Below are 57671 nucleotides of genomic sequence, written 5' to 3'. Positions count from 1 at the left end.
GTACATCACGTTGTCGACGCACAACCAGCGGGCGCAGCAGATCAACAGCGAAAAACTGAAGGCGCTGAAAGGTAAGCTGCACTCGTTTGAAGCGGAAATCGATAAGGAATTTCCCGCCCACGCCTTCCCCACCGACGCCGATCTCGACCTGAAAATTGGCGCGCAGGTGATGTTCATCAAAAACGACATATCGCGCGACAAGCTCTACTACAACGGCAAGATTGGGCGCGTGACGGATTTTGACGATGATCGGATTTACGTGGAATGTCAGGGCGAAAGCAAGTCGTTGGCGGTCGACCGGGTCATGTGGGAGAATATCCGTTATGCCCTCGACCCGGAAACGAAAGAAATCACCAGCGACGTTATCGGCACGTTTACGCAATACCCGCTGAAGCTGGCGTGGGCCATCACGATTCACAAAAGTCAGGGGCTGACCTTCGAGCGGGCGATTATCGATGCGTCGGCGGCTTTTGCCCACGGGCAGGTGTACGTGGCGCTGAGCCGTTGTAAAACACTCGACGGGCTGGTGCTGCGGGCTGAAATCCCGATGCACAGCATCAAAAGCGAGCACACGCTGGACGAATTTCACGAGCAGGTGCAGCAGCAGACACCCACCGAGCAACACCTGACCGATGCCAAGCGGGCGTATCAGGAACAGCTACTCGAAGAACTGTTTTCGTTTGAGTACGTGCACTCGTTGCTGTACCGGTCACGCAAGGTCATCCACGACCACAGCGGGGCTTTTACGAGTGATCTGATGCAGAAACTGCTTGAACTGACGGAGTTGCTGACTGGAAAAGGTCGCGACGTATCCCGGCGGTTCGTGCGGCAGTTGCCCGGCTACTTCTCGCCCGACCTGCTACCCGAGGATAACGAACCGCTACGCGAGCGGCTTCAGAAAGCGGGCGGCTATTTCCACGCCCTGCTCGCCGACGAAGCCCTCCCCCTGCTCTACCGCTTCGACACAACCACCAAGAACAAACAGGCTCTCGAAAGTCTTTTGGAAAGCTTCGACGAGCTGGAGAAAGAGCTGCTGAGCAAACAGGCCGGTTTCTCCACGCTGCAAACGTCGTTCGACACGACAGTTTATCAGCAGGCTCGCCACAAGGTCGAGCTGGATTTTGTACCAACCCGCAAAAAGAACGCACCCACCGAGAAAGCGGGAGACTTCGTAAAGGGCGACCTCTACAGCGCGCTGATGAAGTGGCGCAACGAACTAGCGGGCGAACACGGCACGACGGGTTTCAAGGTGCTGCCCCACAAAACCATTTCCGACCTAGTCAGTCAGCGTCCGTCGAATCTGGACGAACTGATGGCCGTAAAGGGATTCGGTAAAACCCGCGCCCGCCAGATTGGTGCCGAAGTACTGCGAATCATCGCAGCTTACAGCGGCAAACCTGCACGGGGCTCGCGGAAGAAGGCAGTGTAGTTGACCTCACCCCCGGCCCCTCTCCTAGAACAGGAGAGGGGTGACTAGATGTGTCTACTAGTCGAAATGACGTATATTCTCTCAAGCAATAACTTCTCCCCATTTATAGCCCCTCTCCTGTTTTAGGAGAGGGGTTGGGGTGAGGCCACATCCCCCACAATTTCGCGCCAGGATTCCAGCTCGGGTTTGCCGGGTTTGCGTTCGCCGAAGATCAGACACACGTTCTGTCCATCGGTGTCGAACAGTTCCAGGCTTGTTACGATACCGTCGGCGGTGGGCTTTTTGGTGAGCCATACCTGCCCGATCAGCGTTTCGTTGAGGTGCAGGTTGAACAGCGGATCGAGAACGTTGTACCACGGCCCCATCTGTGCCAGTTTCTTCACCGGTCCCGTGTGAATCTGAATACAGCCGGGATTCGACACGAATACCATAATGGGTACCATACGCTCCGACGCCAGCGTCATAGCCTGTTTGACGTGGTCCATCGTCAGCAGCTGGGCGTGGCCGTCGGGGGCCAGTCGAAGGCCCTGCTGCCGCCCCACGCCGTATTTACGAAGCAGGCCAAAAAACTCGTGTGTATCCTTCATCCCCAGCCAATCCTGCTGAAAACCAGCAACGTCGATTTCATTGTCGGGCTGGTCGATGGTTCGGTCGGGGGTTGGTTCCAGGGCCAATTCGTCGCTTTGGTCAGGTGCTTTAAAGTGATCGACCAATGCGTCGTACGCGGCCCGGTCCGACTGCTCGGTGAGATAGATTTTGTGAACAGCCTGCCCCTGCGCGTCGAAGAATTGTAGGCTCTTCCGCCCATTTTCGTCAACGGCAAAGCCGAACGTCCAGCGACTCATAAACAACCGCAGATCGATGTCTGGGCCGAGCACCAGACCCATGTGCCCGCTGAACGACACCTTTTCGTAGGTGCCTTTGCGTTCGTGAACCAGCGCGTCGTTGCGAGTCAGGGCCATTACGTGACCCAGCGTCGTCACCTGTTTGAGCAGGTCACGGAAGTCACCCGCCAGCCGGACAACGGTTTTGCCGACGCCGGTTGCCAGCAGTTCGGCTTCACTCACGCCCAGTTGCCGGGCGGCATCGCGAATGCGCAGATTGGGTTGCTGCTGGCGCAACTCAGCCCAGCGGGAAGTCAAGGTTTCTGTTTGAGTCATGTCTTTAGGTTTAACGGTTAAGGTTCAAGGTTTAATGTTCGCGTCCGTCGGCGTTTCAACCTTGAACGTCAAACTATAAACATTAAACCCTGCCCACCACCACCATCGGGCTGTGGGTTATGGGGTTGTTGATTAATTGAACAGGTACGTTAAAAACGCGTTCGATGAGCGTGGGCGTCAGCACATCGGTGGGTGTGCCAATCGCTTCGATGCGCCCCGAACGGAGCATCAATAGTCGGTCGGCGTATTGCGCGGCCATATTCAGATCGTGCAATACAGCAACCACCGTGTAACCGCGCCGGGCCATCTGCCGGGCAATACCGAGGAGTTGATGCTGGTGTAATAAATCGAGTCCGGTCGTTGGTTCATCGAGCAGCAGCAACCCCTCGTTCACGTTCCAAAGTTGGGCCAGCACCCGCGCAAGCTGTACACGCTGCTGCTCTCCCCCCGACAGTGTCGTCACGATCCGGTCGGCAAAAGCGATCATGTCCACCATGCGCAGGGCTTCTTCGGCGATGGCGTAGTCGGTCTCCCCCGGCTGCGAACCATAGTGCGGGTAACGGCCCATGAGCACCAGTTCATCGACCCGAAACGGAAACGCCAATGTGTTTTGCTGGTGCAGGAAGCCGCGCAGCCGAGCCAGTTCAGAACCCGAATATACGCCAAGCGGCTGCCCCGCCCAGGCCACCTGACCCGATGTAGGCGTCAACTCACCCGCGCAGAGTCGCAGCAGCGTCGATTTACCCGCGCCGTTCGGTCCGACGATGGCCAGCAGTTCGCCCGCCCGCGCCCGCATCGACACACTGTTGACGAGCGTTCGCTGGCCGATTCGGTAGGTTAGTTGTTCGGTTTGCAGCATGAGCGATTCCCGGTATTCGGTTTACGGTTTACGGTTCCTACGGGGCCACTTCTACCCAAGATTTCGTTGTCGAATCAGCATCCAGAGAAAAACGGGGGTGCCGATCAGGGCCGTCAGAATGCCGATGGGCAGTTCCGCCGGGGCGACAATCGTCCGCGACAGAGCATCGGCTCCGGTCAGGACGATAGCCCCGCCGAGTGCCGAACCGGTCAGGACGCGCCGATGGTCGGAGCCAGCTACCAGCCGGATCAGGTGCGGGATGACCAGCCCGACGAAGCCAATCACGCCCGCAACGGCCACCGACGTACCCACCGCCAGCGTTGACAGGATAATAACCTGCCGTTTCAGGCTCGTCAGGTTCACGCCCAGCATAGCCGCCTGACTTTCGCCGAGGGCCAGCAGGTTCAGCGACTTCGCCAGCCGGGGCATCCCAATTAGCACAACCGCCATAAACGGCAGTAGTACCAGCACGGTCGTCCACGACGCCCCGCCCAGACTACCCAGTGCCCAGAACGTGATCGTCCGTAGCTGATCGTCGGTGGCCATGTACGTCAGCAGGCCCGTCAGCGCACCGGCCAGCGCGTTGATAGCAATACCCGCCAGCAGCATCGTCGTAACAACCGACCGGCCCGATACCCGCGCCAGCCTATACACCAACAGTGTGGTACCGCAGGCGCCGGCAAACGCCACCAGCGACAGCGCGTAGTACCCGGCCAGGCCCGCCAGTTTTTGAAAGAGCGTCACTTCCAGCACGATCATAAGTACAGCCGCCAGCGACGCGCCCGACGAAATACCGATCAAACCGGGGTCGGCCAGCGGGTTCCGAAACAAACCCTGCATAGCCGCGCCCGCCACGGCTAACCCCGATCCAATCAGCATACCCAAACACACTCTTGGCAATCGAATGGTCGTCAGAATAACGGCCTTCGTTTGATTGACATCAGTAGCAATACCCAGCCAACCGGCCAAAATTCGTAGTACCTCACCTGGCGCAATAGCCACCGCCCCAACGCCCGCCGACAATAAGACCGTCACCACAAGCCCGGCCGCCAGCGCAGGCAGCAGCCAGCTTCGCCGGGGTACCGGACGAACAGCCGAAGCGCGGGGTGTTGTAAGTATCGGTGGCGTTTGGGTTAGCATGAAGTCGGTTTTCGGTTTACAGTTTCTAGTTTTCGCAGGATGATTAATAGCGTGCCGTTGTCGTCGCAGCTTCGTTGTGTTCAACATTAAACGTTAAACCGGAAACCTTAAACCGACTTACAGCGGCCGACCGGTCAGGGCGATTTCTTTCGATAATTCACTTAGGGCTTTGCCGAGTCGGGGGGTGAAGCCGGTCAGCAGGTGGCCGTCCATGGTGACGAATTTGCGGTTTTTACCCGCTTTCGTCTGCGCTATTCCCGGTACACTCATCAGGCCGGCAGGGCCACCCAGACTCTCCAGCCCACTGTCGAATAGCAGGATTACGTCGGGGTCGGCGGCAACGAGGGCTTCGGTCGTGAGGGGTTTAAAATCCGTAAACTGGGGCGTTGCGTTCTGACCGCCTGCTAGTTCGATCATCTTCTCAACCGGTGTGCCGGTGCCCGCTACCAGCATCGTACCGGTTCCACGGGCGTAGATAAACAGCACTTTCGGCTTACCCGTCGCTTTCTGCACCTTCGCCACCTCGGTATCGACCCGGCGGGTCAGGGCTTTGGCTTTACTCGGTACGCGGCAGGCGGCAGCGACGTCGTTGATGAGCTTCTTCGTCCCCTCAACTGAAAACTCCTGCCTGAATGACACCACCTGCACCCCCGCCGACCGGATCTGGTCGAGCACCTCGGCTTTAGTACCGGCCTTCTCGGTCGTCAGGACCAACGTTGGCTGCTGGGCGAGTACGCCTTCGGCAGAGATGGTCCGGTTGTGGCCCACCTTCGGCAGTTTCTTCAGCGATTCCGGGTAAGTGCTCGTCACGTCGACGCCAACCAACCGATTTTCAAGCCCCAGATCGCTCAGAATTTCGCTGACCGTTCCGTCGAGCGACACGATACGGGGCGGGGCCGTTTGCGCCCGGACAACACCAGATGCCAGCAATACCAGCACAAGCAGGAAGTGTTTCATAGTTGAGTTTGATGTTTGTGGTTTAGTGTTGTTCAGGCATTCCCCTCGCCTTGTTTTGGGCAAGTTTTATCCCGTGGGCCTACCCCCAGCCCCCTGAAGGGGAGTGGTTCATTTGCGGAATGCTCCCCCTTCAGGGGGCTGGGGGGTAAACGGACCAGTACTTACTACCCCCGGTTCAAAAGCGAGTTGGGCACCACCGTAAACCGAAACCCGTAAACTGAAAACCGTTAATTCGCCCGGCTTAGATCGAGGATTTGTTCGGCGGCTAAGACCGGGGCAGCTTCACGTAGCAGCGTACTCAGACTGTTCAGATCATCGTCGCTGAACAGCAGAAAGTAGTTCGGCATGGGCGTCGGCAGAAGTAGCTCTTTACCGTGTGTGGTGCAGAATGGGCGCATAGCCTGCCGTTCGAAAATCATCTCCGAAAACGTCTCGAACTGATCGAGTGTCAGGCAGAACAGCGAATTCTGAAACGCGACGTTAACGGTGCGGCAGCCGTCGCAGATACCGACATAACCGATCGTATTTTCGGCCAGCGTCCGGAAGTTATGGTTGTGTTTCATGCGCGAAAAAGTTGAGTCGATTTAGTTAAGGTCGTTCCAGATTCGGTTCAGCGCCGTGACCAGCAAAGCCGCCCGGCCCAGCAATTCTTTCAGTTCCAGCAGGTCGCGCTGCGTCAATCGGCCGAACAGTGTTATGACTGGGGATTCACCGGCCGATGGCGGGGTCAGCATGGTCCGGGCAGCATCGGGCAACGTGTTTAGGTCGACATTCATGGCCGACTCGTGAAGCCGGTGAAACTCGTCGGCGGTCAAATACCGTTGCAGCGCCCCGAAGCGAAACGAATACCACAGGTCCAAGTCGGCATACAGTATCACTTCGCCCCGTGGGCTGCGGGCTAGTTGGATTGGCGTATTAAGCGAGTTATTCATGGTAAGGATGTTGACGGTAAGTTGTGCCTTAGCGGGTGGCCGGCGGCTGCGCCTGTGGGTTCCGACCCCACGTTACCGACCACCTCGGCTAAGGACTTAAGAGTTTGTGGTTTGTAGTTGGTAGTTCGTGGTTGTCTCAGACAGCATCCTGCTGTCTGGCCGACAGGCCAAGTTGTAAGCTATCAGTCAGCTGCTGACGCGGCTACGACAGCTAGAAGTTGTCTGAGACAACTACGAACCATGAACTAGTTAAGCGTCGTGGAGCCGCTGGGTTGGTATGTGTAGCGGAAGGTAAAGTAGCGGCTGGGCGTCGTACTGGTCGGGCTGGCGGGAGCACCGAGGTAATAGCTCAGAATTTCCAGTTTAGCATATTTGGTGCCGTCGCCGGTGCGGATCAACAGCACCCGACCCGGTATGGCCGATATCAAATTGGTCGTGCTGCTGTAGTTGTACCAGCCGTTGCCCGAACCGCCCGGCACCGCCAATTGGGTCGCCGACTGATCCTGCGCGAAGGTGGTCGATGTCGGAATGGCGGTCAGCGCGTCGAACGTACCCGTATACACGTTGGCCCCGCCCTGCCCCGACCGGATCGCGCCACCGTTGATGATGATGGCGGTGCTGCGAAAACCGATGTCCCACTTATTGCTGGCCGAATCGGTGTTGGCGACGACTTTATTGTCGCGCAGGCTGTAGAGCGTGTACTTACCCGTGGCGGCTACCGGCTGAGTAGCCGTTCCACTGCTGGCTGTGGTCGATACCGGGTCGGCGGGCAGATCGCGCACCGTCAGCGATTGTACCGGCTGCGTCGTTACGGCGTTGTCGTCTTTAGAGCAGGCAGTCAGCAGGGCAGTTGAAAGGGCGAGTAAGGTCAGGTTGGCAGTTAGTTTCATAGCGTGTACTGGTTGGGAGATTACAGATTGATTTATAGGGAGTTTGGTTGTGTTGCAGCTCGTTGTTGCCAGTTCCAGCGCAGACTGGCGTACCAGAGCCGACCGGCCAGTGTCGGGATGTACTGCGGGTCGGTGTAGCCGGTCAGGTTGTCGATACCCACCTGCACCGTCAGTTGCCGGATCGTTTTGGCGGCCGTCACGTGCCAGGTCATGTAGCCGGGCACGTATTCGCTGTCGGTGTCAAGAATCAGGTTACCGTTGCGGTCGGCGAATCCGTAGCGACTCCGGTAAATACCCCGCACCGATGCCGACAGCCCCTGTTTGGGCAATTCGTAGAAAGCTTTCAGATTCGCCATGTGCCGCGACCGGTTCAGCAGTCCGCCGTAGTCGGCTGGTTTTACTTGCTCCGTTACCAGCGTTTCAGGATTGCGCCGGAACACCTGCCCCGCCCGGATGGCGTCGACCACGCTCTTGTCGCGGGCGTCGAGATACTGGTAGCCCGCGCTCATCGTCAGCCGCCCCGCGCCCAGCGTCAGCCGGTAACTCCCGTCGATTTCGACCCCCTGCGTGAAGACCCGGCTCAGGTTGGTGTAGCTGAACACGTTCTGCCCGTTGGTTTTCTGGGCGACAACCTGCGTTTCAATAAGGTCGTGCACGTCATTGCGAAACAGATTGACCGACAGCCGTAACGGCAAGTCGTATTTCTGCTGAAAATTGGCCGCCAGCCCCAGATTGAAAGCGACCGAACTTTCGGCCCGGATAGCCCCAAACCGCGTTGGATCGACCAGGATTTCGGCAATCTGCCCCTGCTGTTGCAGGCGGGCGATTCCGGCGGCTATTTCCTGCGTACCGAAGACGCTGTACCCCACCACACCGTTGTCAAAATTGAGGTACAACTGCCGGAAGTCGGGGGCTTTGAACCCCACCCCACCACTACCCCGCAGTGCCAGTGTTGGGCTTAGTTCGTAGCGCGCCGACAGCTTAGGACTAACCTGCGACGCGTATTGACTGTGGTCGTCGTAACGCCCCCGGCGATAACCGTCAGTCGCCGGGTTGGTACCCATTCAAACTGCGCAAAGCCATAGCGCGTCGAAAATACCTGCCGACCGGGGTAGCGCGTCGCTTCCACGCTTTCTCCGATGTACCCCACGCCCACGGTCAGAAAATGGCGGTTGCGAATTGTCCGTTCGACCACCAGTTCGGGCCGGTTAAACGTTTGCCGGAAATAACTGGCGTCGTATTCGGCCCCGGTCGTCTGGTAGCGGAGATCGCTCGATGTGCTGTAGCCCGACCGGTAGTAGCGATACATCAGCTTCCACGCGGCCGACACCTGATGCGTCACAACCGGGTTAATCGTGTATTCGTTGACTTTTCCAGCACCCAGCACAACCTGTCGATCAGTCAGTTGCGCATCGGCGTTTTGATTCTCGGCGAAGTAACGGCCCGTCAGGGTCAGCTTTAGCCGGTTCGACAGTTGGCTCGTCAGGCGACCGCTGCCGGTGTAGTTGGTGAATGGCGACACCGTGCTGCCGAACGTTTCGGGGGTCAGGTCGTAGCCCGCCGATGCGTAGCGGTTCCCGAACAGATACAGGTTGGTTTTTCCCGCCCGCAGCGATACGTCGCCAGTCAGGTCGCTGGTGCGGTTGGCACCGTACCGCGCCGACACACTTCCCTGCGTGCGGTTCGGGTTTTCGGTGATGATGTTGACCACGCCCGCCAGTGCTTCCGACCCGTACAGACTCGACGACGGGCCTTTTACGATCTCGATCTGCTTGATATTACCCACCGTCAGCCGGTTCAGGTCGAGCGTACCGGCGGTGCGGCCAATCAGTGGCTCACCATCGACCAGGATCAGCGTGTAATCGGGGGCAAAACCCTGAATCTGAAGCCCCTGTCCGTGGTCACTGACGATGGTCAGGCCGGTTTGTTCGCGCAGGATATCGTTGAGCCGCAAACTGCCCGACTGCTGAATCTGCGCTTTCCCCACCACCGTTACTGGCATCGGCAACGAGCCAACCTGCCGCTCGGTCCGCGTCGCCGTCACAACGACCGCGTCGAGCGACCGGCTCCGCATCGTATCGGCGGGCGGGGTTGGCGTTTGCTGAAGGAGCAGGCAGAGCAGTAGCGAGACGGGCATAGGGCGACCTAGTTGACTGACTCGTTAAGAATGCGCTCCCACTGCCGCTGAAAGTCGGTTATGCTGGCCACCGCGTCCGACAGCAACGCCCGCAACTCGATCAGTTCGTTCGGCAAGAAACTAAAGCAGAGGTACGGCGATGGCGTCGACAGATGAACGCGGCTATCGTACGGATGCACCTCGAAATACGCGTCGGGATCGACATGCCGCACGTTCCATTCCAGCTGCACTAACTCATCGTAGGCCAGCCACTGCGTGATGTTCCCGTACTCGAAGACAACATTGTGGTGCGCGTCGTGCGAATCAAGGCAGGAAGCGATTTCTCCGTACAGCCCGACGCGGCCATTGGGCGAATCAGCAAGGGTTCGATAGGTGCAGCGCATAACGTTTACCAGAAGGTTCGCTGCAAACATCGACCTTGTTTGTAATCAATCCAAATAAAAACAAATGTTATTTAGAAATTTTCTAAACAGATGAAATTGGCTGCATGCGTGTAGCCCGAACTGGTATAGCCCAGACCGGTGCGCCGGCCACCGTGGCGCGGTGCGATCCACGTCCGGGTGGGTGAACGGCCGAGGAGATAGCGCTACGAGTAGTTACCCTGACCGAGAATGTGTAGCCTGGACGTCCACGTCCGGGTGCCCGGCAGGGCAACTTATCTATATGGGCAGCTTCTTGGTCGCTTCGCGCCCACCCGGACGTGGACGTCCAGGCTACACCGCGCACCGGTCCAAGCTACACCGCACACCGCTACAGCTTGTAGTTCAGGAGATGGTAGTTGTTGAGGTATTGTAGGGTTTGCATGAATTGCCGGCGGTCGGCTTCGCTCAGGTCGGCCAGTACGCTGTGCGGTATCTCCTCCAACTGCTTGCCGACGACCTGAACCATCGTACGGCCGCTGTCTGTCAGCGACAACCGCTTCGATCGGGCGTCGCGCTCGTCGGTTGCTTCCAGGATCAATCCACGCTTCATGAGCCGACGTAGGATGTCTACACCAGTCGTCAGTTCGACGGCGTTGGCCAGGCATACCTCCTTCTTCGTAGGCCGATCCATGTAGTGAATCATTGACAGAAACAGGAATTCGTCAGGTCCGGAAAAGCTGTGCTCGGCCATGATCGACTTGGCGTAAAAGCGTACGAATCGATTAAGCCGACTCATATAAAACCAAGACAGAAAATCATCGTCCTGCTGAAGGGCGTCGGGCAACGATGCGTCATTTGTCGGTAGCGATTCAGTTGCGGGCTTGGCCGGTGTTTCGCGGATCGGGTCGAGTGTGTTGAGCAGCCAACTGGCAAACTCGCGCAGATTCCCATGCGGATGTTCGTCACAATACCGCTCCCACTCAATTAACACGGGCACTGCCGACGACTTTTCCATACGTTAAAATGTTTTCGTAGTATATAAACAAAATAACTACGATATAGTATTTATAATTACCGATTTAATCGTCTGGGCAAAAGTAAGACCTCGCGACAAACTGGTATAACATCACGAAACAACAACCAATATATGCCAACAGCAGCAACAAAAATCCTCATATCGGGGGCCAGTATTGCGGGGCCCATGCTGGCCTTCTGGCTGAGTAAATACGGTTTCGACGTCACAGTGGTCGAACGGGCGGCCTCCCTTCGACTGGGTGGTCAAAACATCGACGTCAACGGCCCCGCCCGGAAAATCATCCGCATGATGGGGCTGGAAGAGACCGTCCGGGCGGCTAACACAACTGAGATCGGTACGCAGTTCGTCAATGCAGACAACGAGGCCGAAGCTACTTTCTCGAAAGACGATCCGAACGGCCTGACGCAGGAGCTGGAAATTCTGCGGGGTGATCTGGTCAGCATTCTGTACGAAGCCAGCCGGGATAAAGCTGATTACCGCTTCGACGATTACATCACCGGGTTGACGCAGGACACTAACGGCGTCGATGTCACGTTCAATAGCGGCAAAACGGAGCGGTTCGAGCTGGTCATTGCCGCCGATGGTATCCGGTCGAGAACCCGCAAACTGATGGTTGGTGACGAACCGATGTTCAACTACCTGGGCCTCTGCACAGCCTATTTGACCATACCCAAAGGGCCAACCGACACCAATTGGGCGCGCTGGTACACCGCCGATGATCGCCGGGTGATTCTCCTGCGCCCTGACAACAAGGGAACAACGCGGGCGTCGTTCAACTTTCTGCTGCCCCAGGACGAATACGACAAACTGACACCAGCCGACTACAAACCGCTGCTGAAGGAAAAGATTCAAAACGCGGGTTGGGAAGCCCCCCGACTGGCCCGAGAATTCGACACCAACGACGACATCTATTTCGACGGTGTGGGTCAGATCAAGGCACCCAACTGGTCGAACGGCAGGCTGGCCCTGACCGGCGATGCCGCTTATTGCCCGGCCCCCGTTACGGGGAAAGGCACCACGCTGGCGATGGTGGGGGCGTATGTGCTGGCGGGCGAACTGGCGACGCATGCCCACTATCAGGACGCCTTCGCCAGCTACGAAAAGCGGTTGCGCCCCTATGTCGAGTCGGTGCAGAAGCTGCCGCCGGGTGTTCCCTGGATTGTTTACCCGAAATCAAAACTGGGCGTATTCGTGCTGAACAAAGCCTTCGCCGTAGCCGCCAGCGATGCGGTGAAGAAACTGATAGGACTGTTTTCCAAGAAAGACGATAAACACGCCGAAGAAGAAGCCGAGTTCGACTTGCCGGAGTACACCGTGTAGTGGACGATGAGTAGCCTGGACCTCCAGGTCCGGGTGGGCGCAAAGCGACCAAAAAAGCTGCCGCCTGAATCAGTTGCCCTAACGGGCACCCGGACGTAGACCGGTCCGCCGACGCGGTCCAGGCTACACTACTTTGCCGGGCGGTTTGCCAATACGCCTTCGGGATATTCTACCTCGACCAGATAGAGCCCGTTGGCGGGGGCAGCACGACCGGCAACGGTGCGGTCACGGGCTTGCAGAATCTGGTCGAAGGCGTCGAGACTAAGCCGGTCCTGCCCGATCTCCAGCATCATGCCAACAATCGTGCGGACCATCCCCCATAGAAATCGGTTGGCTTTGATGTGAAACGTAAGTCGGTCGCCGGGGCCGGTGGTCCAGTAGGCGAAGGCCAGTTCGCAGCGGAAGTGAGCCACGTTAGCACGGGCTTTACTCACGCTCTTGAAGTCGGTGTAGCGCAGCAGAATCTGACAGGCTTCGTTCATCCGGTCGATGTTCAGGTGCGGTCGAAAATGCAGCGTCAGGCCCGGCGCGAACACGTTTTTTTCGCGGGTAATGTGGTACTGGTAGTAGCGCGACACCGCCGAAAAGCGGGCGTGTACCGACTCATCGACGGGAAAAATGGCGTGAACGGCGATGTCGTCGGGCAGGATGCAGTTGAGCGAATACACCAGATCGTCGGTCAGCGGGAGTGGCTGGTCGGTGTCGAAATGGGCAAACTGCTGTTCGGCATGAACGCCCGCATCGGTCCGGCCGCTACCCAGTATGTACACCGGCCAGCCCAGCCGTTTCGACATCGCCTGTTCCAGCGTCGACTGTATACTGACGCCGTTGGCCTGTGTTTGCCAGCCCCGGTAGGCCGTTCCCCGGTACGATAGCTCCATAAAATAACGCATCCCACAAAAGTACGAGCCGGCTGCGAACCCGCGCAAAACGAAAAAAGCCAGCGTCGTTTCCAACGCTGGCTCGTCACGGTGAGCTTGGATAAAGCAAAAGTGTAGTGAAGGTGAAATGCTTTTCCAGTCTAGCGCGGTCCGCGACCGCCCCGCTGCTCACCGCCGGGGCCGCTTTCGCGCCCCCCGCCCTGCGGCTGACTTTGCCCGTTCTGCGGCTGCTCAGCGCGTGGCTGTTGCTGCATCTGGGGTTGTTCCATTCGTTGACTCGGCTGGTTGAAACCACCACGACCGCCCGGTGAGAAGCCCCCATCGCCCCGCGACGGACCGGGTTGTGCTTCCCGGCTCACCCCGCCGTTATACTGGCGGTCGGGCTGGGTCTGCGGCTGAGTCGGTTGCGGACTGGGCTGGTTCATCGACGGGTTGTTATAACCACCCCGGTTGCCGTTGCCGAATCCACCGTTGCCGTTGCTAAACCCGCCGTTACCCCGGCCGTTTCCACCGTTGTCGTAACGGCCACTATTGGGGTTGCCCGCTCCTGGTATTGATGAATTGGCGGGGTTGGTATAGTCACGGTTGCTGCCGTTGTACCCCCCGTTCGGGTTGTTATCGTAGCGACCGTTGGGATAGGCATTGCCCGGTTGACGACCATTACCATACGTCCCGTTGCCAAGGCCATTGTTCCCGTATCGGCCTTCGCTGTAGCCACCGTTACCACGGCTACCGTAGTTGTTGTCGTAGCGTCCGTTCGGCGCGTTGTTGTAGCCGTAGTTGCCCCGGTTATCGTAACGGCCACCACCGGGCCGGTAGAAGCCAACTGAGTTACCGGAGACTACCGTGCGGCCCGGCCGGTCGAGCTGATCGACGCGATAGACCTGCACGGGTCGGCGGGTAACGCGCTCAATTTCACCCCGGTATGGGCCGTAGAAATAGGCCTGATTACCATACTGATACACGTTGTTGATGATGGTCGTGTTCTGGTAAATCGTCACACCCCGCGGCCGGGGAGCCCGGTAGCCGTACCACTGCGGACTGTTGATGTACACCTGCGGTACGAACGTCCAGTACGGCGCGGGGATGTTGATGTTTACGTTGACATTTACGCCCGGTCCCAGCGGAGCCCAGCCGTAGTAGCCCCCACCCGACCGCCACGACACCCAGGCCGGCCCCCAGTCGGAACCGGGAATCCAGGCCCAGCCGCCGTACTGATCGTCGAAGATCCAGCGACCGTAGTGGAAGGGTGCCCAGCCCCACGGATAATCCGACACCCAGGTGTTACCGTAGTCCGTTACGATCCAGTGACCGGCACTGACGTACGGTTGAAAATCAGCCCCTACACCGGGAATCCAGACTGTGCCGTAATACGGGTGTTGAACCCACTGCCCGTAGGGAGCCAGTTCGTTATAAAATGCCTGAACGGGTACGGTAACGCCCGGCTGCGCTGCCGTCGTCTGTACGAATGTCGGCCCGATGCCAAACACAGTCATCAGGCAAACCAACGCTATCTTTTTCAGTGTGTTCATCGTCGAGGCCAATCGTGGCGGTTACCGTATTTGGTTGTTGGATGCATAAACGCGTCGAGCGTTTAATTGGCCACAAGAATTTTTGTCGTCTGCGAATCAGCCGTCGTATCGGTAAACTTCATCAATGCACGTGCAGTTATCCAGGTCTATTCTACATGACAGGCATGGCTCCATCTAACCTATTTCAACGCTACGACGAAAGCGACGACGCTGGTTTCTACGAACAACCCAGGCTGGTGGTACATATCGATGATCGGGCGATTGCCGCAACAACCAGTTTGTTTCGGGAGTATCTACCCGCCAACGGCCGCATTCTCGACCTGATGAGCAGCTGGCGCAGCCATCTACCCGACGATGTCACGTACGAAGAGGTTGTGGGGGTAGGTATGAACGCGGTGGAGCTGGAGAAAAACCCACAGCTGACATCCCATCTGGTGCATAACCTGAACCGACAACCTCAGCTGCCGCTGGAGGAAGCGTATTTCGATGGGGGCATGGTGACGGTATCGGTGCAATACCTGACCGATCCTGTCGATGTCTACGCGGAGGTCGCGCGGGTACTAAAGCCGGGCGCGCCCTTCATCACGGTCTTTTCCAACCGTATGTTTCCCACTAAAGCGGTGATGATCTGGCAATCGCTGGACGACAGAGGGCATCAGCAACTGGTGCGCAGCTACTACGAACAAACTGGCCTGTTCGACCAGATCGAAGTACTGGATCGCAGTCCGCGCGGCTGGAGCGACCCACTCTATGCGGTTGTGGGTCGGCGGAAACGCTCGTAAACAGCCCCGGCAACCAACCCGCCAAACAGATACCAGCCGATGGTCATGGCGACGGTGGCGGGGGTGCGTTCGGTTGGTCCTTCGCCCAGGCCCATTGGTCCCGGCAGCGTTACAGCGCCGATACCCGCCAGTGCGCCGATAGCTGCGCCCGTCAGCACCGGCTGTTTGTCGCCCAACCCGACGGTACTGTAATAAATGGCATTCGAGAGAACGTCGCCCGCCATCGCCGATGCGTAGAGTGCAGTACCCGTGGGTGGTTCGGCTCCGGCGGCTTTGAATCCTTTGACGATACTGCGTTCACCCAGCAGGTCAGCGCGGGGGGCCTGCGGTACAAACTGCCGGACCGTTTCGTGCAATACGTTCAGCGCGACGGCACCAATCAGACCGCTCAACAGGGCATGGGGTACTTTTTCGGTTTGCATCAGGTTGCGAAAGCTGGCTTTTACATGTGCTTGTCTCAGACAGCTTCCAGCTTGTGTAATCTTTAACCCCACCCGGTAACGGTTGTTCAACCCAGTGACGCTACAGCCAGTTTTTCCGCCGGAAAATCAAAATCGTCAGCAGCGACGACAGAATCATCGAACCGATGGCGACGGGATAGCCGAACGACCAGTTCAGTTCGGGCATCCCGTCGAAGTTCATTCCCCAGATACTCGCCAACAGCGTCGGTGGCAGGAACACCAGCGATACAACGGTGAAGATTTTAACGACCCGGTTCTGCTCCAGGTCGATCAGACCGAGGTAGGTATTTTGGAGGAATTCGAGCCGCTCGAAGATGAAATTCGTATGGTCGATCAGCGAGTTGATGTCTTTGATGAGCGTACGCAGCCGCTGTTGTTCTTCATCCGTGAACCAGCCGTCCGACCGGATCATCGACGAAATTACGCGCTGTTTATCGACGACATTTTCCCGGATCGACATGGTCAGTTCCTGGTAGTCATTGATGTTCAGCAGCATTTCGCGGTCGAGATTCGCGTCGAGGTCGAGCAGGCGGTTGATCGCTTTGATTTCGCCCGACACCAGCTCAACAAGGTCGGCGTCGTAGTCGATGCGCGACTCGAAAATGTAAATCAGAATCTGCGCCCCGTCTTTAAACATCGCCCGGCGCGACTTGATCCGCTTGACCGTGTCGGCAAACGATTTCAGGTCGGCGTTCCGATAGGTAAAGAGTGTATCGTCTTTAAGGATGAAACTAACCGGCACCGTCACGTACCGCTGCTCCGCGTCGGGCACCAGAAAGTTGGAATTAGCAATCAGAAAGTCGTCTTCTTCGATGTAGCGCGAACTGCTTTCAATTTCCAGCTGCTCCTGCTGACTCAGAAAGTCGACGTCGAATTTTTCCTCAACGCTCTTGATTTCGGCGGGCGTAGGATTCTGTAAGTCAACCCAGAGTGTGCGTTCGGTGTCAGAAAAAGAATCGATGTCGCGGATTTTGCGGACGAAGGTTTCATCCTCCTGAAAGATACGAATCATGCGTTGATGGCGGCAGCGGTGAGTTTCCGAGCCCAAAGTTCACAAAAAAAACCGGAGCAAGGCCGGTTTTTGGGGTTCAAGGTTTGATGTTTAAGGTTTAACGTTGCGCAACTGAAACGCTACGCATTGACTAAAAGCGTTAGCAGAGACCGGGCCACTGTCGCGGTCCGGTTGCGTCTCTACATACGGCTATCAGTTGATGATTTGTGCGTTTGGGTCTGCGTTTAACGCTGCCAGTCGTTCGCGCCATTGCTGCCGTTGCTCCGGTGTTAGCCGTGTCCAATCTGTTACTTCGCCAACAATTTTCACCGGTGCCTGACTGCGATAGGACCGTGTTGGGTTACCCGGAAACTTCTTGTCGGTGACGTTCGGGTCGTTTTCAAAAGGCCCCGTCGGTTCAACGATGTACACGTGTTCGTCGCCATCACCACTAGCCAGCGCTGCGGCAAGCCCTGCCCCATCGACCAGCGCGGTGAAATAGATGTGGTTCATCACGATCTCGGGTCTATAATTCGACCGAAATCCGGCTGTCAGAAAATCGCCAATCTGCAAGGCTGCTTTTGTGCCGTGGTAAAAGGGGCCGCTGTCCAGCACAGTTGATTCATCCGATTTGGCCATCGCGTTTGTCAGTTTTCACGGTTGTTCGATGCACCCAAAACGAAAAAGCCGGGTGGCAGTTGTGCAACCCGGCTTTTCCGTATCTACTTCGTAAACTTCTCCTTGTACATTCGGTACAGGCGTTTGTGTCGGTCGTCGAGATTGACCTTACGCCCCTGAATGAATACGTGTTCGACCACATTGGTTTTCATGTCGAGTGCATCGCCCGACGAGACGAACAGGGTGGCGTGCTTGCCTTTTTCGAGCGTACCCACCATGCCGTCGATGCCCATAATCTTCGCGTTGTTGGCCGTAATCATCTTCAGCGCTTCTTCGCGATCGTTAACGCCGAAACCGGTAGCCGTACCCGCCTGAAACGCCAGGTTACGGGTCCGCCACCATTCGTCGGCATAGCTCAGTCCGACCAGCACACCCGCTTTTTGCAGGATGCCCGGCAGGCGATACGGCAGATCGACGGCTTCGTCTTCGCGGTTGGGCAACCGGTGCAGCGCACCCAGAATCACCGGCACGTTGTTTTCTTTCAGGAACGGGGCAACGCGGTGGCTTTCTTCGCCCCCCACGATCACCACTTTCGGCACACCCATCGCCTTCGCCCACTGAACGGCCTCGACAATATCTTTGGCGTAATCGGCCCGGACATATAGGTTCTGCGTCCCCGAAAACAACCCCTTCATCGACTCCAGCCGGAGGTTCATCGGTGACGGATTCGACACGGCCGCATAGGCTTTCGCATCGCCGAAGGTAGCGCGCAGGGCACTGATGGCTTCGTCGCGCTTGTCGTTTTTCTTGATGACGCGGGTGAAGTTCTCCAGATCGAAATCAGCCGCGTAGTAGCCGGGCCAGTTGAGCCACAGACCGTCGTCTTTTCGCAGCACGGCGTCTTCCCAGTTCCAGCCATCGGTCATCATGACGCTCGAACTACCCGATATGGTGCCCCCCTGCGGCATTGCCTGCGTCAGCAAAACGCCGTTGTTACGAATCGTCGGGATGATTTCGGAATCGGTATTGTAGGCGATCAGGGCGCGGACGTTGGGGTTCAGCACGCCCACCTCCTGCTTATCGACCGTTGACCGAACGGCCTCGATCTCTTCCAGCCCGACTGTCGACGCGGGCGAAATCAGGCCGGGGTAAATGTGCTTACCGCTGACGTCGATTACTTCGGTGCCGTTGGCCAGATTGAGTTTCACCAGCGTTCCGTCGACCACATTGGTGATAACACCCTTGTCGAACAGGACAATGGCATTCTGAATCACCTGCCCGTTGCCGAGGTGGGCCGTGCCGCCCGTCAGGGCAATGACGTGGTCCTGCTGTTTCGCCGGCGCCGGGTTCTGCGCCATGCTCGTAAGCGCGACGAGAGAAAATATGGGTATGAGTAGTCGTTTCATTATTTCAGTTCAAAGTTTAATGTCTAAGGTTTAATGTTCTCCCTATTGTTTCCAAGCTGCTTGCTGGCAACCTTAAACGTTGAACATCAAACCTTAAACTTGGCGTAGCCTCATTTCTCTTCTCCCTCAGCCATGACGCCTTCGATGTCTTCGCAGTGCCACATCCGCATCCGGCGGAAGGTTGGGCGAACAGTTGGGGCGCCACTCGCTTTAGCCGCCAGATTTTTCTGGATCAGTCGGGCCCGCTCGGCCTGCATAGCCTCCCGTTTGGCGTCTTCATCTTTCAGGCTGAAATACACCGCCCCGTCGATGATCGTGTACTCGGGCCGCGCATAGATCGACAGCGGATTAGCGTTCCAGACGACCAGATCGGCGTCTTTACCCGCTTTTACGCTACCCATATGGCTATCCAAATGCAGGAGTTTGGCGGGGTTCAGCGTCACCATTTTCCAGGCATCCTCTTCGTTGACACCGCCGTACTCAACGGCTTTTGCCGCTTCCTGATTCAGGCGACGGGCCATCTCGGCGTCATCAGAGTTGATCGATACCGTCACGCCCTGACTTTTCATCAGAGCCGCGTTGTACGGGATAGCGTCGTGTACTTCCATTTTGTAGGCCCACCAGTCGGCGAACGACGAGCCGCCCGCGCCGTGCTTCGCCATCTTGTCGGCCAGTTTGTAGCCTTCCAGAATGTGCGTGAACGTGTTGACTTTGAAGCCCAGCGAGTCGGCCACTTTCATCAGCATGTTGATCTCCGACTGCACGTACGAGTGGCAGGTGATGAAGCGTTTCTTAGCCAGAATTTCGGCCAGTGCGTCGAGTTCGATATCCCGGCGGGGGGCAGTGGCTTTGGCTTTCTCCTTCGCGCCCAGCTTATTGTACGCATCCCAGCCTTTAGCGTACTCTTTAGCGCGCATGAAGTGGTCCATGTACACCTGCTCGACTCCCATCCGGGTTTGCGGGAACCGCACGCGGGCGGCATCGCCCCAGTTCGACTGCTTCACGTTTTCGCCGAGCGCGAACTTGATGAAACCGTCGGCCCCTTTGATGAGCATGGCGTCGGGCGCTTCGCCCCATTTCAGCTTGACGATAGCCGACTGACCACCGATGGCGTTGGCCGATCCGTGGAGCAGTTGCGAACTGGTGACGCCCCCGGCCAGCTGCCGGTAGATGTTGACATCTTCCGAGTTGACGACGTCGGCCATGCGTACTTCCGCCGTGCTCGACTGCGATCCTTCGTTGACCGACAGCAGCGCGATGTGTGAATGCTCGTCGATGATACCGTTGGTCAGGTGCTTGCCCGTACCGTCGATGACGCGGGCACCGGCGGGGGCGGTCAGGCTCTTACCCACCTGCGCAATTTTGCCGTTGGTGACCAGTACGTCGGCGTTTTGCAGAATACCGTCGGTTTCGTTCGTCCAGACCGTCGCGTTACGAATCAGCATCGTTTCAGCCTGTGGCTTTTTGGCGTTGCCCATGCCCACGAACGGATACAAAACTGCCGTTGCGCTGGCTGGTAGCGTAGTCGCCATCTGCCCGCGCGCAGCCGTGCCCGACACGCCCGCCGTAGCGGTACCCGAAGTACCCGTAGTCGAAGCAGGCGCGTCCGTGCTGGGCGCATCGCCGGTGCGGGTCGCCGTCCAGCTTACCGTTTTGCCGTCGGGGGTTTCGCCGTCTCCTTTGATGGTGTTGCCCGTCCGGTACCCCGTCAGCCGGGTGGTGCCGGGCTTTTTCTTGTCCATCTGCACCTGAATCGTCACGAAATCACCGCTAACAGCCACTTTGGGCGACAGCTTCGTCGTGTCGGCCATCAACTGAAAATCAGGCTTTTCGGCCGACTTGCCGTTGATCGTCAGTTTCATCGGTGGCTGATTGCCCACCGTCAGATTCCAGATGCCACGCGGGTCCTGCACAACCTGCTGCCCGACGATATACTGCTTGCCCCGAATCCAGTTTTCGTAGATCACATTGTCGGCCGAGAACAGGTTGCCGGACGTGATGATGAAGTTGGCGATGCTGCCTTTTTTCAGCGTACCGACCAGGTCGCCAGCATTGATGAGCCGGGCCGGAACGGTCGTCAGAGCCGCTAGTGCCTGCTCTTCCGTCAGCCCGTTTTCGATGGCTTTGCGCAGGTTGGCCCAGAACTCGGTTTTGTTGCGCAGGCCAGCCGTGGTGATGGCAAACGGGATGTTGGCAGCCGCCAGTTTACCCGCGTTCATCGGGGCCATTTCCCAGTGCTTCAGTTCGGCAACCGATACGTTGTCAGCATCCCACGGATCTTCTACATCGTAAGGCTGCGGGAAGTTGAGGGGTACGATCAGCGTCGCACCCGTCGCTTTGATTTCGTCGATACGCTGGTAGTCGTCTCCACCGCTGCGAATGATGTATTGCTTACTGAATTCGTCGCCGATTTTATCGGCCCGCAGTACCCCGAGTTTGTCAGTCACCTCGAAAACGACGGGCAGGTTCTGATTGCGGTTCAGCGCAGCCAACGACAGGTTTTCCTGCTGATTGCTTCCTCCGCGTTTGTACCAGTCGGCGTCGTAAAGCGCCTGCCGGATCAGGGCCACCGACCCCATCATCGAGTTTGGGTAGGTTTGGTTCGACGTGCCCCGGTTGAACGAGTAGTGCATGGTCGTGTTGGGTTTCAGCACCACCATGTTCTCCCGGTCGTCGGCCAGGGTTACCAGCGTCCCCGTGCCCCGGATAATCCCGTCATGCGGGTGGGTCAGCGCGGCACCGTAACCCAGTTTACGCAGCTCATCGGCTTTGGCAGATGTCGCGGTGAAGAGCAGGCTCGCGTCGTTCTCCGGCTGTACGGACTGATTCCAGTAGTAAGCGCCCTTTTTGTTCGATTCCAGCTGCGGGTTACCACGTCCGCCACCGGGCTGCCGCTTTACTTCGGGCATGCCGTAGTCCGAATCGAGTTCGACCAGGGCCGGGTAAATGCGCTTGCCTTTCAGATCGGTCGCCACGACGCCGGTGGGCAGTTTAACATCGCTGCCGATGGCTTCGATACGTCCGTCGCGGACAAGCAGGGTCGCATTTTGCAGGGTAGTTTTCGGGTCGACAACGATGGTAGCGTTGGTAAAGGCGTAGAGCCCCATCCGTTGGTCGTGCACCCCATTCTGAGGGAAGGTTGTCTGGGCGAGAGCACCGGAAGCGAGTGCTATCGCAAACAGTCCCGAAAGGACATGTTTTCTCATAAAAGACGGTTGATGATTGGGTTGTAACAGGCAAAAATAGCGAAACATACCCTGCCTGTGCGCGCCTTACCCAAACAAAATTTTGTCTACTCAGGAATCTACTTGCAGAAAATACTTAGTGCTTTTCCAACGTAACGCATCAGCGATTTCCCGCGCTTATGCCGCTCAATCACTGGTTGTGGTAACAGCGGTCTGAAACCCAGACGAGCGGCTGACAAAATCACCCCCGAAGCACGTAGCTTGCTCCTGTTATTCCTCAACGTCACCACGATGCAGTCAGCGTATTCACTCCGCCAGCCAGCCGTTCAGACGGTGAAACGTACCTGGCCGTTCTGGTTTCATCTTGGCTTCACCCTGCTATTCGGCCTCGCCACGATAGCCGCCGTGATCGGCGGCATACGGGCTCAGGCACCTTATCCTAATCTTAACGTCATCACCATTGTTGGCACTGGGGGTACGGTGTTGACACTCATGTTTACCTGGTCGCAAGTCGGACAGACAGCCTTCATTCAGTTGTTGCCCGATTCGTTTGTTGGCCGAAAACGCTGGCAGCGGGCCGCCGAACATCCCTACACATCGGTTACGGGTCACAACGTCCGGCTGAATTTCGACCGAAATCAGCACTGGACCGAACTGACCGTTTACCTGACCGACGACTGGTTTGCGCTTCGCTCCGTCGACTTTCCAAATTTCGATGAACTGGTTGCTTATTTTTCGTCCGTCAGCCCGGCAGTACGGTACCGGCCCGTGCTGTCGCCCGCTGAGCAGCGATTGGCCCAGTGGTTTCTGATTGGTGCGTTGCTGGTCGGGACAGGGCCTGTCTGGTTTGGCTTTGCCGCGCATCAATCGGTCAGCAAGCAACCGGCCCGGCTGGTGAATTTGGTCGGTTATGTGTTCGATATTCGGCAGACAAGCAACCGAAACAATGCCTTTACGGGGTACGATCTGACACTGGTAAACTACCCCGATTTCACGTTTCACGTCCGCAAAACCAGTTTCAGCGACTCATTACGCACCGTGCCCGACTGGTTCACAACGAGCGGCACCACCACGCTACTCATCCGCGAACACGATTTTCTGACCAAAATCAACCGCAAGCAGTCATTGACGTTTGGCGACAAATACGATGGTTACCAGACCATCACCGTTTTCGGAATTGGGGATCGGTCGGGTGTACGGCTGCGCGCAAACCAGCCTGCCTACGACGACCCGCACACAAAGCCGTACATCCGGCTGGCTGTATTTATGCTGTACGGCATCGTTATCTGGTCGTTCTGGCTAGCCGTCGACAGGCAGACAATTTGATTTTGTCTCCAGACTTCCCGCCAGGAAGTCTGGAGACAATCGATCAGGCTAGTTCCAGCTCTTGGCTGGCCGCAGGTACGGGTTTTGAATCGACCGTTGGCGGCAACAGTTTGTAGACTACCGGCGTCACGATACGCGACAGCAACGTACTGGAAATCAACCCACCGATGAGGACCCAGGCCAGGGGTGAATAGAGCGGGTTGCCTTCCAGCGCGAGGGGCAATAACCCGCCAATGGCCGTCAGCGAGGTCAGCACGATGGGCACGAACCGTACTTCACCCGCTTCCCGGATGGCGTCTTCCAGTAGCATGCCCTGTTCGCGCAGTTGGTTGGTGAAATCGACCAGCAGAATCGAGTTTTTCACTTCGATACCGATCAGCGCAATCAGGCCGATGATGGCGACGAACGAAAACGGATTTCCGGTCAGCAGCAGCGCGACGATGGCCCCGATGACGCCCAGCGGAATCACCGACAGCACGATGACCGTACTTTTCAGGGTGCCGAACTCCAGAATCAGCACGGCCATAAAGCCAAACACCGTAATCAGGATGATTGTACCCAGCCCGCCGAACGACTGCTCGCGGCTCTCCAGTTCACCAGCGGCTACGAAGCGAACGCCCGTCGGCAGGGTCAGCGCGTCCAGCTTTTTCAGCACGTCGTCGTACACGTTGTCGACCAGGTAACCGGTTTTGACAAAGGCCGTTACCGATACGTAGCGGTCTTTGTCGTAGTGGCGGATCAGGTTCGTCCCCGTCTCAAATTGTATGTCGGCCACCTGCCGCAGCGGTACCGCCCCCCCGCTTACCGTGTTGACGTACAGATTGTTCAGCACGTTCAGATCGGTGCGCCGACCTTTGGGCAGGGTTACGTTGATGGTGTAGTCGTCGGGGCCGTTGTCGTTGGCGGGTCGTTTGAAGGTACCCACGTTCAGCCCCGCGATGGCGAGCCGGACGGTCCGGTTGATGTCGCCGACTGACAGCCCCAGCAGACCGGCTTTCTCTTTGTTGATCCGCACGCGCAGGTCGGTTTTCTGGGTCGCCAGCGGGTTGTTGACGTAGATCGTGCCGGGTGCCTGTTTCAGTACCCGTTCAACACGGGCGGCTACGCTGCGGAGCGTATCGAGGTTCTCGCTGAACACCCGAATCGCGACGGGGGCTTCCTGCGCAGGGCCCTGCTCGAAGTCTTTCACTTCGATTTTGGCGTTGGGGTACAGGGCAAACCGCGCCCGGTAGCGGTCGATAATCCGGCGCTTTTCGGCGGGTTCCATGTCGGTAAGCTGCACGAAAAACTGCGCGTAGTTGGCCGCTTCGTTCTGCTGAATGACGTTGTAATAAATGCGCGGATTTCCCCGGCCCACGTTGGTCGTCAGGTGGCGCACGGCGGGGTCGGTCGCCAATTGCCGTTCGACGTACCGCGCCACCCGGTTCGTTTCGTCGAGACTGCTGCCTTCGGGCGTTTCTATGTTCACCAGAAACTGCGGCTTTTCCGAAGCGGGAAACAAGCCGAATCCGACGCGACCACCCAGCGACAGCGCACCCGCGAAGATGGCCCCCGCCACCAGCAGCGTGCTTACCGGGTGTTGCAGGGCCACGTTGAGCAGCCGACTGTATGACCCGCTGATGAGCCGTTTCAGCGCACGCAGAAAGATGTTGCCTTCGGGATTGTGGGCGTTTTTCAGAATCCGGCTCGACAGAAATGGCACAATCGTCAGCGACACCAGCAGCGACGCCAGCACCGTCAGGACGACGGCCATCGGCAGCGACCGGATGAAATCGCCGGAGCCTTCGGGCAAAAACAGCAGCGGCAAAAACGCCAGCACGAGCGTTGTGGTGCAGCCGATGACGGCCAGCGTGATCTGACTCGTGGCCCGGATAGCGGCTTCGCGCCGGGAATAGCCGTCGCGCAGGTAGCGTTCGATATTTTCCACCACCACGATACTATCGTCGACCAGGATACCGAGGGCTACGATCAGCCCCACGATGCTAAGCTGATTGATGCTGTAGCCGAACAGATCGAGCAGGGTCAGGCCTATAGCCAGCGAGAGCGGAATCGAAATCATCACGACTACGGCCGCCCGGAAACCCAGCGGCAGCAGGGTCAGCGACACCAGCAGGATGGCGATGCCGAAGTCGCGGGCGAAGTGCCCCAGCCGGACGCCCACGCTCGTTGCCTGATCGAAGTTCTGCACTAGTTTGATGTGCGGGGGCAGCGTTTCAGCAAAATCCGCAATGACCGGCTGGATTTCCCCACCCACCTTACTGATGTTTTCGCCCAGCTTCTGACTCGCCGTCACCAGCACCGCCCGGTGGCCGTCGAGCCGGGTAAGGTGGGTAGCTTCTTCGAGATTATAGTCGACATCGGCGACGTCGGCCAGCCGGATAATTTTCTGACCGTTGCTGAACACGATTGTATTCCGAATGTCGTCCAGCGACCCGTAATCGCCCGCCGTCTTGACGTTGAACGTCCGGCTGCCGACCTGCACACTGCCACCCGGCACGGTCGTATTTTCAGCCTGCAACGCCCCAGAATCCGGTTGGTGGGAATGCCGCTCTGCGCCAGCTTTTCGACGTTCAGCGCCACCCGCACTACCCCCGCCGGGTTGCCCCAGTAGCGCACGTTTTTCAGGCTATTGATCTTCTCCAGTCGCCGGGTCAGGTCGTCGGCGTAGCGGCCCATCTCCTTGTCCGACGCTACTTCCGACTCCAGCGCAAGCTGCATGATATTGACGTCGGAGGGCGTAAACTTGTTGATGCGAATGTCGAACACGTCGGCGGGTAGTTCGGACCGCAGTGCGTTGACCTCCCGCACGATTTCCTGGTACTTTTCGTCGGGATTCTGACTGTATTCGTACTCGACCTGAAACACGGCCAGCCCGGCGTTAACCGTTGTAATGACGTGCTTGATATTGTCAAGTTCGTTGAACCGTTTTTCGGCCGGATCGACCACCAGTTTCTCCATGTCGAGCGCATCGGTGCCGGGGTAAATGACGGCGACGGCGAAGGTGGGGGCCGTAAATTCGGGGTCTTCCCCACGGGGCATGTTCAGCAGCGCACTGATACCCAGCGCGGCTACACCCAAAAACAGCACCAGCATAAACTGCCAGTTTTTTACGGAAAATGCAGCGAGATTCATCGGCGTGTCGGTTAGCGGAGTACAACGGTTGATTCACTCGTCAGAAAAGCCGACCCGGCCGTAACGACCTGACTGGCAGCGACCAATCCATTGGTCAGCAGCACTTTATCGCCGTCCAGAAAGCCGATTTGTACCGGCAGTTTCCGCACGTGCCGTGCTGACTGTGCGGTCGCTTTCGCGTTGTCGAGTACGTAGACAAACCCGTCTCTGCCGTTACCTTCCACGATGGCTTCCACCGGCACGAGCGTGTAACTACGACTCTGCGCGGGCGTCAGCGTGACGCGGGCAAACAGACCGGGAGCCAGCTTTACTCCGCCCGGGCTAATCCGCACTTCCACTTCGTAGAGTTTGCTGACCGGGTCAGCCGCCTGCGCCAGCTTACCAACGGTGCCCGTGAAGGTCCGGCCGGGGTACGCGTCAAGGGCAATGGTAGCCCGGTTGCCGGTCCGAAGCCGCGCCCAGTCTTTATCCGATACACCCACCCGCACGACCCAGTCGCCGGGCCGGCTGGACGACAGTTGGTAGACAGATGCGCCCGGTGCCACAAACTCGCCCGCGTTAACCAGCTTTTGCGTCACCGTCCCGTCGACGGTGGCCCGGATTTCGGCGTGGTTGCGGTTAAACTGCGCTATGGTCAGGTTCTGCCGGGCCGCGCTCGTGCCGGTGGTAGCGTTCTGAAGCTGTTCGAGCGTCGCGGCTGTGTCGGCGTATAGTTTCCTGACCCGCCCGAAATCGCGCTCGGCCTTCTCCGACGCCAGTTGAGCCTGACTAACCTGCGCGTTGATCTCGGTCAGGTCGAGCGTGGCCAGCAGTTGCCCCCGCCGAACGGGTTGCCCCTCTTCGACGTACAGACGGCTGATGATGCCGCCCACTTTAAATGACAGCCGGGCTTCCTGCGCCGACGACACCAACCCCGACGCGACGATGGGTTCCGCCCTGACAACGGTGCTGACCGCGGCCAGTTTGACGGGGATAACGGCTTCGTCGGCCGGGTTAGCGGCTGAGCTGGTTTGTGTTTCGGCGGTTTTCCCGCCCGGTTTGGTACAGGCCGCCAGCATCAGCAGCACAGACACCGACAGCAAAACAGATACTGTTTTCATGGTTGTGACAAGGAAAAAATGTGAATAAGGCAGCGTTGATTACCGGCACACGGCACCGGTTTCGGTTAGTCGATCAGGGCGTTACGGCCACAGCCCGGTCGAGGGCTGCGCGTTTGACAAGGACGTCCATGCGGGCGAGCGAATGCTGAAACTGGGCTGTGAGCTGGTCGTTCTGGTAGCGAAGAAATTCGATCAGCAGGGCCTGCCCGTTGCGGTATTTGCTGTCGATGATGCGAAACGACTGGTCAGCGTTGACTACCCCGCTGCGGGTCGCGTCGAGGCTGCGGGTGGCTGCGTCGAGGTCATAATACGCCTGCACGACCTGTAGCTGAATCTGCCGCTGGGCTTCGGCCAGCCGGGTTTGCATAGCATCGGTCTGCACCCGGGCCTGCTGAATTTTCGACCGCTTTTCGTAGCCCCGAAACAAATCCCACTGCAAGCCGACCTGCGCCACAACGTAGGCCTGATTGGCGAAGGTGTAGCCGAACCCCTGAAAGCCCGTGCTGCCGCCCACGTACAGATTCAGCACGTGGGCGTTGGCTTCGTTGAGCCGTACCGCCGTTTTTGCCGCCTGTAATGAGTTGCCAAGCTGCGTCAGTTCCTGCCGACCGCGTAAGGCCGTCTGCTGTAGGTCCGCCAGCGATTCGGTCGATTCGGGCAGCACCCTCGTCAGCGACGAGTCGACCAGTACGGGCGTGGTCAGGTCGCGGTTGAGCAGAAAATTGACATAGGCGCGGGCTGTTTCTCGATCTTTTTGCGCCCCGGCCAGTTGCTGATCGACCTTGCTAATTTCGTAGCGCGCCGAGGTGACGGTTTCTTTCGTCGCGACGTTGTTGCTCACCAGCTTTTCGTTCAGCCGGGCCAGTTCGGCCAGTACCGTACGGGCATTTTCGTAGATACGGACCGCATCGAGCGTTTGCAGGTATTGGTAATATGCCGTAGCGATAGTGTAGCGCAGTTCGTTTTCGACCACCCGTTTGCGGGCTTCCTGCGCCGACAGTAGTTGTTTCTGAATCAGGTAGTTGTAGCGAATATCAGTATTAAAAATGGCGTACTGAAACGTCAGGCGGGTATCGTGAAAATTGTTGGGTGCCAGCAGCTGATTGACGTTCGGAATGTTGGTCGGGAATTTGTCGGCCCCGGTCAGCTGATTGAGCGTCCGGTAGGCCGGGTTGAGCAGATCGCCCACCGGAAACTCCAGCCGACGCCCGCCAGCCGCCAGCGAATACGTCGGGTTGAACGCCACACGCGGGTAAAACAGCGATCGTGCCTGATTGATCGACTCGACTACCCGGCTGATTTCCAGCGACTCCTGTCGAAGCGCGAGGTTGTTCGCCAGCCCTTCCTGAATGTACCCGTCCAGAATCGGCGATGGCTGTGCGGTGGTATGCTGTCCAGCAAGCACCGCCATACTAATTAGGAGCCAGTAACTTTTCTTTGTACGTTTCATAATCTTCAACCAGTTAATGAACAGTGTTTAGTAACAGGATAAAAAAATGGGGCTGGCGACTATCCAACCCTATTCACTCCACCGGTATACGGCTATTGCAACCCTCGTTTGAGTACGTCACAAAAAAGACTGTATGCATCTTCCATAATCACCGGAATATCGCAGGCCGGAAATATGTCCAGCCGTTTGCGCAGGTAGAGGGCCGTATAGCCGTGTACGCCACTCCAGATCATCATGGCCGTCGTTCGGGCATCGCGCGGCTGGAAGCCACCCGCATCTATACATTCCTGCACGGTCTGCATCACGATATCGAACGCCCGGTGCCCTTCCACCCATTCGCCCGATTCCAGCTTGTCGAGCGGGTCTCTCATGATAAACATCAGGTCGAACAGTTCAGGGTTGGCGATGGCAAAGTCGATGTAAACGCGACCCATCTGCACCAGCTTCTCGAACGGCTCTGTGATCACCTGCAACGCGATAAACTCATCGGCCATCTTGGCGAACCCTCTGGAATGAAGCGCGTATAGCAGTTCGTTTTTGTCTTTGTAGTACAGGTAAATCGTGGCCGGACTATATTCGATGGCATCGGCGATGTTCCGAATACTTACCTTCTCGAAGCCGTTCGCCACGAACAGTTTTTGGGCTGCGTCCAGAATCAACACCCGCATTTCCTCCCGCTCCCGTTCTTTTCGCTCAACTATGCCCATCTAGTATCTGCCGTTTTTATTAACAACACAAATTTACTGAACACTGTTTAGTAAATCCAAACTTAATCCCAAAAATTTAGTGAGCCAACCAACCGAACAATTCAGCGGCTCACCTGTTTATAATACAACTAACATATACTCATCTTATGAAAATCGCAGTTGAAGCGGGGCAGGACAAGTCATTACTACCCGACGGGCCCCAGCAGGTTACGATTACCCACATCGACGAAGGCAGCAGCGAACACAAGGGCATCCCTTTCTTCGCCGTCCGGTTTGAAAACGATAACGGCTACGTATCGCACCGGTTCTACCAGTCGCCCGCCGGTATGCCCGCTATCGTCAGCCTGTTCGACATGGCCGGTATCGAAGCCAAAGAAGGAAAAGACCTCGACACCCAACAGCTGATCGGCAAAACGATGACCATCGAAGTAGGCGACCGCTCGTACAACGACCCCGAAACGGGCAACGAACGTACGCTCAAGCAAGCCCTCAATTTCCTGGTCAGCTAGTCCGTTTATACACGTCAACACAGAAGCCGCTTTCGCAACGAGAGCGGCTTTTTTTGTGCGATACCCAACTCACCACTTTAACCACCACAGCGCAGCATCAGCACCAATACGCATCTTTCCGTACCTTCGCCCTTGTTCCGGCACCCGATTTTCAACGGTCGTTCCTGGGTAGTTTGCCCACTCCCGACCTTATCCAGTTGTACAGCTGGCAAATCGTAAACCGAGAACAGAAAACCGAAAACCGACGTATGTCCCGCATTTTAACCGGTATTCAGAGCAGCGGCCGACCGCATCTGGGTAATATCCTGGGCGCGATCAAGCCCGCCATTGACCTGTCGAAACAGCCCGGCAACGAGTCGTTTCTGTTTATCGCCGACCTGCATTCGCTGACGACCATCAAAGACGGCCCGCAGCGGCAGGAGTTTACCAAAGCCGTTGCCGCCACCTGGCTGGCGTTTGGGCTGGATACGGAGAAAAACACGTTCTGGCGGCAGTCGCGGGTGTCCGAGCATACGGAGTTGTGCTGGTATCTCGATTGCTTCACGCCGATGCCGATGCTCAACAACGCGACGTCGTTCAAGGAGAAATCAGACAAGTACGCCAACGTGAATGCGGGGCTGTTTGTGTACCCGGTATTGCAGGCAGCCGATATTCTGCTGTACGACGCCGAGATCATTCCGGTGGGCAAGGATCAGCGGCAGCACATCGAAATGACCCGCGACATTGCCGGTGCCTTCAACCGTGAATATAATGACGACGTCTTTGTGCTGCCCGAAGCGCGGATCGACGAGCGGCTGATGACGATTCCCGGTCTGGACGGGCAGAAGATGAGCAAGTCGTACAACAACTACATCGACATTTTCCTGCCGGAAAACGACCTCTGGAAGGTCATCAAAAAGGTCAAGTCGGATTCGACGCCGATGGAGGAACCGAAAAATCCGGACGTCGACATCACGTTTCAACTGTATTCGCTGCTGGCATCCGACGGGCAGGTTGCAGCCATGCGGGCTAACTACGAAGGCGGCAATTACGGTTACGGCATGGCAAAAAAAGCCCTGTACGAACTGATTGTCGACAAGTTTTCTGCGGAACGCGAGCGGTTCAACCACTATTATCATGAGAATCCCGGCGCACTGGAAGACGAACTTCGGAAAGGCGAAGAAAAAGCCCGTGCCATAGCGGGGCAGACCATCCGGCGTGTACGCGAAAAGCTGGGTTTCAACTAACTACACATTCCTTCCTGACCCTTGTTCCTATGCTCGATCTTGGTTTTGTATCGGCAATCCTGGCCGACGATGATCTGAATGGCGTACTGAAATTCGCGTCGGAAAACCGTTTCAAATGCGTCGAGGTGATGTGCTGGCCCACTGGCAATGCCGATGCGCGTCGGTATGCGGGCGTCACCCACATCGACGTCGACAACCTGAACGTCGAACACGTGCAATCGCTGACGGCGCAGCACGGCGTTTATGTGTCGGGGCTGGGTTACTACCCCAACCCGCTCGACCCCAACCCGGAGCAGGCCGAGTTTTACCGCGAGCACATCAAGAAAATCATCCGGGCAGCAGCCAAACTGGGCCTACCGGTTGTCAACACGTTTATCGGGCGGAACCCGTCGCTAAGCGTGCGCGACAATCTGAAACTGGTAGCCGAACACTGGCCCGCTATCATCCGCGAAGCTGAAGCATGCAACGTCAAAATCGGCATTGAAAACTGCCCGATGTGGTTTACCGACGACGAGTGGCCGGGCGGCAAAAACCTGATGACGACCCCCGCTATCTGGGACCGCGTTTTCGAACTGTTACCCTCCCCATTCTGGGCCTCAACTACGACCCCAGCCATCTGATCTGGCAGATGATGGACGAGGTGAAACCGATCTACGACTACCGCGACCGGCTGCACCACATCCACCTCAAAGACGTAAAGCTGTACCGCGACAAGCTCAACCGGGTCGGCACTATGGCGAATCCGCTGGAATACCACTCGCCCAAGCTGCCGGGTCTGGGCGACGTCCGCTGGCGCGACTTTTTTGCCGCCCTCACCGACGTCCGCTACCGGGGTCCAGTCTGCATCGAGGTCGAAGACAAAGCCTACGAAGGCAGCACCGACGACGTACACACCGCCATCCTGACCGCGCGAAACTACCTGAGTCAGTTTTTACATTTAGTTTAACGTTTGAGGTTTAACGTTTAAGGTTAGTCCTCCTGGGCATGTTGTCATGTGGTAGTCAACCTTAAACGTTAGACATTAAACCTTAAACCCATTACCATGATCGAAACGCTTAACGAACTGGATACCCGGCTGTTTGTCTGGCTCAACAACAAAAGCGCGCCCTGGCTCGATCCGGTGATGATTATGGTTACCGAGCGGAATACCTGGCTGCCGTTTTACGCTCTGCTGATCGGCTGGCTGGTGTACCGGTTTCGGCGGCAGGCACTAGGGCTACTGCTGGTTATTGCGGGGTCGGTTGGCATTGCCGATCAGGTTGCATCGTCGGTGTTGAAACCCCTGACGCACCGCCTGCGCCCCTGCCACACGCCCACCCTCGACCGGCTGATTCATCCCGTAATGGAGTGTGGCGGACTGTACAGTTTCGTATCGTCGCACGCGGCCACGACGTTTGCGCTGGCAACGTCGCTGTGGCTCCTGCTCGGTCGGCGGTATCCGGCCTTCGGGCTAACCTTTTTATGGGCCGCCGTGGTGTCGTACAGCCGCATTTACGTAGCCGCTCATTACCCCCTCGACGTACTGGCAGGTACCGGTGTTGGCATACTGTCGGCACTGCTCATCGTGGGGCTTTACCACCGAACGACCGTCGGGAAAAAGATGGTGTTGCTGGGGCGCTGAGAGAAAGTTTGCCTGGATCATCGGCACGGCGCCCATTTTTCGTACCTTTGCGGAAAATTTGGGCGGTATCAATGGCGGCATTCAACCCGGTTAAAATCTTTTCAGGCTCGCAGTCGACTTATCTGGCTGAGAAAATTGCGCACTATTACGGTAAGGATTTAGGCGGATACACCTGTCGCCGGTTCAGCGACGGTGAAATGTCGCCCAGCTTTGAAGAGTCGATCCGGGGGTGCGACGTTTTTCTGATCCAGTCGACGCCACCACCGACCGAGAATCTGATGGAGTTGCTGCTGATGGTTGATGCAGCCCGCCGGGCGTCGGCCCACTACGTCACCGTTGTGATTCCGTACTTCGGCTACGCCCGTCAGGACCGGAAAGACAAACCCCGCGTTGCCATTGCCGCCAAGCTGATCGCCAATATGCTGACGGCCGCCGGTGCCGACCGCCTGATGACGATCGACCTGCACGCCGGACAGATTCAGGGCTTTTTCGATATTCCCGTTGATCACCTGGAAGGCACGTCGGTTTTCGTGCCGTACATCCGCAGCCTGAACCTCGACAATCTGGTGATTGCTTCGCCGGACGTGGGGGGTGCCAACCGGGCCCGTACGTTTGCCAAGCATTTCAACGCCGACATCGTCCTTTGCGACAAGCACCGCAAACGGGCCAACGAAATCGCGTCGATGCAGGTGATCGGTGATGTAGAAGGAGCCAACGTCGTACTCGTCGACGATTTGATCGATACGGGTGGTACGATGGCGAAAGCCGCCCAGATCATTCTGGACAAAGGAGCAAAATCGGTACGGGCGATCTGCACGCACCCGGTTATGTCGGGGAAGGCGCACGAAAATATTGCCAATTCGGTACTGGAGGAACTGGTCATAGCCGACACGCTGCCCCTGAGTCAGCCCAATGAAAAAATACGCGTACTGTCGGTAGCGGAGCTGTTTGCCAAAGCGATTGGCCGTATCCGCGACCACGAATCAATCAGTTCGCTGTTTATACGGAACTAGTTTGAGGTTTAAGGTTTAAAGTCCAAGGTTTAAAGTGTTCTGTAAGAGCAACTTTGAACGTTAAACTACAAACCTTAAACCCGCAAAGACCTGCCGGGTGCCCACGCCCGGTTTATCAACTTAAGCAAACGCTGGCGGTGGGCCGTCGGCACCAGTTTTTATGAAATCAATCGAGATTGTAGGGTTTCAAAGAGCGAATCTCGGCCGCACGGAATCACAAGGGATTCGGGCCGAAGGCAACGTACCATGCGTGCTGTACGGTGGTGAGTCGCAGGTGCATTTCTATGCTCCAGCCATCCTGTTCCGGGATCTGGTCTACACGCCAAACGTGTACGAAGTAAGCCTGAACATCGAAGGCACAGTATACCGCGCTGTTTTGCAGGAAACACAGTTCCACCCCGTTAGCGACACGCTGTTGCACGCCGACTTCCTCCAGGTGCAGGATGGTAAAGACGTGAAAGTAGCGGTTCCGGTTCGGCTGGTTGGTTCGGCTCCCGGCGTTCAGAAAGGTGGTAAGCTGGTAACGCGCGTTCGGAAACTGCGCGTGAAGGGTGCTATCGAAAACATTCCGGAGTACATCGACGTCGACGTATCAGCACTTGACCTGGGTAAGTCGGTTCGGGTTGGTCAGATTCCCGTCGAGAACATCAAGATGCTGGAAGATGCATCGAACCCGGTAGCCAGCATCGAAATCCCCCGCGCACTGCGTGGTACGGTTTCGGCCAAGTAATAAGGCTATTCTTATCCGTTCTGCGGATATCCCGGCAACCCCGTTCAGCAGTGAGCGGGGTTGTTTGTTTTCGGGCTTATCTGCGAAAACCGTCTGCTCAATTTTCAGGCGGTTTTCACCGGAGAACCGGCATCGGTACGTTCTAGTGAAAATGGACATTATGAACCGTACGCTACTGACATTCAGATCACTTTGTCTGCTGCTTATGCTGACCGCCGGCCTCTCCTGCTCGCGCGAAAACCTACTGACACTACCCGCCCCCGCACCGGCCATAGCAGGCACCTACGTAAACCGGCATAGCTATTCTACCCTACCTGTTCAGGGCGATTCGGTAACGGTAACGCTGGTCAGCGTAGCCAATGACACCGTCGATGTTACGATGCAGGCTACCAGTCAGGGGAAACCGGGCACCATTCTGCGGTACGGTAAGCGGGCGGTGGTACAGGATTTTTCGGTGGGCTCCTGCGTGAGTTACGTCGTACCATTGAATCCGGGACGTGATTCAACGATTCTGTACATGACCTGCTCAGACTACAACGTGCTGCGGTACGATACGAAGCAACGCCCCTATTTTACCGGGCTGACAGACCGATTCTTCAAGCGCTAAACTAACTCCCGGCACCGTCCGATGGCGCTTTGTCGACTGGGGTAGCTGCGTTGGTTTGCCGTTGTTCCAGCTGTTCAATTTTTTCGCGCAGCTGCCGCACCTCTCTAATCAGCAGTTTCAGGTCGTCTTCGTTCTGCTGCTGCTCTTCACCAACAAAGAAATTGGCGATAAATCCGGTGAACGTACCGAACAGCCCAACCCCGGCCACCATCAGCACAGCCGCTACCAGCCGCCCGGCATTCGTTACCGGATAGCGGTCGCCGTAGCCAACCGTCGTGATCGTGACGAAGGCCCACCAGAGGGCATCGCCGAAGGTTTTGATATTGGCGTCGGGTACCCGTTCGATGTACAGCATGGCAATGGCTCCGCAGAACATGAGCAGTATCGAACTGAGCAGCACAATGGCGAGGGTTCCGTTGGCGCGGTGCCGGAAACGAAACGTCAGGTAATCGCGGACGGCGCGGAACGTGCGTACCATCCGCAGAATCCGTACGATACGCACCAGTTGACCCAGCCGCAGCCAGCCCACCGCCGGAATACTGGCCAGCAAATCGATCCAGGCCCAACGCATAAACCGCCATTTGTCGGGTGCCTGCCAAAGCCGCAGCCCGAAGTCGTACAGGAAGTACAGGCAGATTACGGTGTCGATCCGGTCGAGCAACTGCTGGGTAGGTGGCGCAATAGTGATCAGTTCGCGCACCAGCAGCGCCAGCACCACGTAGATCGACAGAACCAGCATGATGACCTGATGCCGGGTCAGGCGGGGCTGAGGTGGTGAAGACGTTGGCATCGTTTTACCGCGAACTACTCGTGAGCCGGGGCCGGTTTACTCGTCGTTTCAGTACGGGGCCGGGGCGGGTGAACGGGCGAAATTCGGTCTTTGTGCCGAATAAACCGCCAGATATCGGTCGCCAGCGCCGGATAAATCGTAGCCCCGACGCTGTAGTACGATCCGTTGAAGTTCTGGTCAATGGCCGTCTGAAACACCGATATCCGGTAGCCGATCTGTACGCTCAGTCCGACCCAGCGCGTTGCTTTCCACTGGGCGTAGGCACCCGCCTGCGCGGGTACGAAAAAGTCACGTCGGGTCCGGTCGATGGGTTGATCCTTCCGCAAATCGCGGGGCAGCGCGTAGGCCACTCCCCCACCCAACTCCACCGGTACACTAACCATCCACCGTCGGTTATTGGTCAGGTTCCACCAGTAGAGCAAGCTCAGATACCACATATCGGTGCGCGTGTAATAGCCCAGATTGATGCGCCGGGCGGCATCGCGTCGCCAGTCGATCAGTTTCAGATACGTCGCGTAGCTGATCCAGTAGTAGCCGAGGGTAAGCTGGTGTTTTTTTAGGCCAAACTCGATACCAGCGTTGACACCCCAGACATTTACGTGCTGCTTTTCCAGAAATGAATCGCGGAAGTCGAGGTTAAACGCAGGGGCCAGGTACGGTCGTATTCGTCGGGTGGTATCCGAACCAGTCGTATCTACCAATACCGCGCTGACCGGCAACGACACAGCGGTAACGTCCGCACAAATGCGGGTCGAACGGGCGGGATAAACAGGAGCGACCGGCGGAAGCAGCGTCAGCCAGGTCAATAACAGCATCATGTGAACAAAACCAGAAAAGGGGCGAATCGGTTATCGCCCCTATTTACGCGGAAAACGTGCTGAAGTGTCGTTCGTTTTAAAACTCCACGTGTGTGCGCAGCGCGAACAGATGCACCGGGCCACGGTCGGCATTGTAGCCGGGGTTCTGCACAAACTGGTAATCAGCGGTCAGGTACAGCGTGCGTGCAACCCGGGCGCTATAGTACGCTTCCAGGCTGTTTTCGGTGCCGTAATTGGGCAGGCTGCCGTCGCCCAGCATGAACCCGTACCCACCCGCATTGAGAAACGCGCGGTGGTCGGGCGAGATCCCGTTGACAGCCACCGACAGGCCGATACCGTCGTTGGGCCGGTGCCACTGCCGACCACCAATCAGTCCGCCCACGGTCAGGCTCCGATCGATCTCGGTAAAGGCCCAGGTAGCCGTCCGGCCATCGTTCCAGCTCAGGCGGGCAAATACACCGCCCGTTTCGCCCAGCGGCTGCTCCAGATTCAGCCCAACGCCGTACTTGACGCCCCCGTACTGATCGCCGGTCAGGATATACGGCGGGTCGCCTACCGAGCCGGTTTGTTCCAGCAGCCGGGTTGCGACGGCGTAGGCGGGTGCTTTGGTCACATTGCGAAAGCCAAGTACCCGCACCGTGCCGGGCCGACGCAGCAGCGTATACTGTTTTTCCAGCTCAATCGTCAGCGCGCCCGTCCGGGTAATGTTCCAGTCGAGCACGTTGCCATTGGCGGTTTTAGGCATCAGATTGGCCGCTGCCCGGATGGCGTAAGTCGGGCGGATGTACTCGACGGCCAGCCCCCAGGTGTAGCCCCGCGTATTGGCCGGATAATCCCAGGCTCCCAGGCTCATCAACGACCAGTTGAGAAACTGCGAACGGGGGTCATGGGCGTAGCGGTTGTTATCGAACATATCGGCAACGGAAAATTTACCGGCGGTCAGCACAACGCGCGACGCTGGCACCGCGCCCTTCACCTGATTTGTTCCCGATTCAACTTCCTGCTCATCGCTGTTTCCAATCGAAAAAATCTGTTCCAGATAGAAACGGGCGATGTAGAGGGCAGGTCGGGCACTACCGATGCGGAACGTTTCGCCGTTCGGGAAACCGGCGATACCGACGGCCGGTGCATACAAACTTTCGTCGTAGGGCGACTGACTATTGCGATGCCCAACGCCACGCCCACCGGCAATTTCCGGGTTGAGGTATAGCCCGGCCCCACGCCAGAGCCGACGCCCGATGAAGAGCGTTGTGGTGACGGATAAAGCCGTGTCGGTTTCCTGACTAAGTGTGTTGCGGCCATCGTAACCGCCCCCGTGAAAGCCCGCATGCCCCTGAACGATGGTCGTAAACTGATAGTGGAGACTCCAGTTTTTGAGCGAATCGAGGTAATTATTATTGTTGTCCTGCTGCGCCTGTGCAGCACTCGTCAGCAGCAGCAGAAATCCGCACAACCAGGTGCTTATCAGACGGTAGCGCTGAGCTGATACCCTACCCCCATCGTTGTCTGAATCAGTTTCTGGTCGAAACCGTGGTCGATTTTCTTGCGTAAAAAGTTGATGTATACTTCTACCTTGTTTGTTCGTACGTCCTTGCTGGAATCCCATACTTTCTCTAAAATCTGCGTCTTCGTGACGACACGGCCTGCGTTTTCAACCAGGAACGAAAGTAGTTGAAATTCACGGGCCGTCAATCGAATTCGTTTGCTGGCCCGGTAAGCCACCTTCTCCGCGACGTTAAGTTCCAGATTTGCTACACTGATAATGGTGGGGGCGTGTAACCCACCGATCCGCCGACGATGCAGGGCATAAATCCGCGCCAGCAGCTCGTTGGATTCGCCTGGTGTGGTGAATTCGCCGTTAACATCGACTTTGTCCACGCTGGGCAAATCCGCGCTGGGTGAGTTCGCATTGTCTGAGTCCGCGCTGGGCCACTCCATGTAGTCATCAGCACCGGCGTAGAGGCCACGCGCTTTATCGGCCGACGATGCCAGCGTCGACAGCATCAGTACGGGCGTGATGTCGCCTTCCTGACGGAGCCGCTGTACCAGTTCAAACGCATTCAGGTCGGGCAACTCGGCGCCCAGCAACAGCATATCGTAACGAGCATGCAGGGCCGACGCAATACCGGTTCGGCCCGTACTGGCTATATCGACCCGATACGCGGACCGGTCCAGCATGGCTTGCAGAAAGGCCCGGTAAGCGGGGTCGTGTACAATCAATAATATCTTCATAGGGCCACCGCAAAAAATCCGATCCGTCTCTACTGTCTGGTTACTTTGTATAGCGGCTGGCGGCAAAAATGCAGTTGGCGTCTTAAATCGGCTTTAAAGGCTGATTAAATTCAGATGAGTAATTTCAGAATTAGTACTATATAAATTGTAACGAACAATGAAGAAGACGTCTTTTAACCAATTGATTTATAATATCTTACCTAATTTGTAACCATTAGTTACCATTTACTACAACGCGCTTTTCTGTAAATACTACTCAGCAAAATGCCCGGTGATCGATAGCCGATACCGGGCATTTCCTGACTACGTACTCAATGTACCTATTTCATAGCCGACAAGGGCTAGCCCTTGCTGTTGTCTGCGAAGTAACGCGTCTGGGTGTGGTTAGCCACATCCAGAAACCAGCGTTTTTGTAAAAAAGAGGAAAGTATGGCCGAATATAACGGGGCCCGGTCTGCGGTGCCAGATCACGATGACTAACGGCGTTTTTTTGTGTACAAACGGATTGGTACTGCCCTTACCCGGCATCTCGTATGGTGAACCCACACCGACTACTTAGCCGATCAACCACTCTGGATGGGCTATGCCAGCCGCACCTATTACCTAAAATCGCCCCAAACACGCCATTCATCGAATTTTCCTGTCTACACCGGCAAAAGGCGGGAATTTTGTCACCAACAAATGGCGTAGTGACGATCCATTTTCGTTGCTCCAGCGCCCGGTTACCGCATCACTGCCTTCCCCTATACCTTGCGTTATGAACGACCGTTTACATCCGTTACTTCAGCAACAAATCAGTCGGCACCTGCCCTCCGACTATCTGAAGCAGCCTGATCTGAACCGGTTCCTCGAGGAAGTAAACAAGTCGTGCTATTCTCCGCTGGCTACTCCGGCCCCGGCAACAGCGGCAGCCGAGGCAGAAGCAGTCTTTCTGTCGATTGCTAACCACGAGACACGCACCCCCCTGAATGGTATCGTAGGCGTGCTGGACCTGATGCAGCAGGAACCCATCCCCCCCGCCTGGCAGGATCATTTCCAAACCCTGCGGGTGTCAGTCAATGCAATACAGCTTGCCATCAGCAATATTCTGGATTACCGCAGCATCACCGTTGGGCAGCTTAATCTGCACATGGTGCCGCACCCTATTCGGCAGTTGCTTGATACATTGCTCGTTGTGAATCAGCACAAGGTGCAGGGTACAGACGTCAGTATTACTTTATCTGTCGACGACGCGGTACCAGCCGATGTACAGTGCGACCCGGTCCGGCTTAATCAGATTCTTAACAACGTACTGATGAACGCCATCACCTTTGTTCGTAATGGCGTCATCAGCATCCGGGTGGGTATGCAGCACAGCCCGGCCGATGAATCATCAATTACCTTTTCTGTCGATATTCCCAGCGAAGACCCCGATCAGTACGCGATGCTGACCAGCCCGGCCATGCGTGGCGAGTCGATGCTGGCGCAGCCGGCCAATGGTCTGGGACTCGCCATGTTTGTCAGTCAGCGGCTGCTCAATCTGTGCGGCAGTTCGATACAGGTCGACCGGCCGGCCGGCCGGGGGTTAGTTCTCTCGTTTGCCATACCGACCTTTGCCGTTCAGCGGCCCCACCTGACTCATATTCAGCCTAACCCGCAAACGCTGTCGGGAATGCGGGTGCTGATGGTTGAGGATTATCCGATCAACGTGCGGATTGCCAGCCGGTTTCTGGAGCGGTGGCAGGTCGTAGTTGAGGTGGCGGAGAATGGGCAGATTGCGCTCGACAAATACAGAACCGGCCACTTCGACCTGATTCTGATGGATATGCAGATGCCGGTGATGGACGGACTGAGTGCCACGCGGGCGATTCGACAGCTCGATGACCAGATTCCTATCGTAGCCCTGACCGCTTCGGCTACCCCAACCGATCAGGCCAATGCCTATGCTGCGGGTATGAACTCGTTCATAACCAAGCCCTTCAATTCCGACGAATTATTTCAGACACTGCTGCGCTTCAGTCGCCGGGCTGCGTAAGCGCAGGCACCACAGCACGTACCAAAAAGGGGCGGCCAGCAACTGAGTTGCTGGCCGCCCCTTTTGCAAATACTCCGTTGATTTACAGCATGTTTAAGCGGTTCATCAGCTCAGGCTTGTTGGCCCGGCTGATGGGTATAACCTTGTTGGCAATCACCAGATTGTTTTCCTCAATATCCACGATCCGGTCGAGGTGGACGATGAATGACCGGTGAACGCGCAGAAACGCACTCCCTAATTTTTCTTCCAGGTACTTCATCGTCGTATGCACCACATGCGACTGCGTTTTTGTGTTGATCTTCACATAATCACCCACGTTTTCGACGTACAGAATGTCAGTGTAGGGCAGCCGGATGTAACGGCCTTCGGTTTTGATGTAGATCTCCTGCCGCTCAGGCGACGCGCTTGTTTTCTTACTGGCCAGTTCAAGCACTTTCTCGACCGCCAGTTTGAAGCGTGGCATCGTGATGGGCTTTTGCAGGTAGTCGGTAACCTGGTACTGAAAGGCGTTGAACGCATATTCAGTCTTCGTCGTCGTCATAACCACCTGTGGCATAGCCGTCAGGTTCTCCAGCAGACCAAAGCCCGATAGCCCCGGCATTTCCACGTCGAGCCAGATCAGATCGACGGCTTCCGTTGTCAGATATTCCAGTGCCGCTTCCGCATTTTCAAACACGTTCAGCAGTTCCAGCGACTCATGCTGCTCGCACAAACGCTGAAGCGACTTACGCGCCATAATTTCGTCGTCGACAATGATACACCGTTGCTTCATACACTTAGTCTGGCTAATTCCTGCTTTACGATAGGGACACTCCGGTCCAGTTCAGCCTGCACGCTGGTCCACTGGGTCTGGAGTTCATGCTGGTCCGGAGCATCGTTGGCCTGTTTTTCAATACTATGCAATTTCTTCTCCAATGTTGTCAATCCGACCATACCCAGCGTCGGTTTGAGTTTATGGGCCAGCCTGCCGAGGGATGGCCAGTCTTTTTCGAGAATAAGATCCTGAATATGAGTAAACTCCGGCAGCACGTCAGATAGAAACACCTCGAACATATCGGCCGCGTACGACCGATCGGACCCGTATATTTCATCGAGTCGGTGCTGGTCCAGCTCGGCCGCTACCGGCGGCAGCACCTCGTCAGCGGTCGCTTTTGCGTTGGTGTGTGTATGTCGTTGAATGGCTTCCAACAGATTATTGGGGGAGAAGGGTTTCGTGATAAAATCGGTCATGCCCACCCGGCTGGCTTTGGCTTTCTGGTCGGTCATGGCCGAGGCCGTCAGCGCGACAATGGGCGTTTGCTGGTTGATATTCTGCGTGTTACGGATGGTAATCGTGGCTTCGTATCCATCCATCACCGGCATCTGAATATCCATCAGAATCAGGTCGAAGTGCTGCTGCTGCGCCATTTCCACCGCCCGCTTGCCATCCGACGCGATCACAAACGAAATAGCCCATTTGTCGAGCAGACTGCTGATGTACTTCTGATTCATGATGTTGTCTTCCGCAACCAGCAGGCGACAGTCGGTCAGGTCGGTTGGTACGGGCTGTATCTGACGTGGATAAACGATCGGGGCCACATCCGACCGTTGAAAAGGCAGCGTGACAGTGAAGGTTGTCCCCTGCCCTTCCGTACTGACAACGGCGATCGTCCCCCCCTGTAATTCAACCAGTTGGTGCGTTATAGCCAGCCCCAGTCCGGTTCCTTTCTGCTTGTGGCCGTTGGCATTTACCTGCTTAAATTTTTGAAAAATCAGGTCAATCTTTTCGGCAGGAATACCAATGCCCGTGTCCTGCACCGAAAACTCGACCCACGAAACGTCGTTTTCTTCCTTCTTCAGCCGAACACCTATGTCGATGTGCCCTTCTTCGGTAAACTTCTCCGCATTCCCGATCAGGTTCAGCAGAATCTGATTGAGCAGCAGTTCATCGCCGACGTAGTTGCCCCCGATCTGCGCGTCGACCATCAGCTCAAGGTCAATGGGTCGTTGCTCCAGCTTAATCTGAAACACCCGCTGAATGGTGCGCAGCAACCCAACCAGGTCGAACGGCTGTTTGTGCACATCAATTCGGCCGGCTTCGATCTTGGCCATATCGAGCAGGTCGGAGATCAGGCTGTAGAGGAAGTCCGACGACGTTTTCAGAATTTCGAGGTACTCCAGCTGCTGCCGGGTGGGGCGGGTGTCGAACAGCAGGTGCGCCATACCGATGATGGCGTTGAGTGGCGTACGGATTTCGTGGCTCATATTGGCCAGAAACTGCTTTTCGGCCTGTCGCGCTTCTTCGGCGATTTCCTGCGCCTTTCCGAGCTCCTGCTCCAGCAGTTTACGCTGCGTAATGTCGTAATACACAGCGATGGTACCGATAATCTCGCTGTTTTCGCTCAGCTGCGGCACCTCGCTCACAATCACCCAGATTCGCTGGTCGTCCCGGCGAATCATCTGCTGTTCGCCAGCATGCAGCACACTAGTCGGCGGCTCCGACTCACCGTTTTCGTTCGACACGATTAACTCGTCGATGGGGCGGCCGATGAGCTGGGCTTCGGTGTAGCCCGTCATGGTGCAAAACCGGTCGTAGGCGCGCTGTATGGTTCGGTCACGATTCAGCTCAATCAGCCCAATATCCATGGTATTCAGAATACCCCGGTACTTTTCTTCGTTTTTGCGGGTAGCCTCGCGCGACAGGTGCTGCTCGGTCACGTCGCCGTATTTCCAGAGGTGCCCCTCATAACGCCCTTCCTCCACGATGGGAATAAAATCACGTTCCAGCACCCGCCCGTTGGTTTGGTACAGGGTCTGGTCGAGCACCATCTGCTGATTAGCCTGAATCTGTCTGGTATTCTGTTCAAACTGGTCAGCGTCAACAAAATGATGCTTCATCCGGCTGACAATCAGGGCGGAATCCATATCCAGCAGATCCTCCGGTGTCAGGGGAATGCTAAAGAGGTCGCAAAACAACTGGTTGACCAGAGTAATCCGGCCTTCGCCGTCTTCAACCAACACCCCTTTTTGCAGATTGATAATCAGGCTGGCCAGGCGATTCTGCGTCGCCCGCAGGGCTTCCCGTATCTCGCGCTCGCTGGTGATGTCGCGGGCGACGGCCACCAGTTCGGTACCGGTTTCACCATCCAGCCGCCGTACCGTCTGCCCAATCCAGACGGTCTGCCCGGCCTTCGTCAGCACCGGAAATTCGACGTACGAGCTATCCTGACCATCAGCCAGCATTTGCTGGTAAAAGTTGATAACAAGCGTGCGGAAGTCAGGGCGAATCAGCCGGATAAAGTGCTGCCCGATAATTTCACTGGCCGTATACCCAAGTTTGACTTCGATCATGGGGTTCATGAACGTGAAGAACCCCTCGGGCGAAATACGGTAAATAATATCCTGTACGGAATCGATCAGTTCGCGGAACCGGGCGTCTTTCTCTTTCAGTTCGGCAATGCCCTGCTCGACCTGCTGAGCCAGATTTTCATTCAGAAATTTAAGCTGCTGGTTGGCGGTGTGTAATTCCCACGCTTTATCCTCCAGCACGCGCTCGGCCTGTTGCCGGGCTCTTTGCTCCCGATCAAGTCGTCGTTTAAGCAGGTCAATATTTTCCATACCTCATTGAGCGATCAGTCAGTAGTGCAGGCTGTGCTTGTAGTCAGTCAGACACTACGCCGGACTACTGATAAGCTGGCGAATAACCTGCGAGCTAGCCCCGAATCTACTAATATATATAACAAAAATAGAACCTATTTACACCCTTGTTCACAAATTATAAATATTGTATATACCAATGCTGATAATAAGTATGTTAACGAATACAAAGAGCCTGTATCCGTACAGTCAACTGATGACTTTGCTTACCACCCTGACATCAATAAAAACGTCCGAAATCAGCCAGATGCGCTGCTTTCGGACGTTGCTATAAGCGGTTGTTCTTAGACACAGATAATGCTTCCCCTAAACAACTCGCAAGCGGTTGTTCGGAATTGCAGCCTCCTTACTTTTTCGTCACGCGGATCGAGATGCGCCTGTTTTTAGCGCGGCCCTCCTCCGTGTCATTGGTCGCCACGGGGTATGCATCGCCATAGCCTTCAGCCGCCAATCGGCTTTTGTCGATCCCCATCTTCTCCAGTTCGGCTCGTACCGAGTTGGCCCGCTCCTCCGAGAGTTTCAGGTTGAGGGCCTTGCTGCCCGTGTTGTCGGTATAGCCGCCCAGCTTGATGTTCACCGCCGGGTATGCTTTCAGAATCTCGGCCACATTTTTCAGCTGCTCCTGCGAACTGGCCTGGAGTGTTGCTTTATTCAGATCGAAAGTCAGCCGGTCGAAATCGTACCAGAGTCCTTTACTAACGGCCAGATCACTGCGGATAAACGCCAGTAGTTTGCGCTCGATACCCTTGTCGGGAATGTTCAGCTCAACCCCGCTCGTCAATTTTTCAGGGCGAAACTCACCCAAATCTGTCGGTCCACCGTTGCTGTTGGGTGTGCTGACTTCCTGATTATCAGCGGCCGTCGACTTATCGAGGGGGACGCTCGTACCGGCGGCTTCTTCGCCCCGGCGCTCAAAGCCCGGCTGCTGCGATGGTTGGATGGCGATGTAAGGCGCAATCACCAGCGACACGATCGACATCAGTTTGATCAGGATATTCATCGACGGACCAGACGTGTCCTTGAACGGATCGCCGACGGTATCGCCCGTCACCGACGCCTTGTGCGGCTCCGACTTTTTGTAGAACGTTTCGCCATTGATGAGCACCCCTTTCTCGAACGACTTTTTGGCGTTGTCCCAGGCGCCACCGGCATTGTTCATAAAAATGCCCATCAGCACACCCGACACGGTAACCCCCGCCAACAGACCGCCCAGCACTTCAGGGCCGAAAATGAACCCTACGATCACCGGCACGGACAAGGCTATTGCCCCCGGCAGCACCATTTCACGGATAGACGCCTGCGTCGAAATAGCCACGCACTTCTCGTATTCGGGCTTACCCGTTCCTTCCATAATGCCCGGAATCTCGCGAAACTGCCGCCGAACTTCTTCCACCATACTCATAGCGGCCCGGCCCACGGCGGCAATCGCCAGCGAGGAGAAAATAAACGGAATCATGGCCCCCACAAACAAACCCGACAGCACATCGGCCTTGTAAATGTCGATGGACGAAATGCCCGAGATACCCACAAACGCGGCAAACAGGGCCAGTGCCGTTAGCGCGGCCGACGCGATGGCGAAGCCTTTTCCGGTAGCGGCCGTGGTGTTGCCCACCGCATCCAGAATATCGGTTCGGCCCCGTACTTCTTCGGGCAGATAACTCATTTCGGCAATCCCACCAGCGTTGTCGGCAATGGGTCCGAAGGCGTCGATAGCCAATTGCATAGCGGTCGTAGCCATCATGCCCGCGGCCGAAATGGCCACACCGTACAGCCCCGCGAAATGGTATGACGTGAAAATACCAGCCGCCAGCACCAGAATCGGCAGCACCGTCGATTCCATCCCGACCGACAGACCGCCGATGATGTTCGTAGCCGCTCCCGTCGCCGACTGCCGGATAATCGACAGCACGGGCCGACGACCCATAGCGGTGTAATATTCCGTGATGATTGACATCAGCGTACCCACAACCAGCCCCGTGACGATGGCGTAGAACACATCCATGCGTGTAAATACGATGCCGCGAATTTCCATGGCACCGGCAGGCAGGTACGCATTGACCAGAAAGTACGACGCAACCAGGGTCATACCAATCGACGCCCAGTTCCCGAGATTCAAGGCCCCCTGCACGTTACCATTATCATCTTTGACCCGTACGAAATACGTGGCGATGATGGAAAAAATCAGGCCCAGCCCGGCGATAACCATCGGCAACACGATCGGTGCGTGGCCGGTGATGTTCTCGGCTGCGGGGATGCGAATTTCGCGGCCCAGCACCATCGTGGCCAGAATGGTCGCCACGTAGGAGCCAAACAAATCGGCCCCCATCCCGGCTACGTCGCCCACGTTGTCACCTACGTTGTCGGCGATGGTCGCGGGGTTACGGGGATCGTCTTCGGGAATCCCCGCTTCAACCTTACCCACCAGATCGGCCCCAACGTCGGCCGCCTTGGTGTAGATACCGCCCCCGACCCGCGCAAACAGCGCAATCGACTCGGCCCCGAGCGAGAAGCCGGCCAGCACTTCGAGCGCCTTTTCCATAGGCAGGCCATTCACGTCGCCGTTGGCACCCACGTATAGATTGTACAGCACGATGAACAAACTACCGAGGCCCAGCACCGCAATACCCGCCACACCGATACCCATCACCGAGCCACCGGTAAACGACACCTCCAGCGCGCGGGTCAGACTGGTACGGGCCGCGTGTGCCGTGCGGACGTTGGCCTTCGTCGCGATGTTCATACCGATGTAGCCCGCCAGGGCCGACAGGAACGCGCCCAGTAGAAACGATAAACCGATGACGTAGCTGGAATTAGGAACCAGGCTACCCATGTACGCCAGCACAATGGCGACGATAATGCCGAAGTACGTCAGTACCCGCCATTCGGCTTTGAGAAAGGCAATAGCCCCATCAGCGATATACCCGGCAATTTCCTGCATACGGTCGTCGCCAGCAGTTTGCTTCGATACCCACATAAATTTGGTGAACATCACCAACAGGCCCACAAGGCCCAGCACAGGCACTAAATAGATACTGTAATTCATGCGATTAAGTCTAGGAATGAACTGAAAGGACTACGCACAAATATAGAATCTCGCCCTCCACATCATGGTACACAGCCCAGTTATTATTGACTTTTTTGGGTATATTTTTCGTTTTTGTGAGGAAAAAAGGCCCATCACGAAATTCGTGGCGTCAATTGATGGCATCGGCTATCTTTGTTGAGTTGCTGACCCCAAAAATTCGCCCCGCTGTGCGTCGTACTACCCGCCTTTTTGTCGCTGTTTTCGCGTTTTTTGCCACTTTCTCCACGATTGCTCAAGTACCCTACGGCTCCGTCCGGCAGAAGCCGCCGGGCGAAATCCTGTCGGATCTGAAGAAGCTGAATGTGCTGGGTTCGGTGCTGTACGTGGCCGCCCACCCCGACGATGAAAACACGCTGCTGCTGGCGTACATGGCGAAAGACCGGCTCGTTAGAACAGCGTATCTGTCGCTGACGCGGGGCGACGGGGGGCAAAACCTGATTGGTGCGGAGCAGGGCGAGAATATCGGTGTTATCCGTACGCAGGAGCTACTTGCCGCCCGGCGCGTCGACGGACCCGACCAATATTTCAGCCGGGCGTACGACTTCGGCTTTTCCAAATCGACGAACGAAGCCGTGCGGACGTGGGGGCAGGATAAAGTGCTGGCCGACGTGGTCTGGATGATCCGGCAGCGGCAACCCGACGTCATCATTACCCGCTTCCCACCCGACCCCCGCGCCGGTCACGGCCACCACAGTGCGTCGGGTTTTCTGGCCGAAGAAGCCTTCAAGCAGGCGGGCGACCCAACCAAATTTCCCGAGCAACTGGCCTACGTAAAACCGTGGCAGGCGAAGCGCATTATGTGGAACGTGTTTATTCCGAACGCGTTTCAAAGCACCAAACGCCCCGATGAAGCGGGCAACCTGATCGGTATCGAAACGGGGCTGTATAACCCGCTGCTGGGCCGGTCGTACGGGGAGATTGCCGCCGAAAGCCGGAGTCAGCACAAGAGTCAGGGCTTTGGCGTACCGGCGTCCCGCAGCGCCCGTATGGACTACCTGCTGCTAAAAGGGGGCGACCCCGCCGAGAAAGACCCGTTTGACGGTGTCGACCTGACCTGGAAACGGGTTCCCAACAGCGGCCCGGTACAAACGATGGTCAATCAGGTTATCAGCAGCTACCAACCCGCGCAGCCTGCCGCTTCGGTACCCGCCCTGGTAAAGCTGTATCAGGCCATCGGTAAACTCGACACGACGAATCTGTACGTGCGCAGCAAACGGCAGGACGTGCAGAACCTGATTCAGCAATGCCTGGGCCTGTGGCTCGAAACCAACCCGACTACTTACGTGGCCACGCCCGGCGAAACCGTCACGCTGAATACCAACGTCATCAGCCGGGCGGATGTGCCGGTAACCCTCGTTAACGTTCGCTACGCGGCTGGCTCTGCTATGCAAGGCAATGCCGCCATCGTCAAAGACAGCACGCTCAATCTGGTGTTGAAGCCCAACGATCAGGCCATCCTGTCGACGCGGCTGGTGATTCCAAAAGCGATGCCCATTTCGCAACCGTACTGGCTGGTTAAACCCATCGACAAAGGCTTGTTCCAGGTCGACAATCAGCAGTTGATCGGTCTGCCCGAAAACCCGCCCGCCCTCACAACGCAGTTCACCGTCGACATTGCCGGGCAGCGATTCGTCTACACCCGCCCGGTCGTCTACAAATCGGCCGACCCGGTCGATGGCGAAGTGTACCGGCCGTTTATCATCCAGCCGGACGTGATGGCGAATCTGACTGAGCGCGTATTCACCTTCGCCGACAACAGCCCCAAAACGGCCGAAGTCGTGCTGATCGCCGGACGGGCCAACGTATCGGGCACACTCAAGCTGACCGCGCCGGCGGGCTGGCGCATCGAACCAGCCTCGCTACCCTTCGACATCAAAACCAAAGGCGATGAGCAACGCCTGTCGTTCCAGCTGACGCCCCTCACCAACGCGCAGAACGGGCAGCTTCAGGCGCAGACGACCACTGGCGACGGTACGTTTTCGAGTGGTCTGCGGGTGATTGCTTACAAACACATCCCGACGCAGACGTTGTTTCCGCCCGCCGAAGCCAAACTGGTGAAGCTGAACGTGACGGTGACGGCCAAAAACATCGGCTACATTGTCGGTGCGGGCGATGAAGTACCGGCCGCTTTGCAGCAGATGGGGTGCCGCGTTACCGTGCTCGGCGCTGCGGATCTCGGCCGTGACCTGTCGGCCTACGATGCCATTATCACGGGGGTTCGCGCCTACAACACCGACGATTGGCTGACCCGCTACCAGCCTCGCCTGATGGAGTACGTGAAGAACGGCGGGACGATGATCGTGCAGTACGTAACGCCCCCGAGCGGCTTTCTTCGCAGCGAACCAGCCCTGCCGCAGCTTGGCCCCTACCCGTTCAGTATCAGCCGTGAACGGGTAACGGAAGAAGATGCTAAGATGACGTTTATCGACCCCAACCACCCGTTGCTAAATAAGCCCAACAAAATCACCGAAGCCGACTTCAACGGCTGGATTCAGGAGCGCGGTATCTACTTCGCGCAGGACTGGGACAAAGCCTATCAACCCATTTTCTCCGCCCACGACACAGGCGAAGCCGCCAAGGAAGGCAGCCTGCTCTACGCGACCTACGGCAAGGGCCATTTCATGTACACAGGACTGGTCTTCTTCCGCGAACTACCCGCCGGTGTGCCGGGCGCCTACCGCCTGTTTGCCAACATGATCTCAGCAGGGAAGTAGTTTTTTTCGACACGGAGGCACGGAGTACGCAGAGAAAAACCTTTGTGCCCTCCGTGCCTCCGCGTTGAAAACCTTATTTTTATGTAGCTTCACAACAGACAATTTGCCGGTAGCACAACCTGGCTATCCTGTCAACTGGTAATGGTAACTGCCGAGAAGACATACACGCTCAACGATTATCTGCTCCGGGAATCCCGGTCGCGGTACAAGCATGAATTCTACAACGGCAAAATCATTCGCATGGCCGGTGCCAAAGCCCGACACAATCAGATTGCGGCTAACCTAATCGGTTCGCTTAAATACGTATTGCGGCCCTTGCCCCGCACGTTCATCGTATACAACAGCGATCAGAAAATTTACATCGAATCAGAGAACGTTGGCGTCTATCCCGATGCACTGGTTGTCTGCGAGGAGCCGCAATTCTGGCAGGGTCGGGAAGACCTGATCGTTAATCCACTTCTGGTCATCGAAGTACTATCGCGCAGCACCGCTTCGTTTGATCGCTCCGGTAAGTTTCTGCTCTACGAACAGATACCTTCGTTTCAGGAGTATGTGCTGGTCGAACAGAATTATCCACGCGTCGAATCGTGGTTTCGCACCACTGAACATAGCTGGGATAAAACGGTAGAGACTGATCCAAACGCCACGATTCAACTCCGGGCAGCAGGCGTGTCATTACCGCTATCAGAAATCTACGAACACGTTCGTTTTTCCCCATCACACTAGCTTTATAATCCGCTTGCCGTTCGCATCATCCGATAGCTTCGTTCGCAAACGTATCAGGCCGGTAAGCAGTTTTTCCAACACAGAGGCACGGAGGGCACGGAGTTTATTTTTCTGTGATCTCTGTGCCTCCGTGTTGAAAAATCAATTCTGCAACTGGCGCAACAACAGGTGTTGCAACAACATGATCGTTTTTCCATCCATGATGTCGCCGGTTCTGACGAGTGCCATAGCCTGCGTTAGCGGCATTTCCAGAATATCGATCTCTTCATCGTCGACGCCACCGCCCAGCAGTCGTTCGGTATCCGCCGAGTATTCAGCCAGATAGAAAAACAGCTTTTCTGTCACCGAACCCGGACTCATATACGCTTCCATTATTTTCTCGACCGACTTGATGCGAAAGCCGGTCTCTTCTTCCGTTTCCCGCCGGATCGCGTCGTCGGGATGATCGTTGTCGAGTAGGCCGGCACAGGCTTCGATGAGCATACCCGAGGTATTCCCGTTGACGTAGGTCGGCAGGCGGAACTGCCGGGTCAGGATCACAGTACCCGTTTGCGGATTGTGCAGCAGAATCGTCGCACCGTTGCCCCGGTCGTAGGCTTCCCGCTGTTGTGACGTCCATTTTCCATCACGACCCAGATAGTCATAGGTATATCGGCGCAGGACGTACCAATTGTCAGAGAGGAGCTTATTTTCTGTGATGTTTACCCGGTTGCCTGTCGTCACGATCGAATCTGTTTATTTTTGATTATTTTTGTTCAAATCAACAACATTGCCATGAATTTCCAACAGCGGAAGCAGCTTATTTTGCAAACGGTCGATGAGCGGGGGGCCGTTGAGGTGCCGGAACTGGCTGAATTGCTGCAAACCTCTGCCATGACCGTCCGACGCGATCTGGTACAGCTAGCGGCTGCCGGGCTGATCTATCGGACTCATGGCGGGGCGATGCGTGTACGCGACGCCATGGTGGTGCCGTTCGCCAATAAGTCGGCGATGAACGTTGCCCACAAAGAAGCCATCGCCCAGCGGGCTGCCCAGGAGATTCAGGACGGCGACGTTATTTTCATGGATTGTGGCAGCACGGTAGCGCATCTGTGCCCGTTTATTCGGCACAAACGCATTACGGTCATTACCAACTCGCTACCGGTGATCAGCGAGCTGCTCAATTCGTCGGTAACGCTGAATCTGATTGGTGGTGAAGTTGACAAGGAGCGCCAGGCGGTTCATGGCAGTATGGCCGGTGAGCACATCGCCCGGTACCATGCCGATCGGGCTTTTATCGGTGTCGACGGTATATCGCTGGCAAATGGCCTTAGTGCGAATGGCGAGCAGGAAGCACAGTTGACACTCGCATTAGCCCGACAGGCCAGCCGGGTCTATCTGCTCTGCGACTCGTCTAAGCTGGAGACCGATAAATACCTGTTCTTCGCCCCGCTGAGCTTGATCGATGTATTAATCACCGACGATCAGGTAAGCGCTAATCTGGCAGATGCGTACCGGCAGGCGGGTGTTAATCTGATTTACTGATCGCCTTATCGAAGAATGTTTGATTAGTTGATTCGTGACCGGGGCGGATGGCCGCTTGAAACGATCATCATCTCAAATGGCTATGTGTGTAAGCTTGACCGCTAAAGCCTCTCAAACTGGGCGGTTATAGAAACAGTTAGTAAGCAAGTGGTTAACCCGCAGACTACCATTTTGACTAATCGGCCTGCATAAGTCTCATGGCCCGGTTGATGAATGTATATGGACTATATTTTTTGGACGATAATGGCGTATTCTTGTTTAACTAAACCTCAACAAGGCACACTTCTTGCTCCGATTACGTCTGATGAATATATAACCTGATTCCGTTATGAACATATCCTCTACTAGCCCCACCCCTGGCCGATATCGGTATGTCTATCCGACATTCGTTGATGCTCCCCGGTTCATAGACGTCCATTTCATAACACCTGACGGTAAGCAGGCTTTCGTCAGTTACCCCAACCATCCCAACCACCGCGCGGCCCAACTTATACAGGTTAGCTGGTTTGGGTCAGTAACAATGCACCGGCTTGAAGGTCAGCCTACGCTGATGGCTCTAATTGAAACACTGTTAACGGGTTGGTCAGTCACAAGCAGCGATCGGCGTCCGGCCCGAAATTTGAGACGGGCACCCGTTTCACAACGTTATCACCAACGGATGGCCGTTTGAGTGTATATTGTCTTAGATAGCAGACACATCACATTGGCCTCATTGTAACCCTAATCTCAGTTCCCGCATTAAGCAGTTTGCTTTATACATACAGGCAAAGCTTATACCGGGAACTGCTGCTGAAAACGTGCCTCTTAGAATACCGTGCTCCACTTTGGGGCAGAGGAACATTCGTGAATAAGCAGGTTTCGATCGTCTGATGATTATGAGCCGGCCACTGATTGACGGACTGTTTGAGAATCAGATTCAAACCGTAAACTACTATTGACCAAGAACACCTTAAACAGGTATTGGGGTAGGCCTGCTCCGGTTGGAAAAAGCTAATTACTTAGTCTGGATATAAAAGATACTTTGCCCGTATCGCCTTAAATGTTTGCAAGCCAGGCTCCCAGCTTTTTCTAATATCAGCTTCAGAAACGCCCGCAATTAGCTGTTTTCTGAGTTGATCCGTTCCTATTCGTAAATCGAAGGCTGATACATCGTTGGTTCTGCCCGGAGTAAAGAAATTGCCTTTGTCGGGATAAGCCCTGTAGAGTTCAATGACCCAGGATAAATTAATCTGACGGCTCTTCCGCAACTGATTTATGTCATACTTGCCAAGGTCGAGACCATAACAGATCGAGTCCCTGTGAGTTGGCCGCTCACTCATGCCGGCAATACTGACCGGTTTGTAGGAGAAGGAATACTTGCCCTTCAAAGCGGGTGCTCCCAACATAGTAAATGGCCTGTACGTGCCCCGGCCTTCATTGATGGCGGTTCCTTCGAACATACATAAGCTTGGGAAAAGCAGTACCGCTTGCTGCGAGTTTAGATTTGGGGAGGGCGGTGTGGGCAGTACATAAGCCATAGCATGACCGTAGTTGGCCACTTTTATAATCCTTATGTTACATGGCTTCTCCAGATACCCTTCCCCGTTTAAATAGCGGGCAAACTCGCCTATGGTCATACCATGAGTCATGGGCGTATGGTGGATTCCTATAGCTGATTTGAATTTATCATCCGTCATGACCGGCCCGTCGACGACATAGGCATTCGGATTGGGCCGGTCAAGAATGAGCAACTCTTTGTTGTTTTCTGAGCACGCTTCCATCACATACTCGAGCGTGTTGATATTGGTATAGTAGCGGCAGCCTACATCCTGAATATCAAACACCATCAGATCGATATCGGCCAGCTGTTCTGGTGTTGGTTTCTCATTTTTGCCGTATAACGATATAATCGGAACGCCCGTTTTGGCATCGTTCTCATTACCTACTGCTGCTCCATTACTGGCATTGCCTCTGAACCCGTGCTCCGGGCCGAACACTTTTACAATCTTGATCCCAAGGCTCACCAGACTATCTACACTGCTTTTCTGGCCGATTCTGGAACTCTGATTGGCCACCAGGCCAATTCGCTTTCCTCGTAGATAAGGTAAATAGTTCTCCGTCTGGTCGGCGCCCGTACTAATTTCCTTTTTATTGGTTGTAGTGTGGATTGGGGATGCCAGTCGCACGGGACCTTGCCTGGTGATGATTGCCAGAATCGTAAAAAAAAGCAGGGTAGTAAATTTTATCATTTTAGCCGGTTTATACGCTCTCGTAGTATATGTGCAGTGATGCATGCCGCTAAGGCTAACTTAGTTGATTTGACCTGAGTATCATAACTATAGGTTACTGAAGGTTTGTCTCCTCCCTCTTTAAGCGCCCGTCCAGCCAGCTCCCAGTCTACAGGAACTGGCTAAACCAAATCAGTCCACAGCCAGTCTAGTGACAACTAGTGTGGGCCTGACGAACGGTTGGTTTGCTTACGACCCTTGAGACGCCCACTAAACGGCCACTAAATCAGGCAGCATCCGGTCAATCTGCCGCCCCCAATGACAACCCCATGAAAACGCTTCGATTAATCCTCGGCGATCAGTTAAATAGCAACCATTCGTGGTTCCGCGCCCCTGATCCCGATGTGATCTATACCCTCATGGAACTCCGGCAGGAAACCGACTATGCCGAGCATCACCAACAAAAGGTGATCGCGTTTTTTCTGGCCATGCGCCACTTTGCCGATGCGCTTCGAGCAGCGGGTCATCGGGTTGACTACCGAACCCTGGACGACCCCCGGAATACCCAGTCGCTGACCCAAAACCTGACTCAACTGCTAACCGAATACGGCATCGACCGCTTCGAGTATCTGCTGCCCGATGAGTACCGGCTAGACCAACAGCTCGCTGAATTTTGTGCCTCAATTCCCCATCCCACGGGTGTCCAGGATACGGAACATTTTTACACTACCCGCGATGAACTGGCGCGGCACTATGGCGCAAAGAAGTTCATCATGGAATTCTTTTACCGGAAGCTCCGTCAGCGACACAATGTGCTGATGCAACCCCCTGGTACGCCTTTGACCGGCCAATGGAACTATGATGAAGCGAACCGCCAGCCGTTACCCAAAAATCTGACTATTGTGCCGCCCAAGCTTTTCGTCCGGGATGTAACGGAGCTGGTGCAGCTGCTGGAGCGACAGGGCGTAAAAACCATGGGGCGCCTTGATCCGACGCACTTTATCTGGCCTGTCACGCGGGCGGAGTTTCTGGAGGTGCTGGCGTTTTTCAATGCCGACTGTTTAGCCCGATTTGGTACCTACCAGGACGCGATGCACCCTACGGAATGGTCGCTCTTTCACGCGCGGCTGTCCTTCGGTCTGAACACCAAGTTGATCTCACCCCGCGAGGTTATCAACTCCGCTATTGCCGCCTGGCAGGCCGACCCGGAGCGAATCAGCTACGCCCAGATCGAGGGGTTTGTGCGGCAGATTCTGGGCTGGCGTGAATATATGCGGGGGGTGTATTGGGCCAAAATGCCCGGTTTTGCCGGGCTCAACACGTTCAATCATACGGCTGCGCTGCCCGGCTGGTACTGGACCGGGGAAACGCGCATGAACTGCCTGCACGTAGCCCTGAGCCACTCACTGGATTATGCCTACGCCCACCACATCCACCGGTTGATGATTACGGGTAATTTTGCCTTGCTGCTGGGGGTGCACCCCGACGCGGTCGATGCCTGGTATCTGGGCGTCTACATCGACGCGATCGAATGGGTGGAGATCACCAACGTACGGGGCATGAGCCAGTTTGCGGACGGCGGTGTGATTGGCACCAAACCCTACGTGTCGTCGGCGAGCTACATCAACCGAATGAGTCCGTATTGCAAATCGTGTTTTTACAAAAAAGACGTAAAAGTCGGCGAGCGGGCGTGCCCTTTCAACAGTCTGTATTGGGACTTTTACGACCGGCACCGGTCGCGGCTGGAAAGCAATCCCCGGGTGAAGATGATGTATCGGCTGTGGGATAAGATGTCCCCCGGGGAGCAGTCGGCGCTGCTCGAACAGGCCGACCGGGTCAAGCAACAGGTGGAAAGCTTGTAAGCGTTGCTGACGGTGGCTGTCAAAACCATGCATGGCCTGACTACCCATACGATTCTGGAGAGTTGCCAACTCGTTCATCCAAGCCGGACAACGGTCTATCGATATCTGGCCTGGCGAGAAGAAACGATACATTACTGATTCATAAGTAGCACTGCCTCAACCAATAGGCGCTTTAAAAGACGTTGATAGCCAAAGACAGGCATGATATGTCTTCATAGTCGATAAGGCCACTAGATAAGTAATCCGCTCTTTTCCGGTTAGCGAACAACCAGTTGTTAATCTGTTTTTAATCTTTGTCTGTCACTTGACAGACTCATGCCCCAACTTACTCCCCCCTGATACAAAAAGTTGACCCGCCCCGGGTCAGCACTGTCACTAAGAAAGCAGCCACATCCCGTGGCTGGGGAGTCCCCTGTTTACTTCTGTTTACCCAATCCGTGCGGACTATTCGCACACATGTCTGTTGCTGGTCACCCAAGACGGGATAGACCGGTATTCGCTTGTGACCCTGTTTCGTGAATACAAGCTCAAAAAAACGTGCATGAGAACGGTGCACTACGCTAC

The 57671-nt window shown here is 56.2% G+C and carries 45 protein-coding genes and 2 pseudogenes (1 of these 47 running past the window's edge); 16 read left to right on the top strand and 31 right to left on the bottom strand.

Translation table 11 applies throughout. The annotated features are described in order from the left end of the window. Positions 1-1429, top strand: the 3' portion of a protein-coding gene (locus tag HH216_RS14405; protein ID WP_332871402.1) for an AAA family ATPase. Its footprint begins 674 nt before the window's first position; only the last 1429 of its 2103 coding nucleotides appear in the window; its start codon lies off the left edge, out of view; the stop codon is at positions 1427-1429. A gap of 122 nt (positions 1430-1551) precedes the next feature. Here HH216_RS14405 and HH216_RS14400 read toward each other — a convergent pair whose 3' ends face one another. The 11 genes from HH216_RS14400 to HH216_RS14355 form a co-directional block, all read right to left on the bottom strand. Further along, a complete protein-coding gene (locus HH216_RS14400) occupies positions 1552-2589 on the bottom strand; it encodes a hemin-degrading factor (protein WP_169551430.1) in 1038 nt (345 codons plus the stop codon). Between the two features lie 82 nt (positions 2590-2671). Further along, positions 2672-3448 carry a heme ABC transporter ATP-binding protein gene (locus HH216_RS14395; protein ID WP_169551429.1) on the bottom strand — a complete coding sequence of 259 codons (777 nt, stop codon included), beginning with the start codon at positions 3446-3448 and terminating at the stop codon, positions 2672-2674. Between the two features lie 51 nt (positions 3449-3499). Further along, a complete protein-coding gene (locus tag HH216_RS14390) occupies positions 3500-4588 on the bottom strand; it encodes a FecCD family ABC transporter permease (protein ID WP_169551428.1) in 1089 nt (362 codons plus the stop codon). Positions 4589-4705: 117 nt separating this feature from the next. Next, positions 4706-5545, bottom strand: coding sequence for a heme/hemin ABC transporter substrate-binding protein (locus tag HH216_RS14385; protein WP_169551427.1), 840 nt, complete (start codon positions 5543-5545; stop codon positions 4706-4708). Positions 5546-5772: 227 nt separating this feature from the next. After that, positions 5773-6108, bottom strand: coding sequence for a DUF6686 family protein (locus HH216_RS14380; protein ID WP_169551426.1), 336 nt, complete (start codon positions 6106-6108; stop codon positions 5773-5775). A gap of 21 nt (positions 6109-6129) precedes the next feature. After that, positions 6130-6477, bottom strand: coding sequence for a hypothetical protein (locus HH216_RS14375; protein ID WP_169551425.1), 348 nt, complete (start codon positions 6475-6477; stop codon positions 6130-6132). Between the two features lie 245 nt (positions 6478-6722). Continuing rightward, positions 6723-7367: an HmuY family protein gene (locus tag HH216_RS14370; protein ID WP_169551424.1), complete on the bottom strand. Its 645-nt coding sequence runs from the start codon at positions 7365-7367 to the stop codon at positions 6723-6725. Positions 7368-7399: 32 nt separating this feature from the next. Then, positions 7400-8431: a TonB-dependent receptor plug domain-containing protein gene (locus HH216_RS26005; RefSeq protein WP_254448436.1), complete on the bottom strand. Its 1032-nt coding sequence runs from the start codon at positions 8429-8431 to the stop codon at positions 7400-7402. After that, positions 8326-9504 (bottom strand): TonB-dependent receptor plug domain-containing protein, encoded by a 1179-nt coding sequence (locus HH216_RS26000; protein ID WP_254448435.1) that lies wholly within the window; start codon positions 9502-9504, stop codon positions 8326-8328. The genes HH216_RS26005 and HH216_RS26000 overlap by 106 nt, the downstream gene beginning before the upstream one ends. Positions 9505-9512: 8 nt before the next feature. After that, entirely contained in the window at positions 9513-9887 is a 375-nt protein-coding gene (locus HH216_RS14360; protein WP_169551423.1) for a hypothetical protein, read from the bottom strand. 367 nt (positions 9888-10254) lie between these two features. Continuing rightward, a complete protein-coding gene (locus HH216_RS14355) occupies positions 10255-10881 on the bottom strand; it encodes a MarR family winged helix-turn-helix transcriptional regulator (RefSeq protein WP_169551422.1) in 627 nt (208 codons plus the stop codon). Between the two features lie 132 nt (positions 10882-11013). Between HH216_RS14355 and HH216_RS14350 the strand changes: the two genes are divergently transcribed. Beyond that, positions 11014-12222 (top strand): FAD-dependent monooxygenase, encoded by a 1209-nt coding sequence (locus tag HH216_RS14350; RefSeq protein ID WP_169551421.1) that lies wholly within the window; start codon positions 11014-11016, stop codon positions 12220-12222. A gap of 128 nt (positions 12223-12350) precedes the next feature. Here the strand turns inward: HH216_RS14350 and truA are convergent, their stop codons facing one another. Continuing rightward, positions 12351-13115, bottom strand: a complete 765-nt coding sequence (gene truA / locus HH216_RS14345; protein ID WP_169551420.1) for a tRNA pseudouridine(38-40) synthase TruA — start codon at positions 13113-13115, stop codon at positions 12351-12353. Between the two features lie 128 nt (positions 13116-13243). Beyond that, positions 13244-14635, bottom strand: a complete 1392-nt coding sequence (locus HH216_RS14340) for a DUF6600 domain-containing protein (RefSeq protein WP_169551419.1) — start codon at positions 14633-14635, stop codon at positions 13244-13246. Positions 14636-14799: 164 nt separating this feature from the next. Here HH216_RS14340 and HH216_RS14335 point away from each other — a divergent pair, with 164 nt between their 5' ends. Next, a complete protein-coding gene (locus HH216_RS14335) occupies positions 14800-15417 on the top strand; it encodes a class I SAM-dependent methyltransferase (protein WP_217371864.1) in 618 nt (205 codons plus the stop codon). On the opposite strand, the gene HH216_RS14330 is transcribed toward HH216_RS14335, so the two are convergent. The 5 genes from HH216_RS14330 to HH216_RS14310 all read right to left on the bottom strand — a co-directional run bounded on the left by HH216_RS14330 (position 15384) and on the right by HH216_RS14310 (position 22099). Then, positions 15384-15839 (bottom strand): hypothetical protein, encoded by a 456-nt coding sequence (locus HH216_RS14330; RefSeq protein WP_169551417.1) that lies wholly within the window; start codon positions 15837-15839, stop codon positions 15384-15386. The genes HH216_RS14335 and HH216_RS14330 overlap by 34 nt on opposite strands. Positions 15840-15939: 100 nt before the next feature. Further along, positions 15940-16890, bottom strand: a complete 951-nt coding sequence (gene corA, locus HH216_RS14325; protein ID WP_169551416.1) for a magnesium/cobalt transporter CorA — start codon at positions 16888-16890, stop codon at positions 15940-15942. Positions 16891-17082: 192 nt separating this feature from the next. Further along, entirely contained in the window at positions 17083-17508 is a 426-nt protein-coding gene (gene arr / locus HH216_RS14320; RefSeq protein WP_169551415.1) for an NAD(+)--rifampin ADP-ribosyltransferase, read from the bottom strand. 83 nt (positions 17509-17591) lie between these two features. Further along, a complete protein-coding gene (locus HH216_RS14315; protein ID WP_169551414.1) occupies positions 17592-18893 on the bottom strand; it encodes an amidohydrolase family protein in 1302 nt (433 codons plus the stop codon). Positions 18894-19003: 110 nt separating this feature from the next. Further along, positions 19004-22099: an amidohydrolase family protein gene (locus HH216_RS14310; RefSeq protein WP_169551413.1), complete on the bottom strand. Its 3096-nt coding sequence runs from the start codon at positions 22097-22099 to the stop codon at positions 19004-19006. A 240-nt stretch (positions 22100-22339) separates the two neighbouring features. On the opposite strand from HH216_RS14310, the gene HH216_RS14305 reads away from it, so the two are divergent. Beyond that, positions 22340-23404: a hypothetical protein gene (locus tag HH216_RS14305; RefSeq protein ID WP_169551412.1), complete on the top strand. Its 1065-nt coding sequence runs from the start codon at positions 22340-22342 to the stop codon at positions 23402-23404. 43 nt (positions 23405-23447) lie between these two features. Here HH216_RS14305 and HH216_RS14300 read toward each other — a convergent pair. The 4 genes and pseudogenes from HH216_RS14300 to HH216_RS14285 form a co-directional block, all read right to left on the bottom strand. Then, positions 23448-26536, bottom strand: a pseudogene (locus HH216_RS14300) (efflux RND transporter permease subunit). Between the two features lie 11 nt (positions 26537-26547). Continuing rightward, positions 26548-27636: an efflux RND transporter periplasmic adaptor subunit gene (locus tag HH216_RS14295; protein WP_169551411.1), complete on the bottom strand. Its 1089-nt coding sequence runs from the start codon at positions 27634-27636 to the stop codon at positions 26548-26550. Between the two features lie 73 nt (positions 27637-27709). Then, entirely contained in the window at positions 27710-29047 is a 1338-nt protein-coding gene (locus HH216_RS14290) for a TolC family protein (protein WP_408641795.1), read from the bottom strand. 131 nt (positions 29048-29178) lie between these two features. Continuing rightward, positions 29179-29793 (bottom strand): TetR/AcrR family transcriptional regulator, encoded by a 615-nt coding sequence (locus HH216_RS14285; RefSeq protein ID WP_169551409.1) that lies wholly within the window; start codon positions 29791-29793, stop codon positions 29179-29181. 146 nt (positions 29794-29939) lie between these two features. Between HH216_RS14285 and HH216_RS14280 the strand changes: the two genes are divergently transcribed. The 7 genes and pseudogenes from HH216_RS14280 to HH216_RS14250 all read left to right on the top strand — a co-directional run bounded on the left by HH216_RS14280 (position 29940) and on the right by HH216_RS14250 (position 35499). After that, positions 29940-30302, top strand: coding sequence for a hypothetical protein (locus tag HH216_RS14280; RefSeq protein WP_169551408.1), 363 nt, complete (start codon positions 29940-29942; stop codon positions 30300-30302). Between the two features lie 248 nt (positions 30303-30550). After that, positions 30551-31528, top strand: a complete 978-nt coding sequence (gene trpS / locus HH216_RS14275) for a tryptophan--tRNA ligase (protein WP_169551407.1) — start codon at positions 30551-30553, stop codon at positions 31526-31528. Between the two features lie 29 nt (positions 31529-31557). Beyond that, positions 31558-32474 (top strand): annotated as a pseudogene (locus HH216_RS14270) (sugar phosphate isomerase/epimerase family protein). A gap of 96 nt (positions 32475-32570) precedes the next feature. Next, complete coding sequence (locus tag HH216_RS14265; protein ID WP_169551406.1) at positions 32571-33149, top strand: phosphatase PAP2 family protein; 579 nt, start codon at positions 32571-32573, stop codon at positions 33147-33149. Between the two features lie 71 nt (positions 33150-33220). Further along, positions 33221-34162, top strand: a complete 942-nt coding sequence (locus tag HH216_RS14260; RefSeq protein ID WP_169553394.1) for a ribose-phosphate pyrophosphokinase — start codon at positions 33221-33223, stop codon at positions 34160-34162. Between the two features lie 160 nt (positions 34163-34322). Then, entirely contained in the window at positions 34323-34892 is a 570-nt protein-coding gene (locus HH216_RS14255) for a 50S ribosomal protein L25/general stress protein Ctc (protein ID WP_169551405.1), read from the top strand. 160 nt (positions 34893-35052) lie between these two features. Beyond that, positions 35053-35499, top strand: a complete 447-nt coding sequence (locus tag HH216_RS14250; protein WP_169551404.1) for a hypothetical protein — start codon at positions 35053-35055, stop codon at positions 35497-35499. A 1-nt stretch (position 35500) separates the two neighbouring features. Here the strand turns inward: HH216_RS14250 and HH216_RS14245 are convergent, their stop codons facing one another. The 4 genes from HH216_RS14245 to HH216_RS14230 form a co-directional block, all read right to left on the bottom strand. Beyond that, positions 35501-36289, bottom strand: a complete 789-nt coding sequence (locus HH216_RS14245; protein WP_169551403.1) for an ion transporter — start codon at positions 36287-36289, stop codon at positions 35501-35503. A 14-nt stretch (positions 36290-36303) separates the two neighbouring features. After that, positions 36304-37107, bottom strand: coding sequence for a hypothetical protein (locus HH216_RS14240; protein WP_254448434.1), 804 nt, complete (start codon positions 37105-37107; stop codon positions 36304-36306). A 76-nt stretch (positions 37108-37183) separates the two neighbouring features. Beyond that, positions 37184-38560: a carbohydrate porin gene (locus tag HH216_RS14235; protein ID WP_169551402.1), complete on the bottom strand. Its 1377-nt coding sequence runs from the start codon at positions 38558-38560 to the stop codon at positions 37184-37186. 11 nt (positions 38561-38571) lie between these two features. Then, positions 38572-39339, bottom strand: coding sequence for a response regulator transcription factor (locus HH216_RS14230; protein ID WP_169551401.1), 768 nt, complete (start codon positions 39337-39339; stop codon positions 38572-38574). A gap of 757 nt (positions 39340-40096) precedes the next feature. Between HH216_RS14230 and HH216_RS14225 the strand changes: the two genes are divergently transcribed. Further along, positions 40097-41353: a response regulator gene (locus tag HH216_RS14225; RefSeq protein WP_169551400.1), complete on the top strand. Its 1257-nt coding sequence runs from the start codon at positions 40097-40099 to the stop codon at positions 41351-41353. An 82-nt stretch (positions 41354-41435) separates the two neighbouring features. On the opposite strand, the gene HH216_RS14220 is transcribed toward HH216_RS14225, so the two are convergent. The 3 genes from HH216_RS14220 to HH216_RS14210 form a co-directional block, all read right to left on the bottom strand. Then, on the bottom strand, positions 41436-42125 hold the full coding sequence (locus HH216_RS14220) for a LytR/AlgR family response regulator transcription factor (protein WP_169551399.1): 690 nt from the start codon (positions 42123-42125) through the stop codon (positions 41436-41438). Continuing rightward, positions 42122-44950 (bottom strand): PAS domain-containing hybrid sensor histidine kinase/response regulator, encoded by a 2829-nt coding sequence (locus HH216_RS14215; protein ID WP_169551398.1) that lies wholly within the window; start codon positions 44948-44950, stop codon positions 42122-42124. The genes HH216_RS14220 and HH216_RS14215 overlap by 4 nt, the downstream gene beginning before the upstream one ends. 385 nt (positions 44951-45335) lie before the next feature. After that, positions 45336-48032: a sodium-translocating pyrophosphatase gene (locus HH216_RS14210; protein WP_169551397.1), complete on the bottom strand. Its 2697-nt coding sequence runs from the start codon at positions 48030-48032 to the stop codon at positions 45336-45338. Between the two features lie 158 nt (positions 48033-48190). Between HH216_RS14210 and HH216_RS14205 the strand changes: the two genes are divergently transcribed. Both HH216_RS14205 and HH216_RS14200 read left to right on the top strand, forming a co-directional pair. Next, the gene (locus HH216_RS14205; RefSeq protein WP_169551396.1) at positions 48191-50788 is read left to right on the top strand and encodes a PIG-L family deacetylase; all 2598 of its coding nucleotides are present in this window, start codon (positions 48191-48193) and stop codon (positions 50786-50788) included. Between the two features lie 141 nt (positions 50789-50929). Continuing rightward, positions 50930-51514 carry a Uma2 family endonuclease gene (locus HH216_RS14200; protein ID WP_169551395.1) on the top strand — a complete coding sequence of 195 codons (585 nt, stop codon included), beginning with the start codon at positions 50930-50932 and terminating at the stop codon, positions 51512-51514. Between the two features lie 141 nt (positions 51515-51655). Here the strand turns inward: HH216_RS14200 and nudK are convergent, their stop codons facing one another. Next, positions 51656-52237: a GDP-mannose pyrophosphatase NudK gene (gene nudK / locus HH216_RS14195; protein ID WP_169551394.1), complete on the bottom strand. Its 582-nt coding sequence runs from the start codon at positions 52235-52237 to the stop codon at positions 51656-51658. Between the two features lie 51 nt (positions 52238-52288). Here nudK and HH216_RS14190 point away from each other — a divergent pair, with 51 nt between their 5' ends. After that, positions 52289-53038 (top strand): DeoR/GlpR family DNA-binding transcription regulator, encoded by a 750-nt coding sequence (locus tag HH216_RS14190; RefSeq protein WP_169551393.1) that lies wholly within the window; start codon positions 52289-52291, stop codon positions 53036-53038. 998 nt (positions 53039-54036) lie between these two features. Here HH216_RS14190 and HH216_RS14185 read toward each other — a convergent pair. Continuing rightward, positions 54037-55266, bottom strand: coding sequence for an exo-beta-N-acetylmuramidase NamZ family protein (locus HH216_RS14185; RefSeq protein WP_169551392.1), 1230 nt, complete (start codon positions 55264-55266; stop codon positions 54037-54039). A 308-nt stretch (positions 55267-55574) separates the two neighbouring features. On the opposite strand from HH216_RS14185, the gene HH216_RS14180 reads away from it, so the two are divergent. Then, positions 55575-57107 carry a cryptochrome/photolyase family protein gene (locus tag HH216_RS14180; protein WP_169551391.1) on the top strand — a complete coding sequence of 511 codons (1533 nt, stop codon included), beginning with the start codon at positions 55575-55577 and terminating at the stop codon, positions 57105-57107. The last annotated feature ends 564 nt before the right edge of the window (positions 57108-57671 follow it).

It is taken from the genome of Spirosoma rhododendri, assembly GCF_012849055.1.
In the GTDB taxonomy this organism is placed as follows: domain Bacteria; phylum Bacteroidota; class Bacteroidia; order Cytophagales; family Spirosomataceae; genus Spirosoma; species Spirosoma rhododendri.
This window is presented reverse-complemented; position numbering and strand designations above follow the sequence as displayed.

What these genes read in the sequence shown, in the direction of transcription:
- HH216_RS14400 (WP_169551430.1), bottom strand. Translation starts at nt 2,589, where the DNA reads ATGACTCAAACAGAAACCTTGACTTCCCGCTGGGCTGAGTTGCGCCAG.
- HH216_RS14395 (WP_169551429.1), bottom strand. Translation starts at nt 3,448, where the DNA reads ATGCTGCAAACCGAACAACTAACCTACCGAATCGGCCAGCGAACGCTC.
- HH216_RS14390 (WP_169551428.1), bottom strand. Translation starts at nt 4,588, where the DNA reads ATGCTAACCCAAACGCCACCGATACTTACAACACCCCGCGCTTCGGCT.
- HH216_RS14385 (WP_169551427.1), bottom strand. Translation starts at nt 5,545, where the DNA reads ATGAAACACTTCCTGCTTGTGCTGGTATTGCTGGCATCTGGTGTTGTC.
- HH216_RS14380 (WP_169551426.1), bottom strand. Translation starts at nt 6,108, where the DNA reads ATGAAACACAACCATAACTTCCGGACGCTGGCCGAAAATACGATCGGT.
- HH216_RS14375 (WP_169551425.1), bottom strand. Translation starts at nt 6,477, where the DNA reads ATGAATAACTCGCTTAATACGCCAATCCAACTAGCCCGCAGCCCACGG.
- HH216_RS14370 (WP_169551424.1), bottom strand. Translation starts at nt 7,367, where the DNA reads ATGAAACTAACTGCCAACCTGACCTTACTCGCCCTTTCAACTGCCCTG.
- HH216_RS26005 (WP_254448436.1), bottom strand. Translation starts at nt 8,431, where the DNA reads ATGGGTACCAACCCGGCGACTGACGGTTATCGCCGGGGGCGTTACGAC.
- HH216_RS26000 (WP_254448435.1), bottom strand. Translation starts at nt 9,504, where the DNA reads ATGCCCGTCTCGCTACTGCTCTGCCTGCTCCTTCAGCAAACGCCAACC.
- HH216_RS14360 (WP_169551423.1), bottom strand. Translation starts at nt 9,887, where the DNA reads ATGCGCTGCACCTATCGAACCCTTGCTGATTCGCCCAATGGCCGCGTC.
- HH216_RS14355 (WP_169551422.1), bottom strand. Translation starts at nt 10,881, where the DNA reads ATGGAAAAGTCGTCGGCAGTGCCCGTGTTAATTGAGTGGGAGCGGTAT.
- HH216_RS14350 (WP_169551421.1), top strand. Translation starts at nt 11,014, where the DNA reads ATGCCAACAGCAGCAACAAAAATCCTCATATCGGGGGCCAGTATTGCG.
- truA (WP_169551420.1), bottom strand. Translation starts at nt 13,115, where the DNA reads ATGCGTTATTTTATGGAGCTATCGTACCGGGGAACGGCCTACCGGGGC.
- HH216_RS14340 (WP_169551419.1), bottom strand. Translation starts at nt 14,635, where the DNA reads ATGAACACACTGAAAAAGATAGCGTTGGTTTGCCTGATGACTGTGTTT.
- HH216_RS14335 (WP_217371864.1), top strand. Translation starts at nt 14,800, where the DNA reads ATGGCTCCATCTAACCTATTTCAACGCTACGACGAAAGCGACGACGCT.
- HH216_RS14330 (WP_169551417.1), bottom strand. Translation starts at nt 15,839, where the DNA reads ATGCAAACCGAAAAAGTACCCCATGCCCTGTTGAGCGGTCTGATTGGT.
- corA (WP_169551416.1), bottom strand. Translation starts at nt 16,890, where the DNA reads ATGATTCGTATCTTTCAGGAGGATGAAACCTTCGTCCGCAAAATCCGC.
- arr (WP_169551415.1), bottom strand. Translation starts at nt 17,508, where the DNA reads ATGGCCAAATCGGATGAATCAACTGTGCTGGACAGCGGCCCCTTTTAC.
- HH216_RS14315 (WP_169551414.1), bottom strand. Translation starts at nt 18,893, where the DNA reads ATGAAACGACTACTCATACCCATATTTTCTCTCGTCGCGCTTACGAGC.
- HH216_RS14310 (WP_169551413.1), bottom strand. Translation starts at nt 22,099, where the DNA reads ATGAGAAAACATGTCCTTTCGGGACTGTTTGCGATAGCACTCGCTTCC.
- HH216_RS14295 (WP_169551411.1), bottom strand. Translation starts at nt 27,636, where the DNA reads ATGAAAACAGTATCTGTTTTGCTGTCGGTGTCTGTGCTGCTGATGCTG.
- HH216_RS14290 (WP_408641795.1), bottom strand. Translation starts at nt 29,047, where the DNA reads ATGGCGGTGCTTGCTGGACAGCATACCACCGCACAGCCATCGCCGATT.
- HH216_RS14285 (WP_169551409.1), bottom strand. Translation starts at nt 29,793, where the DNA reads ATGGGCATAGTTGAGCGAAAAGAACGGGAGCGGGAGGAAATGCGGGTG.
- HH216_RS14280 (WP_169551408.1), top strand. Translation starts at nt 29,940, where the DNA reads ATGAAAATCGCAGTTGAAGCGGGGCAGGACAAGTCATTACTACCCGAC.
- trpS (WP_169551407.1), top strand. Translation starts at nt 30,551, where the DNA reads ATGTCCCGCATTTTAACCGGTATTCAGAGCAGCGGCCGACCGCATCTG.
- HH216_RS14265 (WP_169551406.1), top strand. Translation starts at nt 32,571, where the DNA reads ATGATCGAAACGCTTAACGAACTGGATACCCGGCTGTTTGTCTGGCTC.
- HH216_RS14260 (WP_169553394.1), top strand. Translation starts at nt 33,221, where the DNA reads ATGGCGGCATTCAACCCGGTTAAAATCTTTTCAGGCTCGCAGTCGACT.
- HH216_RS14255 (WP_169551405.1), top strand. Translation starts at nt 34,323, where the DNA reads ATGAAATCAATCGAGATTGTAGGGTTTCAAAGAGCGAATCTCGGCCGC.
- HH216_RS14250 (WP_169551404.1), top strand. Translation starts at nt 35,053, where the DNA reads ATGAACCGTACGCTACTGACATTCAGATCACTTTGTCTGCTGCTTATG.
- HH216_RS14245 (WP_169551403.1), bottom strand. Translation starts at nt 36,289, where the DNA reads ATGCCAACGTCTTCACCACCTCAGCCCCGCCTGACCCGGCATCAGGTC.
- HH216_RS14240 (WP_254448434.1), bottom strand. Translation starts at nt 37,107, where the DNA reads ATGATGCTGTTATTGACCTGGCTGACGCTGCTTCCGCCGGTCGCTCCT.
- HH216_RS14230 (WP_169551401.1), bottom strand. Translation starts at nt 39,339, where the DNA reads ATGAAGATATTATTGATTGTACACGACCCCGCTTACCGGGCCTTTCTG.
- HH216_RS14225 (WP_169551400.1), top strand. Translation starts at nt 40,097, where the DNA reads ATGAACGACCGTTTACATCCGTTACTTCAGCAACAAATCAGTCGGCAC.
- HH216_RS14220 (WP_169551399.1), bottom strand. Translation starts at nt 42,125, where the DNA reads ATGAAGCAACGGTGTATCATTGTCGACGACGAAATTATGGCGCGTAAG.
- HH216_RS14215 (WP_169551398.1), bottom strand. Translation starts at nt 44,950, where the DNA reads ATGGAAAATATTGACCTGCTTAAACGACGACTTGATCGGGAGCAAAGA.
- HH216_RS14210 (WP_169551397.1), bottom strand. Translation starts at nt 48,032, where the DNA reads ATGAATTACAGTATCTATTTAGTGCCTGTGCTGGGCCTTGTGGGCCTG.
- HH216_RS14205 (WP_169551396.1), top strand. Translation starts at nt 48,191, where the DNA reads ATGGCATCGGCTATCTTTGTTGAGTTGCTGACCCCAAAAATTCGCCCC.
- HH216_RS14200 (WP_169551395.1), top strand. Translation starts at nt 50,930, where the DNA reads ATGGTAACTGCCGAGAAGACATACACGCTCAACGATTATCTGCTCCGG.
- HH216_RS14190 (WP_169551393.1), top strand. Translation starts at nt 52,289, where the DNA reads ATGAATTTCCAACAGCGGAAGCAGCTTATTTTGCAAACGGTCGATGAG.
- HH216_RS14185 (WP_169551392.1), bottom strand. Translation starts at nt 55,266, where the DNA reads ATGATAAAATTTACTACCCTGCTTTTTTTTACGATTCTGGCAATCATC.
- HH216_RS14180 (WP_169551391.1), top strand. Translation starts at nt 55,575, where the DNA reads ATGAAAACGCTTCGATTAATCCTCGGCGATCAGTTAAATAGCAACCAT.